The organism is Brevibacterium permense, assembly GCF_013280495.1.
Lineage (GTDB): Bacteria > Actinomycetota > Actinomycetes > Actinomycetales > Brevibacteriaceae > Brevibacterium > Brevibacterium permense.
In genome coordinates this window covers 1-57,671 of sequence record NZ_JABSSX010000015.1, presented here as the reverse complement: position 1 = coordinate 57,671, position 57,671 = coordinate 1, and the positions used below count along the sequence as shown (strand labels likewise).

At 63.9% G+C, this 57,671-nt stretch carries 49 protein-coding genes, 1 tRNA gene and 4 pseudogenes (1 of these 54 running past the window's edge); 34 read left to right on the top strand and 20 right to left on the bottom strand.

Annotation, left to right across the window (positions count from 1 at the left end):
- On the top strand, nt 1-335 hold the 3' portion of the coding sequence (locus tag HK353_RS15100; RefSeq protein ID WP_173157459.1) for an SRPBCC family protein. 166 nt of this gene lie to the left of the window's left edge; the window shows 335 of its 501 coding nt (coding positions 167-501); the start codon falls outside the window, past its left edge; the stop codon is at nt 333-335.
- A gap of 45 nt (nt 336-380) precedes the next feature.
- Nucleotides 381-842 (top strand): acyl-CoA thioesterase, encoded by a 462-nt coding sequence (locus tag HK353_RS15095; RefSeq protein WP_344217039.1) that lies wholly within the window; start codon nt 381-383, stop codon nt 840-842.
- On the opposite strand, the gene HK353_RS15090 is transcribed toward HK353_RS15095, so the two are convergent.
- Both HK353_RS15090 and HK353_RS15085 read right to left on the bottom strand, forming a co-directional pair.
- Complete coding sequence (locus HK353_RS15090) at nt 797-1,147, bottom strand: peptidase dimerization domain-containing protein (protein WP_173157457.1); 351 nt, start codon at nt 1,145-1,147, stop codon at nt 797-799. The genes HK353_RS15095 and HK353_RS15090 overlap by 46 nt on opposite strands.
- A gap of 60 nt (nt 1,148-1,207) precedes the next feature.
- Entirely contained in the window at nt 1,208-1,834 is a 627-nt protein-coding gene (locus HK353_RS15085) for an HAD family hydrolase (RefSeq protein WP_173157455.1), read from the bottom strand.
- 98 nt (nt 1,835-1,932) lie between these two features.
- Between HK353_RS15085 and HK353_RS15080 the strand changes: the two genes are divergently transcribed.
- A complete protein-coding gene (locus HK353_RS15080; RefSeq protein WP_173157453.1) occupies nt 1,933-2,577 on the top strand; it encodes a GNAT family N-acetyltransferase in 645 nt (214 codons plus the stop codon).
- Nucleotides 2,578-2,739: 162 nt separating this feature from the next.
- On the opposite strand, the gene HK353_RS15075 is transcribed toward HK353_RS15080, so the two are convergent.
- Complete coding sequence (locus HK353_RS15075; RefSeq protein ID WP_062240453.1) at nt 2,740-2,943, bottom strand: cold-shock protein; 204 nt, start codon at nt 2,941-2,943, stop codon at nt 2,740-2,742.
- Nucleotides 2,944-3,492: 549 nt separating this feature from the next.
- Here HK353_RS15075 and HK353_RS17340 point away from each other — a divergent pair.
- From HK353_RS17340 to HK353_RS15035, 7 genes and pseudogenes are all read left to right on the top strand, one after another.
- Nucleotides 3,493-4,584, top strand: a complete 1,092-nt coding sequence (locus tag HK353_RS17340; protein ID WP_173157451.1) for an LCP family glycopolymer transferase — start codon at nt 3,493-3,495, stop codon at nt 4,582-4,584.
- Nucleotides 4,585-4,673: 89 nt separating this feature from the next.
- A complete protein-coding gene (trxA, locus tag HK353_RS15065) occupies nt 4,674-5,111 on the top strand; it encodes a thioredoxin (protein ID WP_039211761.1) in 438 nt (145 codons plus the stop codon).
- Complete coding sequence (locus HK353_RS15060) at nt 5,108-5,830, top strand: methyltransferase domain-containing protein (RefSeq protein ID WP_173157449.1); 723 nt, start codon at nt 5,108-5,110, stop codon at nt 5,828-5,830. The genes trxA and HK353_RS15060 overlap by 4 nt, the downstream gene beginning before the upstream one ends.
- Nucleotides 5,831-6,004: 174 nt before the next feature.
- Nucleotides 6,005-9,166, top strand: a pseudogene (gene fdnG, locus HK353_RS15050) (formate dehydrogenase-N subunit alpha); the annotation flags it as partial.
- Nucleotides 9,167-9,621: 455 nt separating this feature from the next.
- Nucleotides 9,622-10,749 (top strand): 4Fe-4S dicluster domain-containing protein, encoded by a 1,128-nt coding sequence (locus HK353_RS15045; RefSeq protein ID WP_173157443.1) that lies wholly within the window; start codon nt 9,622-9,624, stop codon nt 10,747-10,749.
- Nucleotides 10,746-11,966 carry an NrfD/PsrC family molybdoenzyme membrane anchor subunit gene (gene nrfD, locus HK353_RS15040; RefSeq protein WP_173157440.1) on the top strand — a complete coding sequence of 407 codons (1,221 nt, stop codon included), beginning with the start codon at nt 10,746-10,748 and terminating at the stop codon, nt 11,964-11,966. Before HK353_RS15045 ends, nrfD begins: the two co-directional genes overlap by 4 nt.
- A gap of 303 nt (nt 11,967-12,269) precedes the next feature.
- The gene (locus HK353_RS15035) at nt 12,270-12,503 is read left to right on the top strand and encodes a hypothetical protein (protein WP_173157438.1); all 234 of its coding nucleotides are present in this window, start codon (nt 12,270-12,272) and stop codon (nt 12,501-12,503) included.
- A gap of 115 nt (nt 12,504-12,618) precedes the next feature.
- Here the strand turns inward: HK353_RS15035 and HK353_RS15030 are convergent, their stop codons facing one another.
- From HK353_RS15030 to lhgO, 3 genes and pseudogenes are all read right to left on the bottom strand, one after another.
- The gene (locus tag HK353_RS15030; protein ID WP_173157436.1) at nt 12,619-12,783 is read right to left on the bottom strand and encodes a hypothetical protein; all 165 of its coding nucleotides are present in this window, start codon (nt 12,781-12,783) and stop codon (nt 12,619-12,621) included.
- A 253-nt stretch (nt 12,784-13,036) separates the two neighbouring features.
- Nucleotides 13,037-13,683 (bottom strand): annotated as a pseudogene (locus tag HK353_RS17190) (IS701 family transposase); the annotation flags it as partial.
- A gap of 52 nt (nt 13,684-13,735) precedes the next feature.
- Nucleotides 13,736-14,989, bottom strand: coding sequence for an L-2-hydroxyglutarate oxidase (lhgO, locus tag HK353_RS15015; RefSeq protein ID WP_173157430.1), 1,254 nt, complete (start codon nt 14,987-14,989; stop codon nt 13,736-13,738).
- 55 nt (nt 14,990-15,044) lie between these two features.
- On the opposite strand from lhgO, the gene HK353_RS15010 reads away from it, so the two are divergent.
- Nucleotides 15,045-15,761, top strand: a complete 717-nt coding sequence (locus HK353_RS15010; protein ID WP_173157428.1) for a GntR family transcriptional regulator — start codon at nt 15,045-15,047, stop codon at nt 15,759-15,761.
- Between the two features lie 55 nt (nt 15,762-15,816).
- Here the strand turns inward: HK353_RS15010 and HK353_RS15005 are convergent, their stop codons facing one another.
- Complete coding sequence (locus tag HK353_RS15005) at nt 15,817-17,328, bottom strand: NAD-dependent succinate-semialdehyde dehydrogenase (RefSeq protein WP_245396064.1); 1,512 nt, start codon at nt 17,326-17,328, stop codon at nt 15,817-15,819.
- A 173-nt stretch (nt 17,329-17,501) separates the two neighbouring features.
- Between HK353_RS15005 and HK353_RS15000 the strand changes: the two genes are divergently transcribed.
- From HK353_RS15000 to HK353_RS14990, 3 genes are all read left to right on the top strand, one after another.
- Nucleotides 17,502-18,773 carry an MFS transporter gene (locus tag HK353_RS15000; RefSeq protein WP_217278512.1) on the top strand — a complete coding sequence of 424 codons (1,272 nt, stop codon included), beginning with the start codon at nt 17,502-17,504 and terminating at the stop codon, nt 18,771-18,773.
- A gap of 105 nt (nt 18,774-18,878) precedes the next feature.
- Complete coding sequence (locus tag HK353_RS14995) at nt 18,879-19,994, top strand: zinc-binding dehydrogenase (RefSeq protein ID WP_217278511.1); 1,116 nt, start codon at nt 18,879-18,881, stop codon at nt 19,992-19,994.
- Nucleotides 19,995-20,347: 353 nt separating this feature from the next.
- Complete coding sequence (locus HK353_RS14990; protein WP_173157422.1) at nt 20,348-20,617, top strand: hypothetical protein; 270 nt, start codon at nt 20,348-20,350, stop codon at nt 20,615-20,617.
- A 277-nt stretch (nt 20,618-20,894) separates the two neighbouring features.
- Here the strand turns inward: HK353_RS14990 and selD are convergent, their stop codons facing one another.
- Entirely contained in the window at nt 20,895-21,881 is a 987-nt protein-coding gene (gene selD / locus HK353_RS14985; protein WP_173157420.1) for a selenide, water dikinase SelD, read from the bottom strand.
- A gap of 125 nt (nt 21,882-22,006) precedes the next feature.
- On the opposite strand from selD, the gene HK353_RS14980 reads away from it, so the two are divergent.
- The 4 genes from HK353_RS14980 (at nt 22,007) to HK353_RS14965 (ending at nt 27,084) form a co-directional block, all read left to right on the top strand.
- A tRNA-Sec gene (locus HK353_RS14980) sits at nt 22,007-22,101 on the top strand.
- A gap of 63 nt (nt 22,102-22,164) precedes the next feature.
- Nucleotides 22,165-23,484, top strand: coding sequence for an L-seryl-tRNA(Sec) selenium transferase (selA, locus tag HK353_RS14975; protein WP_173157418.1), 1,320 nt, complete (start codon nt 22,165-22,167; stop codon nt 23,482-23,484).
- Nucleotides 23,477-25,381, top strand: a complete 1,905-nt coding sequence (selB, locus tag HK353_RS14970) for a selenocysteine-specific translation elongation factor (protein ID WP_173157416.1) — start codon at nt 23,477-23,479, stop codon at nt 25,379-25,381. Before selA ends, selB begins: the two co-directional genes overlap by 8 nt.
- Nucleotides 25,382-25,707: 326 nt before the next feature.
- A complete protein-coding gene (locus HK353_RS14965) occupies nt 25,708-27,084 on the top strand; it encodes an NAD-dependent succinate-semialdehyde dehydrogenase (RefSeq protein WP_173157414.1) in 1,377 nt (458 codons plus the stop codon).
- Nucleotides 27,085-27,162: 78 nt separating this feature from the next.
- Here the strand turns inward: HK353_RS14965 and HK353_RS14960 are convergent, their stop codons facing one another.
- A complete protein-coding gene (locus tag HK353_RS14960; protein ID WP_217278510.1) occupies nt 27,163-27,756 on the bottom strand; it encodes an aminoglycoside adenylyltransferase domain-containing protein in 594 nt (197 codons plus the stop codon).
- A 26-nt stretch (nt 27,757-27,782) separates the two neighbouring features.
- Nucleotides 27,783-28,022 (bottom strand): nucleotidyltransferase domain-containing protein, encoded by a 240-nt coding sequence (locus HK353_RS16855; RefSeq protein ID WP_217278509.1) that lies wholly within the window; start codon nt 28,020-28,022, stop codon nt 27,783-27,785.
- 234 nt (nt 28,023-28,256) lie between these two features.
- Here HK353_RS16855 and HK353_RS14955 point away from each other — a divergent pair, with 234 nt between their 5' ends.
- From HK353_RS14955 to HK353_RS14935, 5 genes are all read left to right on the top strand, one after another.
- On the top strand, nt 28,257-28,847 hold the full coding sequence (locus tag HK353_RS14955) for a hypothetical protein (protein WP_173157412.1): 591 nt from the start codon (nt 28,257-28,259) through the stop codon (nt 28,845-28,847).
- A gap of 92 nt (nt 28,848-28,939) precedes the next feature.
- The gene (locus HK353_RS14950; protein ID WP_173157410.1) at nt 28,940-29,530 is read left to right on the top strand and encodes an NlpC/P60 family protein; all 591 of its coding nucleotides are present in this window, start codon (nt 28,940-28,942) and stop codon (nt 29,528-29,530) included.
- A 607-nt stretch (nt 29,531-30,137) separates the two neighbouring features.
- Complete coding sequence (locus HK353_RS14945; protein WP_342589956.1) at nt 30,138-30,707, top strand: hypothetical protein; 570 nt, start codon at nt 30,138-30,140, stop codon at nt 30,705-30,707.
- A gap of 106 nt (nt 30,708-30,813) precedes the next feature.
- Nucleotides 30,814-31,059, top strand: coding sequence for a type II toxin-antitoxin system prevent-host-death family antitoxin (locus HK353_RS14940; protein ID WP_173157392.1), 246 nt, complete (start codon nt 30,814-30,816; stop codon nt 31,057-31,059).
- Nucleotides 31,056-31,466, top strand: a complete 411-nt coding sequence (locus HK353_RS14935) for a PIN domain-containing protein (protein ID WP_173157390.1) — start codon at nt 31,056-31,058, stop codon at nt 31,464-31,466. The genes HK353_RS14940 and HK353_RS14935 overlap by 4 nt, the downstream gene beginning before the upstream one ends.
- 12 nt (nt 31,467-31,478) lie before the next feature.
- Here the strand turns inward: HK353_RS14935 and HK353_RS14930 are convergent, their stop codons facing one another.
- From HK353_RS14930 to HK353_RS14920, 3 genes are all read right to left on the bottom strand, one after another.
- Nucleotides 31,479-32,747 (bottom strand): M20 family metallo-hydrolase, encoded by a 1,269-nt coding sequence (locus HK353_RS14930; RefSeq protein WP_173157388.1) that lies wholly within the window; start codon nt 32,745-32,747, stop codon nt 31,479-31,481.
- Nucleotides 32,748-32,869: 122 nt separating this feature from the next.
- Nucleotides 32,870-34,618 carry a thiamine pyrophosphate-dependent enzyme gene (locus HK353_RS14925; protein ID WP_173157386.1) on the bottom strand — a complete coding sequence of 583 codons (1,749 nt, stop codon included), beginning with the start codon at nt 34,616-34,618 and terminating at the stop codon, nt 32,870-32,872.
- A gap of 90 nt (nt 34,619-34,708) precedes the next feature.
- Nucleotides 34,709-36,040: an MFS transporter gene (locus HK353_RS14920; RefSeq protein WP_173157384.1), complete on the bottom strand. Its 1,332-nt coding sequence runs from the start codon at nt 36,038-36,040 to the stop codon at nt 34,709-34,711.
- Nucleotides 36,041-36,269: 229 nt separating this feature from the next.
- Here HK353_RS14920 and HK353_RS14915 point away from each other — a divergent pair, with 229 nt between their 5' ends.
- Together HK353_RS14915 and HK353_RS14910 are read left to right on the top strand one after the other, a co-directional pair.
- Entirely contained in the window at nt 36,270-37,484 is a 1,215-nt protein-coding gene (locus tag HK353_RS14915) for a PucR family transcriptional regulator (RefSeq protein WP_173157382.1), read from the top strand.
- Between the two features lie 524 nt (nt 37,485-38,008).
- On the top strand, nt 38,009-38,428 hold the full coding sequence (locus HK353_RS14910; RefSeq protein WP_173157380.1) for a hypothetical protein: 420 nt from the start codon (nt 38,009-38,011) through the stop codon (nt 38,426-38,428).
- 208 nt (nt 38,429-38,636) lie between these two features.
- Here the strand turns inward: HK353_RS14910 and HK353_RS17335 are convergent, their stop codons facing one another.
- The gene (locus HK353_RS17335; RefSeq protein WP_342589955.1) at nt 38,637-38,912 is read right to left on the bottom strand and encodes a DUF2332 family protein; all 276 of its coding nucleotides are present in this window, start codon (nt 38,910-38,912) and stop codon (nt 38,637-38,639) included.
- On the bottom strand, nt 38,809-39,663 hold the full coding sequence (locus tag HK353_RS14905) for a DUF2332 domain-containing protein (protein WP_281063499.1): 855 nt from the start codon (nt 39,661-39,663) through the stop codon (nt 38,809-38,811). The genes HK353_RS17335 and HK353_RS14905 overlap by 104 nt, the downstream gene beginning before the upstream one ends.
- A 316-nt stretch (nt 39,664-39,979) precedes the next feature.
- On the opposite strand from HK353_RS14905, the gene HK353_RS14900 reads away from it, so the two are divergent.
- Nucleotides 39,980-41,344 carry an MFS transporter gene (locus HK353_RS14900; protein ID WP_173157378.1) on the top strand — a complete coding sequence of 455 codons (1,365 nt, stop codon included), beginning with the start codon at nt 39,980-39,982 and terminating at the stop codon, nt 41,342-41,344.
- Between the two features lie 73 nt (nt 41,345-41,417).
- A complete protein-coding gene (locus HK353_RS14895) occupies nt 41,418-42,854 on the top strand; it encodes an FAD-binding oxidoreductase (protein ID WP_173157376.1) in 1,437 nt (478 codons plus the stop codon).
- Nucleotides 42,855-43,007: 153 nt separating this feature from the next.
- On the opposite strand, the gene HK353_RS14890 is transcribed toward HK353_RS14895, so the two are convergent.
- Nucleotides 43,008-44,021: a siderophore-interacting protein gene (locus HK353_RS14890; protein WP_342589954.1), complete on the bottom strand. Its 1,014-nt coding sequence runs from the start codon at nt 44,019-44,021 to the stop codon at nt 43,008-43,010.
- Between the two features lie 250 nt (nt 44,022-44,271).
- On the opposite strand from HK353_RS14890, the gene HK353_RS14885 reads away from it, so the two are divergent.
- Entirely contained in the window at nt 44,272-45,627 is a 1,356-nt protein-coding gene (locus HK353_RS14885; RefSeq protein WP_173157374.1) for a D-serine ammonia-lyase, read from the top strand.
- A gap of 39 nt (nt 45,628-45,666) precedes the next feature.
- On the opposite strand, the gene HK353_RS14880 is transcribed toward HK353_RS14885, so the two are convergent.
- Nucleotides 45,667-48,990: a hypothetical protein gene (locus HK353_RS14880; RefSeq protein WP_245396062.1), complete on the bottom strand. Its 3,324-nt coding sequence runs from the start codon at nt 48,988-48,990 to the stop codon at nt 45,667-45,669.
- A gap of 182 nt (nt 48,991-49,172) precedes the next feature.
- On the opposite strand from HK353_RS14880, the gene HK353_RS17185 reads away from it, so the two are divergent.
- Entirely contained in the window at nt 49,173-50,168 is a 996-nt protein-coding gene (locus HK353_RS17185; RefSeq protein WP_245396061.1) for a hypothetical protein, read from the top strand.
- 243 nt (nt 50,169-50,411) lie between these two features.
- On the opposite strand, the gene HK353_RS14870 is transcribed toward HK353_RS17185, so the two are convergent.
- Complete coding sequence (locus tag HK353_RS14870) at nt 50,412-50,798, bottom strand: TniB family NTP-binding protein (RefSeq protein ID WP_342589953.1); 387 nt, start codon at nt 50,796-50,798, stop codon at nt 50,412-50,414.
- Nucleotides 50,799-50,829: 31 nt separating this feature from the next.
- Here HK353_RS14870 and HK353_RS14865 point away from each other — a divergent pair.
- The 5 genes and pseudogenes from HK353_RS14865 to HK353_RS14850 all read left to right on the top strand — a co-directional run bounded on the left by HK353_RS14865 (nt 50,830) and on the right by HK353_RS14850 (nt 56,347).
- A pseudogene (locus tag HK353_RS14865) lies at nt 50,830-52,013 on the top strand (IS3 family transposase).
- A 41-nt stretch (nt 52,014-52,054) separates the two neighbouring features.
- Nucleotides 52,055-52,270: pseudogene (locus HK353_RS17180) on the top strand (arsenic resistance protein); the annotation flags it as partial.
- Between the two features lie 127 nt (nt 52,271-52,397).
- Complete coding sequence (locus HK353_RS14860; RefSeq protein ID WP_062862463.1) at nt 52,398-53,351, top strand: cytochrome c oxidase assembly protein; 954 nt, start codon at nt 52,398-52,400, stop codon at nt 53,349-53,351.
- A 425-nt stretch (nt 53,352-53,776) separates the two neighbouring features.
- A complete protein-coding gene (locus HK353_RS14855) occupies nt 53,777-54,337 on the top strand; it encodes a copper resistance CopC family protein (RefSeq protein WP_245396060.1) in 561 nt (186 codons plus the stop codon).
- Nucleotides 54,338-54,346: 9 nt separating this feature from the next.
- Nucleotides 54,347-56,347, top strand: coding sequence for a bifunctional copper resistance protein CopD/cytochrome c oxidase assembly protein (locus HK353_RS14850; RefSeq protein WP_245396059.1), 2,001 nt, complete (start codon nt 54,347-54,349; stop codon nt 56,345-56,347).
- Nucleotides 56,348-56,497: 150 nt separating this feature from the next.
- On the opposite strand, the gene HK353_RS14845 is transcribed toward HK353_RS14850, so the two are convergent.
- Nucleotides 56,498-57,277: a cytochrome c biogenesis protein CcdA gene (locus tag HK353_RS14845; RefSeq protein WP_173157370.1), complete on the bottom strand. Its 780-nt coding sequence runs from the start codon at nt 57,275-57,277 to the stop codon at nt 56,498-56,500.
- A partial coding sequence (locus HK353_RS14840) for a TlpA family protein disulfide reductase (RefSeq protein ID WP_173157368.1) occupies nt 57,274-57,671 on the bottom strand: 398 nt, incomplete at its 5' end. The genes HK353_RS14840 and HK353_RS14845, both read right to left, overlap by 4 nt.

Sequence of the window (57,671 nt, the reverse complement as noted above, 5' to 3'; positions counted from 1 at the left end):
AAGGCACGAACCGTCGCGGGCCGGCGACGTGGGTGACCGAATGCGTCGTCACCGAATCTGTGCCCGGCAAACGGTTCGCCTTCACCGTGCGCCGGATCGGGCCCCGAACTCCCAGCATCGAAGGACCGAACGCGAGCTGGGCATACGAGTTCGAAGACCTCGGCGAGGCGACTCGAGTGACGGAGTCGTGGACAGACGATCGCCGCTCTTGGCCCGACTGGCTGGCCTGGGTCTTCGACCACATCGTCACACGGGGCCGGAGCTTCGCGGACTTCCAGCGATTGAACATCCGGCAAACCCTCACCGCCATGAAGGATGACGTCGAAAAGCGGTGACACGGACGAAACGAGGGCGAAACAACTCCTCGCTACTCTGATCGCATGACAGCGACGGCACAACCCACAGAGAGCTCCGCCCGCCACGATGTGGAGGGGATGAACTTCTATACCCGCAAATGGGTGCGGCCTGAGGACCTCAACGCCAACGGCTCCCTCTTCGGCGGCAGCCTTCTGAGGTGGATCGACGAGGAGGCCGCGATCTACGCGATCATCCAGCTCGGCAACCATCGAGTTGTGACGAAGCTGATCTCCGAGATCGACTTTCAGGCTTCGGCTAGGGAAGGCGATCTTATCGAGATGGGGCTCCTCGCCACGCATTTCGGACGCACCTCACTGACGATGAGGGCCCGGGTGCGCAATATGATCACTCGCAGATCCATCCTCAGCATCGACAAGATCGTATTCGTCGGAGTCGACGAAGACGGCACTCCGATTCCCCACGGGTACACGACGATCACCTATGACCGAGACCGAATGCCCGAACCACACGGGAAGATCTCGTAGGAAAGACCGCGGTCCGACGCGGTCGCAGGTGTCGCCTCCTGGACCGCCTCGGTGATGGTGTCATTGACCGCCTCACTGTTGACCGTCAGCGGGAACTGGTCGAAGTACTCGAAGGTCGGTTCCTTCGGCGTCCCAGCGGCATCGCATTCGCTGCGGACGATCCGCTCGATCGACGCGATGACTCTCTTGCGTACCGCAGTGTCGTAGGTGCGGACGTTGAGCATCAGCTCGGCGCGATCAGGGATGATATTCGACTTCGGCCCAGCGTTCGACGCACCGACGGTGACGACGCGGACATTTCTCACAGGATCAGCGGGTGAGGAGCCCGTTCAGGGGTGTTGCCCGGGCGGCGCGAGTTGAGCACCCTATTGAGCGAGCAGACCCCGTTCGGACAGGTCCGTGCGCAGTGAGGCGGCTCCTGAGAACACGTGGCCGATGAAGCCGAGGCGTTCAGCTGCCTCCACATTGGCGGGCAGATCATCGACGAAGACAGTCCGGGCCGGGTCGAGGTCGAATCGGTCCCGGGTCAGTTCGAAGATCGCCGGATCGGGTTTGACGAGGCCGACCTTTCCCGAGACGACGATGTCTTCGAGTTCGCTGATCGCCGGCGCGACGACGGGGGCATGGTGGATGGTCTCGGCCGACCAGTTCGACAGCCCGACCAGGCGGATGCCGGCGGTCTTGAGATCTGCGACGATCTCGGCCATGCCGTCGATCGGACCGGTCAGGGACTTGTCGAAGTTCTCGTAGTAGCCGGCGACGATCTCACCATGGCGGGGGTCCGCCTCGGCGGCTCGGGCGACGATATCGGTGATCGGAACGCCGGAGTCAGCTGCGGTATTGAGCGTGGGGAAGTCGGCCGCCTCGGCGAAGGAATGCCATTCATCGGCACTCATGCGATCGGCCAGAGGCCCTGTCTGGTCCCAGCCGATGAGCACATTGCCGAGGTCGAAGACGACGGTCGTCGGGGTCGTGCGATCGGGTTCGGTCATGGGCCACCACCTGCTATCGGCATCCTGGAGTCGAACCCCACGCTACCTGGAGTTGCCGGACCATTGTGGATTCGGGCCGGCTGGCCTAGGTTGGTTGCATGATCGGCTACCCGCCATTGCAGATCCGGGTGAAGACTCACCGACTCGAACTCGTCGGTGCCGCCGATGAGATGCTCGCGGCGCTCGCCCCTCTCGTGCGGGACGGCAAGGTCTTCGCGGAACCCGCCCCCTACGACGATCCGATGTCGTTCTACGAATCCGACCCGGACGTGCGGGTGAGCAGGTGGCTCCAGAGCGTATGGCGTGGACGGGGGCGCTTCTCTCCTTCTGACTTCCGGTTGGCGTTCGCCGTGATCGTCGACGGTGAGCCCGTGGGGATGCAGGACCTCATTGCCGAGAAGTTCGATACCTGCGGCACCTTCGCCACCTTCTCCTGGCTGTCGACGGATGTACGCGGTCGCGGTCTCGGTACCGAGATGCGCAGTGCTCTGTTGCATCTCGCGTTCGCGGGGCTCGGAGCGAGAGAAGCTGGTTCCGATGCGTTCGTCGACAACATCGGATCGAACAAGGTGTCTGAAGCCTTGGGGTACGAGCGCAACGGCGTCGACTGGGACATCCGCCGAGGCGAGCCGGGACGCATCCAACGCTGGCGCCTGACCCGCTCGGCGTGGGAAACCAGACGGCGGAACGACATCGAGCTCAGCGGAGTCGATGACTTCTGCACTTTCCTAGCCCACCACTAGTTGCTACCTGACGGCGGCCCAGCAACCTGGCGCCAGGTTGCTGGGCCCCCGTCAGGTAGTAATTGGGGAGGAGATGACAGCGACCCTGCGTTCACACCAAGTGGGTGAACGCAGGGTCGCTGGTGAATCTCAGAAGTCTCTAGGTGAGACTCTCAAAGAGTCTCAGAGGCCGCGGACGCGAGTCGCCTGCAGGCCCTTGGAGCCCATTTCCGAGTCGAACTCGACGTTCTGACCCTCGGTGAGCTCGCGGTAGCCGGAGGCTTCGATCGCGGAGAAGTGAGTGAACACGTCAGCCGAACCGTCGTCAGGCTGGATGAATCCGAAACCCTTTTCCGCGTTGAACCATTTCACGGTACCTGTTGCCATAATCTTTGTATCCTTATTTTTTAACTGATGACCGCTGCTGCGATCGTGATGGTCGAACCCATTGCTGGATCCGGCTTTCCCGCTGGCTGGACTGGATCTTCAGACGCAGATCCAACGAAAAACTGTGGGTGAACCGAGGACTCGGAATCGCTGGCGAAGATGAGTTCTCTGATGTGAGGTCTCTGTTTCAGACGAAATCGCGGGGATACTCGGTTTCGATCATGCACTCGAAGGTGCTGGACGGAAGTCGTCAGACGACTGAACTGGGAAAAATCATGAGGGGCGCGGAAGGCAGACACGCGCCGACGGGCAAACACATGGTGACGAGCGAATCTACCTGCTCTTCAGACACCATCTGCTCCGCACATTTCTGTGCGAGAACGTTTCCAGCTTAACAGAGTGATCGCTCTGCGGGTGATTTCGGTCGAATGATTTCAGTCGAGAGATGGAACACAGCGATGTGCACTCGACCGCACAGGCATTTAGGATTGTATACATTCCATTTTGTATGCAATCCGCCGTGACCCCGGACGCAGGAGCACCCGAACCGTGGACAACGAAGAATCATCACCGCCGCCAGGACCCCGCCGGCAGCGACGCCTCGCCGCGAAGTACCGGCGCCGGCGCACCTTCGTCGCCGTGGCTGCGGTCCTCATCATCGGTGCCCCCGTGACGATCGCGGCGGCGGTGCACAACCTCAGCTCGAATATCTCCTCCTCCCCGCTGCGCGCCCACGGCGGCGACGTTCCCGAGAAGCTCACGGATGAGACGAACGTCCTCATCATCGGATCCGACACTCGCGATCTCGAGTCGGCGAAGGAGGCCTCCGATGACTCGGGCACAGGTGAAGGCGCGAACTCCGGAACCTCCTCGGCACAAGGTTTCGGCAGCGCCGAGGGGGCTCGCAGCGATGCAATGATCCTCGCTCACGTCGCCGCCCACGGCGACCGCATCGACGCCGTGCAGATCCCACGTGACACGATCATGGACATTCCCGCCTGCGACGACACCGGCCACGGCGCGTCGGCGGCCACGCACGGGATGATCAACTCGGCCCTCAATGCGGGGCCGGCCTGCTCCGTATCAGCGGCGGAAGAACTCACCGCGGTACGCGTCGACCACTTCATCAACGTCGACTTCGACGGATTCTCAGCGATCGTCGACGCACTCGACGGGATCACCGTCGACCTCGACGAACCGCTCAACGACCCGAAGGCGAACCTCGACCTGCCCGCCGGTCACCAGACGATCGGCGGAGACGACGCCCTCGCCCTGGCCCGGACACGGCACGCCGTGGGCGATGGCAGCGACATCTCGCGGATGGGCAACCAGCAGATGGTCATGGAGGCCATCATCGACCGTGCCAAGAGCGGCCAGGTTCTCTCCCGGCCCGACCGCCTCTACGGACTCCTCGACGCTGTGACCTCGACGATCGGCGTCGACGACGAACTCGACTCGATGCGAGCGCTCGCCTCCCTGGCCACGACAGTTGCCTCCGTGCCCGAGGACGACATCACCGTCGAGATCATGCCGTGGACACCCGCACCGGAAGATCCCAACCGGGTGGTCAAATCCGCCGAGGCGGACGCCGTGTTCACCGCCATCATCGACGACGAACCGATCGCGGACCTCGTCGGCTGAGCCTGCCCGGACCCCGACTGAAGCCGGCAGGGAGCCGTCGATGACCTCCGTCCAGGCGATATTCATCCGCGGCTCCTAGACTGGACGGCATGTCTACGATCGAAATCACGCAAGACAACTTCGAGTCGACCATCAACGACAACGAGATCATCCTCCTCGACTTCTGGGCCGATTGGTGCGGCCCCTGCAAGCAGTTCGCCCCGGTCTTCGAGCAGGCCGCCGAGGCCAACCCCGACATCGTCTTCGGCAAGATCGACACCGAAGCCCAGCAGCAGCTGGCCGGACTCTTCGCGATCTCCTCGATCCCGACCCTCGTCGCCTTCCGCCAGGGCATCGTCGTCTTCGCCCAGCCCGGCGCGCTCGCCGCCCCGCAGCTCGAACAGGTCATCACCGCCGTCAAGGGACTCGACATGGACGAGGTCCGTGCCGAACTGGCCAAACAGGAAGCCGCCGCTGCCGCAGAGACCGACGGCGCGGACGGTGCCGCCCCCGATTCGATCCCGGCCGACCCGGGCGTCGACAAGTGACAGCGACCAGCAGCCACAACGACCACACCCACTCAGACAGCACCGCCGCAGACGGCGCCGGCGTGCCCGATTCTGTGGCCGCCTGGGAAGAGCGCTACGCCGAGGCCGACGACGCCATCTGGTCCGGAAACCCGAACGAATCCCTCGTCGCCGTCGTCTCCGAAATGACCCCCGGCCGCGTCCTGGACGTCGGCTGCGGAGAAGGCGCCGACGTCGTCTGGATGGCCGAGAACGGCTGGGACGCCACCGGCATCGACCTGTCGACCACGGCCATCGACCGTGCCCGCCGGGCCGCCGAATCCCGCGGAATCTCCGCCGAATTCGCCGTCGCCGACGTCTCCACCTGGGAACCGGAGGGCCCCGACCGCCGAGGCGGCTTCGACCTCGTCACCGGATCCTTCCTCCACACCCGGTTGCCCGATACCCGGGAAGAGCTGCTCACCCGCGTCGCCGCACACGTGGCACCGGGCGGCGCCCTCCTGCTCGTCTCCCATGCGACGATGCCGCCGTGGGCCGCCGAACACAGCGAGAAGTTCGAACACGGCATGGACCACCACCATGAACTGGTCAGCCCGAACGGAGACTTCGCCCTCCTCATCGGCGCCAGCCCGCACCGGTGGGAGATCGAACTCGCCGACACCCGCGCCCGAGAGGTGACCTCCCCGTCGGGCGAACCCGCCGAACTCGAGGACGCGATCCTCCTGGCCCGCCGGATCTGAACTCAGCCAACGCAGAGACCCTGACCCGGAACCCGGCACCGAGGCGGCTGCGCGGTCGATCATGACCGCGCAGCCGCCTCGGCGAACCGGGCGATTCCCCAGCCCCCTGAGATGAGGTCGAAAACCCGGTCTCACCTGGTGCATTTCCACCCTGTGAGGGGCTAAGGTGGTGTCATGGCTCGGTTCAGCTTCCTCGAGTGGCCGGTACTCCGGCAGCTGCGCACGTCGGATAAGACGGGACGCGGCGAATCCGTCGTGTCCCAGCAGACTCGGGACACCACTCCACGCACGGTCACGGCCGACAAGGTCGTCCAATCCGTGTGCCCGTACTGCGCTGTCGGCTGTGGGCAGAAGATCTTCGTCAAGGATGACAAGGTCGTGCAGATCGAAGGCGACCCGGACTCACCGATCTCTCGCGGCCGCCTGTGCCCGAAGGGCGCAGCCAGCGAACAGCTCGTCAACGCTCCCGGTCGTGTCACCGACGTCCTCTACCGGGCCCCGAAGGCCAAGGACTGGACGAAGATCGACCTGCCGACCGCGATCGACATGATCGCCGACCGATTCATCGAAGCCCGCCGCAACCACTGGGAGGACTTCGACGACAAAGGCCACCCGCTGCGGCGGACGATGGGCATCGCCAGCCTCGGCGGGGCGACCATCGACAACGAGGAGAACTACTTCGCCAAGAAGCTCTACACCGCGGCCGGGGCGATACAGATCGAGAACCAGGCGCGTATTTGACACTCCGCCACCGTTCCCAGTTTGGGAACTTCGTTCGGGCGCGGCGGCGCCACACAACCCGTCCAGGATATGGCGAATGCTGACTGCATCATCATCCAGGGTTCCAATATGGCCGAGTGCCACCCCGTGGGCTTCCAATGGGTGAGCGAGGCCAAGGCCCGGGGTGCCCGCATCATCCACGTCGATCCTCGTTTCACGCGCACCACCGCGATCGCCGATAAGCATGTGCCCATCCGGGCCGGTTCCGACATCGTGTTGCTCGGTGCGCTCATCAACCGTGTGCTCACCGAGGGCCGCTACTTCGACGAGTACGTGCGCGCCTATACGAACGCCGCGAACCTCATCAGCGACGACTATGTCGACACCGAGGATCTCGACGGACTGTTCTCCGGGTTCGACCCGGACACGAACTCGTACGAGAACTCGACGTGGTCGTACCAGACGGATGAGCACGGTGCGCCGCTCAAGGACCCGACCCTGAAAGACCCGAAGTCGGTCTTCCAGATCCTGCGGCACCACTACTCGCGCTACACGCCTGAGATGGTCGAGGAGAACTGCGGAATCAAACCCGCAGACTTCGACTACCTCTACGAATCGGTGACCGAGAACTCGGGCCGGGAACGGACCACGTGCTTCGCCTACGCGGTCGGGTGGACCCAGCACAGCCTCGGCGCGCAATTCATCCGCACCGCCTCGATCCTCCAGCTCCTGCTGGGCAACATGGGTCGACCGGGCGGTGGAATCATGGCGCTGCGCGGGCACGCGACGATCCAGGGCTCGACCGATATCCCGACCCTGTTCAACCTGTTGCCCGGCTACCTGCCGATGCCGAGCGCCGGAGTCCACGACACCTTCGACGATTACGTCGCAGCCGTCGGCACGCCGGAGACCCACAAAGGCTACTGGGCCAACGGCCGCGCCTACGCCACCAGTCTGCTCAAGGCTTGGTGGGGCGATGCGGCCACGAAGGACAACGACTTCGCCTTCGACTATCTGCCGCGCATCAACGGCGCCCACGGCACCTATCAGACCGCGGTGCGGATGCTCAACGACGGAGTCGACGGATACTTCCTGCTCGGGCAGAACCCGGCCGTGGGCTCGGCCAACGGGCGCATGCAGCGCATGGCGATGAGCCACCTGAAGTGGATGGTCGTCCGCGACTTCAGCCTCATCGAATCCGCCACCTGGTGGAAGGACGGCCCCGAGATCGAGACCGGGGAGCTGAAGACCGAGGACATCGACACCGAGATGTTCTTCCTGCCCGCGGCCAACCATACGGAGAAGGCCGGCACATTCACGCAGACCCAACGTCTCGTGCAGTGGCGCCACAAGGCCGTCAACCCGCCCGGGGACGCACAGAGCGAACTCGACTTCTTCTATGAGCTCGGCCAAGCCGTGCGCGAGAAGCTGAAAGACTCCGACGACCCCCGCGATCGGCCGCTGCTCGACATGACCTGGGATTACCCGGTCGACGAGGAGGGCGAAGTCGACGCCGAAGCGGTCGTCAAGGAGATCAACGGCTACTTCATCGGCGGCGACCGTGACGGCGAGCCCTTGGACAACTTCAACCAGATGACCGACGACGGGGCCACCGCCGGAGGCTGCTGGATCTACGCCGGCGTCTACGCGGGAGGCCAGAACATGGCCGCCCGCCGCAAACCGCGGGATGAGCAGGATGAGACCGCCGGCGAATGGGCGTGGGCATGGCCGGCGAACCGCCGGATCCTGTACAACCGTGCCTCGGCCGCACCCGACGGAACTCCCTGGTCGGAGCGGAAGAAGTTCGTGTGGTGGGACGAGGAAACCGGGAAGTGGACGGGCAAGGACGTGCCCGACTTCCCGATCGAACGCGCACCGGCGGCCAAGTCGGATCAGGCCTACGGGGGCCCTGCACACCTCGACGGTGACGATCCATTCATCATGCAGGCCGACGGCAAGGGGTGGCTGTTCGCACCCAGCGGCATGATCGACGGACCGATTCCCACTCACTACGAACCACAGGAATCGACGGTCGCGAACCCGCTGTACTCCCAGCAGAACAGCCCGACTCGGATGGTCATGCGCCGTGAAGACAACCTGTCCGCGCCCGGTGCCGGGGTGCCGGGATCCGAGGTCTTCCCCTATGTGTTCACGACCTACCGACTCACCGAGCACCACACCGCCGGAGGCATGTCCCGGTGGCTGCCGTACCTGTCGGAGCTGCAGCCGGAGATGTTCTGCGAGATCTCACCTGAACTCGCCGCCGAGGTTGGGCTCGAACCCTACGGTTGGGCCACCCTGGTCTCCCCGCGGGCGGCGATCGAGGCCCGCGTGCTCGTAACGAAGCGGATGACTCCGCTGACCATCGGCGGGAAGACCGTCCACCAGATCGGTCTGCCCTACCACTGGGGTGTGGGCGGTCAGGGTGCCGTCGTCGAGGGCGATTCCGCCAACGACCTGCTCGGAGTGACGATGGACCCCAACGTCTACATCCAGAACAGCAAATACGTGGCCGGCACGATCGTGCCGGGTCGGCGTCCCCGCGGGCCCGAACTCGTCGACTTCGTCGAGAAGTACCAGCGAGAGGCCGGGCTCAGCCCCGAATCCGGAAACCAGCAGGTCACGGTCTCCGCCGAGGATGTCGCGGCCTCCCATCACGCCGGACAGGGTCGCAGCGCCGGTGGGCACGCTCACCGAGGCGGCGACTCGGCCGTCGGCGTCACCCCGGGCAGGACCCTGGACGGGGGACGCGATGGCGTCTCCGACGGTGACGGCACGACCGCCTCGGCGACGGTCGACAGTGCCGATGATCGCAGCGGTAGGATCACCATCGAACCCACCGAGGCGGCCGAACCCACCGAGGCGGCCGAACCCACCGAACCCGCCGAGACGGCGGTGTCGAACCGCGCCGACGACGGGGACCCCAGCGACGGCGATCCCGACCACGGCCGGCACGCCGACGGCAGTGCGATCGCCGAAACCGAGGTGGCCGAAGCGGAAGCCCGCGCCCGCGCGGCTCGGGATGGCCAGGCTGATGAGACAGGCCGGGAGAACGAGGAGGAGGACGACTGATGTCGACACCGACGATCGACGACGGCACGTTGGCGGACGGACACTGGCACGATTCCGCGCACAGCCGCAAGGGATTCTTCACCGACACCTCGATCTGCATCGGCTGCAAGGCCTGCGAAGTCGCGTGCAAAGAGTGGAACCGCAACCCGCAGGACGGCACCTTCGAACTGCTCGGTTCCTCGTATGACAACACGGGCAGTCTCGGGGCGAACACGTGGCGGCACGTCGCGTTCATCGAACAGGATTCCGAACGCATCGAGAAGGCGAGGGAATCCGGGCGCAAGCTCGTCAATCTCGGCATGCCCACGATCCGCCCGCGCACCGATGAGTCTGCCGCGGCGCAGCCGCTGGACGGGGCCCTGGGTGCGGCGGCGGAGGGCCGGACCTCCGCCGGTCTGCCGACGACGCCTGAGCTCAACGTCGATCTGCTGGCACCGGGTGCCCTGGAGCCGACCGACCTGTCGAACGTCGACACGACACCCCCGGACACCGCGGACTTCCGCTGGCTGATCTCCTCCGACGTATGCAAACACTGCACGCACGCCGGCTGCCTCGACGTGTGCCCGACCGGCGCGCTCTTCCGCACCGAATTCGACACCGTCGTCGTCCAAAACGATGTCTGCAACGGCTGCGGAACCTGCGTGGCCGGCTGCCCCTTCGGCGTCATCGAACGCCGCGACGACGGCACGATCAACACCCCCACCGACCGGGATGATCGCAAGGCCGCGGACATGGATGTGCCGAACGCGGGCACCGCGAACAAGTGCACCCTCTGCTACGACCGCCTCGTCGAGGGTCAGGAACCGGCCTGCGCGCAGACCTGCCCGACTCAGTCGATCAAGTTCGGCGACCGTCAGGACATGGTCGAGCAGGCGCACGACCGCGTGGCCGAACTCCACGCGAAGGGACTGACCGAAGCTCGCCTCTACGGGGCGAACCCGAACGACGGGGTCGGCGGCACCGGATCCGTGTTCCTCCTCCTCGACGAACCCGAGGTCTACGGCCTGCCGCCGGACCCACGGGTCGCGACGAAGGATCTGCCGAAGATGTACGCCAACGCCGGGATCGCGGCGCTGGGCATGGTCGCCGCGGCCGGACTCGCGTTCCTCGGGAGCCGCCGTTCATGAGCACTTCAGAATACGATTCCTACCGCCCACCCGAGCCGGAAGGCGGACGCAGAAAACGTCGCCGAGGCGGCCGTGGAGGTCCCAGCGGACCTGACGATTCCGGTGGCCGTCGGGGCGGTCGCGGCGGCAACGGTCGTGGCGGCGGGTGGAAGAACCGCGGTGCCGACGGCAACCGTGAGATGCCGATGGTCGAGGACGTCGAGTTCACGTCCTACTACGGTCGACCGATCGTCAAGGCCCCGCCGTGGGGCGATGAGATCGGGACGTACCTGTTCCTCGGCGGTCTGGCCGGCGGTTCGTCTCTGCTCGGCTTTGGCGCGCAGCTGACCGACCGGCCGGGTCTGCGCATCGCCTCCCGGATGACTGCAATAGCGGCCACTGGCATCGGCGGTGCCGCTCTCGTGGCCGACCTAGGCAGGCCCGAACGATTCCTCAATATGATGCGCGTCGTCAAAGTGTCGTCGCCGATGAGCCTGGGCACGTGGATCCTCTCGGGCTTCGGTGTCGGATCGGGAGTGACCTTCGCGATCGAACTCGACCGGATCACTGGTGAGAAGCTGTTGCCTCTGGGCCCGCTGCGCAAGGTGCTCCATGCCATGGAGACGCCGGCGGCCGTCGAATCCGCCTTCTTCGCCACTCCGCTGGCCGCATATACCGCTGTGCTTCTCGGGGCGACGGCCGTTCCGACCTGGAACGCCGCCGGCCGCAATGGTCTGCCGTACGTGTTCGTGTCCTCGGCGTCGATGGCCGCCGGAGGTGCCGCGATGGCATTGGCACCGGTAGCCGAGACCGGACCTGCCCGACTGCTCGCGCTCGCCGGGACCGCTGGTGAGGCCTACGCGATGTCGGCGATGAGGAAGCGCATGCACCCGGCTGAGATCGATCCGCTGGACGACGGCGAACCGGGGCACAAGCTGCATCGGGCCGAGAAGCTGCTCATCGCCGGGGCCGTCGGTGCCGCCGCCGTCGAGGTGGGGGCGCGCGTGTTCGCGAAGAAGCTGGGTGGCGGTTGGAAGACTCGGGCTGTGCTGCGGGGGCTGTCCGTCGTCTCCGGTGCGGCGCTCGCTGCCGCCTCGGCGTACACGCGTTTCGGCGTGTTGGAAGCCGGAATCGAATCGACGAAGGACCCGCGTCACGTGGTCGAACCGCAGCGCGCTCGCCTCGAAGAGCGTCGGGCTCGCGGCATCACCGACGACTCCATCACCACCGGGCGGTAGACGCGCGGAGGTTATCCTTCGGAGCTCGAGTTGCAGGGCGCCGCTCACCGTGAGCAGCTCTCACCGTTCGTGCTATCCCCTCCCGCTGGTGGCACGTCCTACAGTCCGCTAGGCATCAGTCACCGTTCGTGTCGAAACAACCCTCCGCAACGCGATGGTGTGCGAGGACCGGTAAGGGACGCTCGAACTCGTTGCGCGAACTTCCCCTGCGAACGACGATAGGTGCCGAAAAGTGCCTCACGAGACAGCATATTCAGCAAACATACTTGCGAAATGAGGATTGTTGGGTAGCGTGAGAGATCTATGAAGAAGCTACTCAGGGATCGCCAGAGCATCAAGCTCGGTGTGTTTGTGGCAGTAGCCTTCCCACTGGTCTACTTCGGGATGAGTTTCCTCGGATGGGGCAACGATTCATTCAATTGGTGGCAGACACTGCTCTTCGGACTCGTCCAAGGCGCCGTCTTCTGGTTCTTCACGTCCAGTTTCCGGCAGTTCCGCGACGAGGACGTCACTCCGAAGCAGTCCGGCCCTCTCTGACCTGTCGAACCATCGCTTCGTAGGCGTCATCGGGCATTCCGGTCATCTCGCGCATCTAGCGCAATGCCGCGGGCTGTTCTTCCTGTGGCAGCGATGAAGTCACCTTCGCGCTCGGCTACCCGGACCGCCGCTGCGCATCGGCCGCTCGTGCCGCTTCGAGATCCTTGGCGAAGGACTGGACCTCGACATAATCGGCGATGATGTAGGCGAGCCGATAAGGTCTCGACCCGTCGTTGCCGGAGACGATGAGCGCGGTCTCAGTGTCCCGCAGGGTGCGCACATCGACCGCCTGGATACCCCAGAACGGGACTTGAGCGCCCTTGACGGGAAACTCACGTTCTTCTGTTTCCGGGCCTCACGACCGAGGATGCTCAGTCCGTCGGGGAAGAGCACAGCCACTTGATCGCGAACCTCCCTGGTGAGGAGGCCCACCGACACCCTCACGGGTTCGGCGCCTTCAGGAACTGCGAGCCGATAGAGCTCGATCTGATCCTTATCGGGTACATCATTCGCTCTGGTCAGAGCCTCGAGCATTGCCGGGGCCCCGTATCCGGCGTTGGCACAGATTACCGGCGTCGGGGCCAGCCCAACAGGCGAGTTCGTCGAGCATCTCCAACGCCAGTTCCCAGTTGGGCCGGTGCCGCACCGTGTCCGGGATGGCGGCCTTCGCCCGTCGTGCCGCGGCGTGTTCGGCGTCCTCGTTGGTCTCGGCGCACACATCGTCCCAGGACTCGGGCAAAAACAGCCGCCAGCCCAGCGGGCAAGACGCGGCATCGGTCGCCGCGTGCACGCTCACCCCGATCTGGCAGTTGGCGACCTTGCCCAGCGACCCGGAGTACTGACGAGCCACCCCCGGGGAGGCCGGCCCGTCCTTGGGGAAACCGGTGTCATCGATCACCCACGCCTGAGGCTGGACCAACCCGATCGCTTTGGCCGCCAGGCGCCGGCGGACCGGCTCCACGGCCCAGGGCGAGGACGACACGAACTGCTGCAGCTACTGGTAGTCGATCCCGAGCCGCTCGCCCATCGGCTGCATCGACTTGCGCCGGCCCTCCAGCATCAAACCCCGCAGGTACAACCCGCCCTTGGCCCGCTGGTCCTTCCGGGACAGCGAGGCGAACACCTCGGCCACGAACGACTCCAACTCACCCCGCACCCACTCAATCTCGTCCTGACGCATGCGGCGCGATTAACAGGACCCGACACAGATTAAAAGACCTAACCAAGTACTACTAGCCACGACCCCCTTCTCCACGGGAACCATACTTGGTAAAGCGGGGATGGTCGCCGATTGTTTCGACGAGGTGTTCTGCGATTGCAAGTGACGAAGTTGCACCGGGCGAGGGCGCATTGCGCACTAGGGTCGCGCTACCGATGTCCTCGATGACGAAGTCATCGAGGAGGCGGCCATGTCGATCCATGGCCTGTGCGCGGATGCCGCGGGTAATGGGTGTGGATACGGCTCCTTCCAGGCTGGGCACATATGCTGCAGCACCGGCCAGGAACTTCTGACGGGAAAGAACCGCACCGAACTCCTGCACCGCGGCGTGCATATTTTGCCCGGCGAACTTCCAGAAGCCCGGGCTGGCCGCCACGTCGATGCTGTCCTTGAGCCCAATCCGCCAGCCGTTGTAGTTCTCCCGACCAAAAGACAAGAACGCGTTGGGGCCGACGAGCATCTCCCCGTCTACCCGCTTAGTGAGGTGAACCCCTAAGAATGGGTATGCCGGATCCGGCACCGGATACACCAGGCCATTCAGGATGTTTCGATGTTCGGGGGCTAACTGCGAGTACTGGCCAAAGAACGGCACGATCTTAGGATAGGCAGCCCCTCCTGCCAGACGCGCGACTCGGTCGGACTGCAGTCCGGCGCAGGCGATGAGGTGATCAAAGGTGTGGATGCTTTGCTCGCCGCCACGCGCCACGGTTACTGCACAACCCTGTTCCCTATTGGCAATGGAGACGACCTCGGCCCCCAGAATCACGCGCCCCCCAGCGCGCTGGACGTCATCAATGAGCGCGCGCGTGACCGCGGCGTAATCGATAATCGCGGTATGGGGTGAGTGCAGTGCCATTCGGCCGACTGCGTTAGGTTCAACGCTTCGGATGCCTTCGGGACCGAGTAGTTCGATGTCGGGCACACCGTTGGCTAGCGCCTTCTCCTTGATATCCCGCAGTCGGACCTCTTCCTCCGGTGTTAGTGCCACCACGATCTTGCCGCATTTGTCGAACGGCAAGTTCTTTTCGCCGGCGTAGTCGTGCAATAGGTCAACGCCTCGGCGGCACAGGCGCGCTTTGAGGCTACCGGGCTGATAGTACAGTCCGGCATGGACGACACCTGAGTTGTGTCCAGTCTGGTGGGCAGCCACGGCATCTGCCTTGTCAAGGACGGTGACCTCTGCGCCCGGAAATCGATGGGTGATCTCGCGGGCCACGGCGGCGCCGATGATTCCTGCGCCGATCACCCCGAACGAATATGTGGACATTGTTGGATTGCTCCTTTGAAATAGACTCTGGTGCTGGATTTGGGATACTGGAGGAATGGATACCGTCAGTCGTGGTGTGAGCTTGACCGATCAGGCTGTTGAATCGATCAGGGGCGCCATCATCAAGGGCGACTTGGTCCCTGACCGGCTGTACACCGGTTCAGAGCTGGCTCGCCAGCTGGGCGTGTCTCGTACGCCCATCCGTGAGGCGTTGCAGGTCCTCTCGCGGCGCGGCATGGTCATCATCGAGAAGAACCGCGGGGTGCGCGTGCTCAATACCTCAGTCAAATCATTGATCGAGGTGTTCCAAGTGCGGTTGATGCTCGAGGTTCCGATGTCTCGGCGTGCAACACAGTTGAAGACAGACAGTTCCGTGGCGGAGTTCGAGGCCGCCGTGGAGCTGTTTCGTGTCGCGGCGGAGTCGGGCGACCCCGGAGCCGTCCTGCGCGCGGATCGTGACTTCCATGGTGCTTTGATGGCCGGCGCCGGGAACGACAAGGCGCGGGAGCTGCTCCAGGAGGAGCGCGACTTCGTGCTCAGCACCGGAGTAGGTACGGTCCCCACCTCGCGCACCGCGATGGAGTGCTTTGATGACCACGCCGACATCATCGCCGCATACCGCCGAGGGGACGCCGTGGCCGTCGGCCGTGCCCTATCGCGACACATTGCCAATACCGTCCGAATCTTGATTCGCCAGGAAACGCGGAATCGTCCCGAATTCGGCGAGGTCGACGCCGACGAAGCCATCAATTGGCTGACGGAGCAATGCTGAGTACAACTCCGCCCGCCATGGGCGCCCGCCGTAGACACATTTGTTGCCTCGCAGGTCATACGGTCACCGCGATATATTTTTCGATCTGGTACTCCTCGATGCCGCTGTGACCGCCTTCTTTCCCAAGCCCCGAGGCTTTAATGCCACCGAACGGCGCGGCTGGGTCCGCGACTACGGGACGATTAATGCCAACCATTCCGCTTTCGAGGCGTTCCGCTGCCTGAATTGCCTTGGTGATATCGCGCGTGTAGACGTAGGAAACCAGCCCGAACGGCGTGTTGTTCGCGGCCTCAATCGCCTGATCATCGCTTTCCGCTTCGTAGATGGACGCGATCGGCCCGAAGATTTCTTTGGTGGCGAGGGCAGAATCCAAAGAGGCGTTAGCGACCACGGTCGGCGCGAAAAAGTATCCGGCACCGGGTGCGGCCTCGCCGCCTGCTATGACTACTGCACCCTGATCGATGGCATCCTCGAGCAACTTCTGGACATTGTTGCGCTGGTTCCCATCGACAAGGGGTCCCACGTCAACGCCGTCTTCGGTGCCCGGGCCGACTTTGAGTTGGGCGACCTTGGCCAAGAAAGCCTCTCGGAATGCGGGTGCCACCGACTTCTCCACGATGATCCGGTTCGCGGCGACGCACACCTGACCTGCGTTTCGGAACTTCGCTACCGCTGCGCCGGCTGCAGCCTCGACTGGATCAGCATCGGAGAGTACGATGAACGGCCCGTTTCCTCCAAGCTCCATGGAGGAGGTCATCACGTGATCTGCGGCCTGCTTGAGCAGTGTCGTTCCGACTGCGGTCGATCCAGTAAAGCTGACTTTACGCAACGTTGGCCTCGACATGAGGGCCTTCGACTGGCCCGAGGCAGAACTGGTCGTAATGAGGTTGAGTGCTCCCTGGGGAACTCCTGCGTCATGGAGAAGCTGCACAAACATGTGGGTCGAAAGCGGCGTGAGTGCTGCGGGCTTGATGAGCACAGTGCAACCGGCGGCGAGGGCAGCACCGGCTTTGCGCGCGCCCATCGACAGCGGGAAGTTCCACGGCGTGACGAGATAAGACGGGCCCACCGGCTGGTGAGTGGTGATGATCTTGTAGCCACCGTTGGGGGCGTCACTGTATCCACCCCGCTGCTGGGGGACCTGTTCGGAATACCACTGGATGTAGTCGGCAGAAACCTGTACTTCACCGCGGGCCTCAGCCAGGGGCTTACCCATCTCCAAGGACATGACCCAGGCAATATCCTCCTTGCGCTCGAGCAGCAGATCATAGGCGCGACGCAAGATGTTCGAGCGGTGACGGGTTGTCGTCGTTCCCCACTCGTTCTGGACCCTGGTAGCGACCTCAAGGGCCTCCAACGCATCCTCCAGTGACGCGTCTGCCACTGCGGCGATGACCGTCTCATCGGCCGGGTTCTGAACATCGAAGGTGTTGCTGTTCGACGCAGAACGCCATTCTCCGCCGATGAAAAGCCCGGTCGGCACATCGATCTGACCGTGGGGCGCGGACAAGGTTGTCCAGTTTGATGGCTTCATGAGGAACGGATCCTTCCAGGATGTCGGTGACATGAACCGGCACTAGGAACTTAGTGCTCGAAAGTTGACTTACACGTTACATGCAAGTCATCATAGCTGTAATCCAACCTACAAAGAAGTGACCTCGCGCTAGCGATGGGGAGAGAACAATGACAACGACTAAGCAATCCGATCGGGCTCGGGTGAGGCGCGTAGCCGGCTCCTCCATGATCGGCACCACTATTGAGTGGTACGACTACTACATCTTCGGCACGGCGGCGGTACTGGTCATCAACGACCAATTCTTCCCGGACCTGTCCCCTGCAGCGGGGACTCTCGCCTCGCTGGCCACATTCTCCGTGGCCTTCATCGCCCGTCCCTTCGGTGGCATCATTTTCGGCCACTTCGGCGACAAGGTCAGTCGCAAGACGATTCTCGTCTGGTCACTAATGTTGATGGGGGTGTCGACGGTCCTGGTGGGCTTCCTGCCCAACTATGCCGCCATCGGTATTTGGGCACCTATTCTTCTCGTGGCCCTGCGCTTCCTTCAGGGCCTCGCAGTGGGCGGCGAATGGGGCGGGGCTGTCCTCATGGCCCTCGAACATGCCCCCCAGAACAAGAAAGCCTTCTACGCTTCCTGGACACAGTCAGGTGTGCCTGCGGCCCTCGTCCTGTCCTCGACGATTTTCCTGTTCATGCAAATGATGGATGAGCCTGCGTTCCACTCTTGGGGCTGGCGCGTTCCGTTCTGGATCTCGGCTGCGCTGATTGTGGTGGGCCTGTTCATCCGTTTGCGCATTACAGAATCGCCTGAGTTCTTGAAGATGAAGGCCGACAAGCGAGAAGTTCGTATCCCCCTGTTCGAACTTCTGCGGACAGCTTGGTGGCCTCTGCTCCTCGGTATCTTCACGCTGGCCTCGCCGAACATCATCTTCTATATTTCCTCGGTCTACCTGCTGAGCTACGGGCCTGATCATGCTGGACTCTCGCGGGATGCCGTGTTTGTGGCCTTGATCGTCGCGTCGTCCCTCGCGGTCTTCACGATTCCGTTGGTGGCCGTCATTGCGGATCGGGTAGGTAAGAAGAAGATCATGCTGACCGGCGCCGTCATGGTGGCGCTCTTCATTTTCCCCGTCTTCTGGTTGGTGGACACCGGCCAGCCTCTGGGCGCCCTCGTGGCGATGATTCTGGCATTACCGATTGCTCACGCCACCGCCTATGCCGTTGTCGCCAGCTTCATCCCTGAACTCTTCCAACCGGAGGTGCGTTTCACCGGTTCCTCGCTGGCCTATCAGATCGGAGGCATCGTGACCTCGGCGCCGGCTCCTGTGATCGCCGCGACCTTGATTCAGAACACAGGCTCGTCGATGTCCATCGCTCTTTATGTCTCCATCGCGGCACTCGTGGGGTTCGTGGCGATCGCATTGAGCCGAAAGCACCAGGAGCCAACCCCTCAGGTGTCTACCGAGCCGGCGGTTGGCGGTAGCGGCGGACGCTAGCAGCGTCTGCACCTCCGGCCCGCGGCATCATCCCAAGCCCCTCACGTAAGTCCTACCTGTCCACGAGGACAGACCAGACCCGTACCCGATCAAATGGAGAAACCTGTGCCTAAAGTTGCTGTTCTCGAAGAAATCAATGGACCCATCACCTTGCAGGACTTTCCGGATTCCCAACCTTCTCCTGGAGGCGCCCTCGTCGAGGTGGCATTAGGAGGAATCTGCGGAACGGACGTCCATCTTCGAACTGGACACCTGAATGTCCCGCTGCCCCTGGCGATGGGGCACGAGGCCGTCGGCTGGATTCGGAAGCTAGGCGATGGCCTCACCACAGACGTCGAAGGACAACCCCTTGCGGTGGGCGACCGGGTGGTATGGGCGAACAATATCCCTTGTGGTTCCTGCCACGAGTGCCTAGTGCTCAAGGAACCGACTCTGTGCTTGAATCGGAAAATCTATGGCATTAATCGTCGTGCATCAGATTTCCCCCACCTGCAGGGGGGTTGGGCCGAGATGATAGTCCTGGAGGCCGGAACAACGATCATCAAGATCCCTGACTCGGTGAGTTTCGAGGAGGTCATCACCTTGGGGTGTGCCGGTCCAACGGCAATCCATGGGGTGGTCGAGAACCTCAAGATTGAACCGGGGTCCGTCGTCGCCGTTCAGGGCGCTGGACCCGTGGGCCTGGCCTCCGCCATGTATGCCAAAGCCATGGGTGCTGCACTTGTCGTGATACTTGGCGGGCCCACCTCTCGCATTGAAATGGCGCTACAAATAGGGGCTGCAGACGCGGGTGTTGATATGGACTCTTACCCGACCGCTCCGGAACGTCTGGACGCGTTCCGACAGCTCACCCCGCATGGCGGAGGGGCAGACGTGGTCATCGAGTGTGCCGGTGTTCCCTCAGCTGTAGCCGAGTCCATCGACTTGGCACGTCCAAATGGGCAGCTATTGGTGCTGGGCCAATACACGGACCATGGGCCCACGCCCATCAACCCGCATCTGATCACCAAAAAGCAACTGAAGGTGTTCGGATCGTGGGGGTTTGCTCCGGCCCACTACGTTAAGTACGTCAAGTCGCTGCCCCAGCTCGTCAAGAACCACGACTTGGCCTCCATCCTCTCCGTCTACTCCCTGGAGGAGATCAACGACGCTCTCGCTGACGTGGCTTCCGGATCAGTCACGAAGGCTGCGCTTAGGCCCGGCACCAAGAACGAGGCATGAACCGGTAAAGAAGCACGCACCTCTGCTACTTCGGCGGCCTGAGTTCGGGGAATCTGCCGCCCTTCTGGCAGGTCGTGGGGGCCGGCGATTAAGGTGGACCATGCTCGTAGTAGTCCCGGGAACCGGTCATGTCGTCACCGTAGGGCTGGGTGATGTAGTGCTGGATTTCGACCAGGGCGGGGGCAGCCCCGAGATGGACGGCACGGCCCGGCCGACGCCACCTTCGAGTTCCCGGCTTACTCCGGGCGCGGCCGACCCCCGGCCCTGGCCAGCTACCGAGACGGCCCGCTCCAGGCCAAGGACCTGACGCTTCCCTCGAAACTGGTGATTTCAGTGGGGGTAGTGTCAGCGCCTTGGTCGACAGGACAGCCGGTGGCAGCATGGTGCAGCAATTGCGTGAGGATCTGCGGGGTCTCAATCAGCAATTGGAGAATCTCGAAGCTGGGCTCGACCAACAACGCGACCGACTTCGCCTTCGAGGTCTAAGACTTCAGCAGTTGATCGGCGGATCGCGCGTGGAGAAGAAAGGGTTGGAGCGATTGGCTACGTCGATGAAAAGTCTCGAGGCCTCCCGCCGGGCCGTCGAAGATGGGCGCAAAGCGATGGCAAATCTTCAGCTCTGAACTTGCCCACGTTTCGCAATGGTGAGATTAGAAGTTGAAACCGTCATCCAGTACGGCTTTTGCGGGCTCAGAGAGTGTAGAACTGGCCTGAAAACACCGGACCCGAGTAAATACTGGACGATGCAGAGGATCCTAGTGCTTTTATAAGCGTGCACTACGGCGAGGCTATGGAAGTCAATGCCGTTGCTTGACAGCGTTTCCAAGTCCAGCTTGTTCGGCTGAACGGTGTTTAGGAATGCAATCACGTGGTGTTTAGGCCCGGCTCCGGCCTTAGCCCTCACCGCACGTGCACGCCCGAGCCGGAGACGATCTCGCCGATGATCGGGTGTCCGGGCAGTTCGCCGACGACGAGCAGCCCGCCGGAGGTCTGTGCATCGGCCAGAAGAAGCAGGTCGTCCTCGGTCACGGAATCATCGGCGGTGAGATGCGGCCGCACCCAGTCGAGGTTTCGCCTGGTTCCACCCGAAACGTACCCGTCAGCGATAGACTCATCGACACCGTCGAGGCGGGGCACCGCGGTCGCATCGATGACCGCTCCGACTCCTGAGGCACGGGCCATCTTGAACAGGTGCCCGAGCAGGCCGAAACCGGTGACATCCGTGGCCGCTCGTACGCCTGCAGCCACGGCCGCCCGTGACGCTTCGGCATTGAGCGCGGTCATCGTGGCGATTGCCTCATCGAAGGTCTCACCAGTGACCTTGTGGCGATTGTTGAGGATCCCAACGCCGATCGGCTTGGTCAATGTCAGGGGCAGCCCCGCCTCGGCGGCGTCATTGCGCATGAGCTCATCCGGGTGGGCCACACCGGTCACGGCCATGCCGTACTTCGGTTCGGGGTCGTCGATCGAATGTCCGCCGGCGACGGGGCAGTTCGCCTGCGCTGCCACGTCGAGTCCGCCGCGCAGAACCTCGGTGAGCAGCTCCATCGGCAGCTTCTCCCGCGGCCACCCGACGAGGTTGATCGCCGTGACCGGGGTCCCGCCCATCGCGTAGATGTCGGAGAGCGCGTTGGCCGCAGCGATCCGACCCCAGTCGTAAGCATCGTCGACGACGGGGGTGAAGAAGTCCGCCGTCGAGAGCACGGCAAGGTCGTCACGGACTCGCACCGCCGAGGCATCATCGCCGTCATCGAGGCCGACGAGGACATCCGGGCCGGGCTGGCCGATCAGGCCGCGCACCGCGTCCTCGAGTTCACCCGGCGGGATCTTGCAGGCGCATCCTCCGCCGTGGGCGAACGAGGTCAGACGGTCCTGAATAGCAGTCATACCCGGAGACTAACACTCACGTGACGAGACCGTCACGAAGTCCGATGGGCGTGCACATCGAGAAGAGCGACCTGCTCCGCTGTCTGCTGTGAGCACTCGCCCACGCCCGCGATAGGATGACCGATGGAGGCGTCCGTGTCCTGGTGGGCGCCCTGGTCTTCAAAACCAGTGAGACCGAGTATCTCGGTCTGGCGGGTTCGATTCCCGTCCGCCTCCGCCAACCGTTTCGCGGTCCCGCCGACCAAGCGGCGCCGCCGTGGCCCCGCACAGAGGAGGAGGTCAGATGGTCGAGTCCGACCTGCGTCGATCCATTCCGCGCACGGATCATCTCCTCGCCCTTCCCGAGGTCGTCGCCGCAGGTGAGCGCCTCAACCAGGCGACCATCAAGGCCATCATCTCCGAGGTGCAGAACGCCGCCCGGGCCGGTGAGATCCCCGTCGCCGAGGTGGCCCCCGCCATCACCTCCAAGCTTGGTTCCCGTTCGGCTTCCTCCCTGGCCCCAGTGCTCAATGCCACCGGCATCCTCGTCCACACGAACCTCGGCCGGGCGCCGCTCTCACCTGCGGCATCCCAGGCCATCACCGAAGCCGCCGGATATGTCGACGTCGAAATGGACCTCGGCACCGGCAAACGCAGCAAGCGGGGCACCGGAGTCAAGGCCGCCCTGCTGCAGGCCAGCCCGGCCGCCGAGGATGTTCTCGTGGTCAACAACGGTGCGGCCGCCCTGCTGCTGGCCGTCACTGCGATGCGCGGTCGCAGCACAGGTTCCGGCGAGATCATCATCAGCCGCGGCGAACTCATCGAAATCGGCGCCGGCTTCCGCCTCACCGACCTCATGACCACCACCGGCGCCAGGTTGCGTGAAGTCGGCACGACGAACCGCACGCACCTGGCCGACTACGCCGACGCCATCAGCGACGTCACGTCCTGCCTGCTCAAGGTCCATACGAGCAACTTCCGCGTCGAAGGATTCACCTCATCCGTCGAGGTGACCGACCTGCGCGGACTCGCCGACGAGCACAACCTGCCGCTCATCGTCGACCTCGGCTCCGGACTCTTCACCCCCGACCCTGCCTTGCCCGACGAACCCGACATCGACACTGCCCTGCGCGCCGGCGCCGACCTCGTCATCGTCTCCGGCGACAAACTCCTCGGCGGCCCGCAGGCCGGCCTCATCCTCGGCCGCACCGAAGCAGTGCAGACACTGGCCAAACACCCTTTGGCCAGAGCGCTACGCACGGACAAACTCACCCTCGCCGCACTCGAAGCCACGATCACGCACACGGCGAACCCGATCCACGACGCCCTCCACATGGATCCGAACCATCTGCGCCAGCGCACCGAAGAACTCGCCGAGGCGGTCGGTGCCACGGTCGTCGAACACGATGGCCGCGTCGGCGGCGGGGGAGCCCCCGGGGTGCCCCTGCCCGGCTGGGCCATCGAGCTGCCCGAAGACTGTGCCGAACCGCTGCGCCTCGGCGCTCCCGCGATCGTCGCTCGCGTCCACCAGGGACGATGCCTCGTCGACCTGCGCTGCGTGTCCGAAAGCGAAGACAACCGCATCGCTGCCGCCATCAAACGAGTCCGTGCTGACAATGCCTGACACCTTCGTCATCGCTACCGCCGGGCACGTCGACCACGGGAAGTCGACGCTGGTCAATGCCCTGACCGGGATGGAACCCGACCGGTGGGCCGAAGAGAAGAAGCGCGGACTGACCATCGACCTCGGTTTCGCCTGGACGACCCTGCCCTCGGGACGCGAACTCGCCTTCGTCGACGTTCCGGGGCACGAGAAGTTCCTCGCGAACATGCTCGCCGGGCTCGGACCCGCCCCCATCGCCTGTTTCGTCATCGCCGCCGACAAGGGCTGGCAAGCCCAATCGACTGACCATCGCGACGCGATCAATGCGCTCGGCATCACCCACGGCCTTGTCGTCATCACCCGGGCAGACCTCGCCCCCGACTCCGTCGAGACCACAAAGGCTCAGGTCAGAGCACAGCTGCGTGGAACACCACTCGAAGCAGCGCCGATCGCCACGGTCTCGGCCACAACCGGGGAAGGCCTGCCCGAACTCATCAGCGCCCTCGACGAGGTCACGGCCACGGCCGAGCCTCCGACCACCTCGGGGAGGGTGCGACTGTGGATCGACCGAGCCTTCACCATCAAGGGCGCCGGCACCGTCGTCACCGGAACGCTTACGGCAGGCGCCCTGACCACGGGCGATACAGTCGAGCTGCGCGGAGAGACCATCGACCGGACCGTGGGCGTGCGCGGTCTGCAGTCCCGGAATTCCACCACCACCGAGGTGGTCCCGCAGGCCCGCGTGGCCGTCAACCTCCGCGACGTCCCCGCCGACGACCTTCACCGCGGCGACGCCCTGCTCACCAGCGGAGCCTGGCCGATCGTCGATGCGATCGACGTGCGCCGCACCATGGGCGAGGCCCTCGACTCCGGCATCCACGAACTCATGGCCCATATCGGCACCGCCGCCGTGCCCGCCCGGCTGCGATCCTTCGACGCCGACCACGCCCGGCTCACCCTCGATCGGCCCCTTCCGCTGCAGGTCAGCGACCGGATCGTGCTTCGCGCCCCGGGCAGCCGCAACGTCTTCGCAGGACTCCTCGTGCTCGATGTCGATCCGCCCGAACTGTCCCGACGAGGAGACGGCGCCAGGCGGGCTCGGGAGCTCTCCGAACGTCCCGTGAATGGCGATGTCCTCGCCGAGGTGGCCCGCCGCGGAGCCGTCGAACGCACCGTCCTCACCCGGTTCGGTCTGCAGGTGCCCGATGACGAATCCTTGCCTGCCGGCGTTGAGGATGTGGGCGGCTGGCTCGTCCACTCGCCGACGCTGACCTCCTGGGTCGAAGCGACGAAATCCCTGGTCAGCCGCGAGCTCGCCGCCTCGCCGATGGCCGCGGGAGTGCCCGTCAAGGCCGTCGCCGAGACACTGCGCCGAGCTTCGGACTCCAATCGAAGGCCTGGTGGCAAGACCACGAGCGATGCCACGTCGGCAGCGCACGCTGGGCCGACTCTGCCCCTGCCCAAAGGCACTGACGCCGCGACTCGCCGACTGCTCAACCAAGTCATCTCCCGCGCCGGGCTCGAGGCCGGCGACGGAATGGTCCACCCGCCCGGGCATACCGCGGGACTCGGTGCCGCTGAAGCCGGTATCGCCGAGATCGAACGGCGACTGGCAGCCGACCCGTTCGCCGCACCAGAAGCCGATGATCTGCGAGAACTCGGCGTCGGAGCGCGGGAGCTCGCGGTCGCCGAGAAGGCGGGACGGATCCTGCGCCTCGGCGACGGAATCATCGTGTCTCCGCGCACTCCCGCGCAGGCGATGCGGATCCTCGCCGGTCTCGACCAGCCCTTCACCACGAGCCAGGCGAGGCAGGCGCTGGGGACGACCCGACGCGTCGTCATCCCTCTCCTCGAACATCTCGACGGCCGAGGCTGGACGCGCCGACTCGACACCACACACCGCGAAGTGGTGCGCTGAGGACGCTTACGGCACTATCGGATGGGCGGCCACGACGACGAACCGATCTCCGGGTCGGTGGGCGGCCGCCTCGGCGAAACTCAGTGACCTGTATTACGATCAAGTCGGAATGATCGTTCGCGCCGATCCGGGCGCTTCCGTCGATGGTATGGGTGATAACTGACTGCGGTGATGGGGCCGCAGCGACGCCATTCATCGCCTCATGATCCCCATATCCGGGCGCGCTGCCCTGATCGCAGCACTGACCGCCCACCAGAAATCCACACCATTGACCGTCTCCGGTCGCGCAGATGCGATTCCGACTCGAGACTTCCGAAGGAGCAACCATGTCGAACTATCGTGTTCAGAATCCCGCCACTGGCGAAATCGTCGAGACCTTCCCCGAGGCAACGAATGCCGAGATCGAGTCCACCGTGACTGCCGCCCACTCCACGTACCTGACGTGGAAGGACACCGATATTCAGGAGCGGGCGTCGGTTGTGCGCAGGGCCGCGGAAATCTTCCATGAACGCAAGGACGAACTCTCCAGGACGATCTCGGTGGAGATGGGCAAGTCGTATGCCGAGTCTGTTGACGAGGTCGAGTTCGCTGCCGACATCATCGACTACTACGGCGTCCATGGACCGAGTCTGGCCACGGATTATCAGATCCCGTCGACCATCCCTGGTACCGCTCGGATCGAGTCTCTGCCGGTCGGTGCTTTGTTGGGTGTGATGCCGTGGAACTTCCCTTACTACCAGGTGGCCCGGTTCGCTGCCCCGAATCTGGTGTTGGGCAATACGATCATGCTCAAACATGCTGACATCTGTGGCCGGTCGGCGCTGTTGATCGAGGAGATCTTCCTCGCCGCTGGTGTCCCTGCCGGCGGGTACTCGCACCTGTTTGCGGGCCATGATCAGATCGCCTCGGTCATTGCTGACCCTCGGGTGCAGGGTGTGTCGTTGACCGGGTCGGAGCGGGCGGGTGCGATTATCGGTGCCCAGGCGGGTCAGAACCTGAAGAAAGCTGTGCTCGAGCTCGGTGGGATCGATCCGATGGTTGTTCTCGATGCCGACGATGTTGCGGCGGTGGCGCGTGAGGCGTGGGAGTTTCGGACGTATAACGCCGGTCAGGTGTGCAACTCGAATAAGCGCCTCATCGTCATGGACGACATCTATGACGACTTCGTTGCCGAGCTCGTGAAGTTGGGGACCGGGTTGACGCCGGGGGATCAGCTGAATCTGGGTGAGGGTGAGTATGTGCCTCTGTCGTCGCGTGCTGCTGCGGAGACCGTTGACGCGCAAGTGAGAAAGGCTGTGTCAGAAGGCGCTCGTGTGCTCGTCGGTGGTGAGTTGGGTGAGGGCCCGGCTGCGTATTATGCGCCGACGGTGTTGGTTGATGTGCCGAGGGATTCTGAGTCGTATGGTGAGGAGATCTTCGGACCGGTGGCCACTGTGTTCAAGGTGTCCAGCGATGAGGAGGCTCTCGAATTGGCGAATGATTGTGCCCTTGGTTTGGGTGGATCGGTGTTCTCGTCTGATGAGGGCCGTGCTGATCGTGTGGCGTCTCGTCTTGAGGTGGGGATGACGCATGTGAACACGATTGCGGCGGAGGCTGCTGAGTTGCCGTTCGGTGGTGTGAAGCGGTCTGGTTTCGGTCGTGAGATGGGGCCGATCGGGATGGGCGAGTTCGTCAACAAGCGCCTCCACTTCATCGCGAAATAAGGGCAGATCGGCTCACCCCCAGACCACCGCAACCGTCGTCGAGCTCCCGGCGGCGGCTCAACCCACTACGGTCGTCGGTCAGCCGAGTGATCCGGTGATCATGTCCTCCATCGCCGAGGCGGTCAATCCCCGCCACTGCGCACGTGACGGTGCGGAGGAGATCCGCGCGCCGCGCACCTTGGCCAGGGCCACCTCGGTGATGGGGGCGTGCTGAGGAAATGCGTCCAATGCGTGACGTGCCGCTTCCTCCTTGCCGATGATCTCACCGGTCGCGAGCGTGCGATGCATGCGCGCGGGACCGAGCACGCACCACGCAACGGTGCCGGCACTCAGCCCCAGCGGGGACGTGAGGAGACGATGGACGAGCGCGCGTGGAGTTCTCTGCGGTCGGTCGTGCAGCTGTGAGGCCAACGGAGTCCAGTACTCGCGCAGATTCGTACGGATCCACGGTTGAAGAGCCTCCGGCTGCGCATCGAGATCCCATGCAGCGATCGATCGTCCTCGCACCGTGATGCCGCCGTCGACGAGCTCCTTCCAGATCACTGGATTGACGTCGAACGCGCCGTGCGAATCGAAGATCTCACCCGTATGGGAGGCGATCGGACTGATCTGCGTGACGGGGCGACTGACCTCGGATTCGGCGATGAAGACGGTATTGGAGCACGCACTCACACCTCGCCCGCGCGTCGCCCCTACCGTCAGGCGGGGCCCTGAGAGAGGTGGAGCAGGCGCAGTCGCCGAATGAGATCCGGACGGTCCAGCCACTCATCGGCGATGACCGCGACGAGGTCGATGTCGCTGCGGCCCGGACGATAGGCGCCGAGGGCGATCGATCCGGTGACGGCGCAGGCGATGATGCCGCCTGGCAGGACCCGATCGGCGGCACGCAGGTAGGACCTGATGGCGGTTGCGGCGTCTGGCGGCAGCGGCGCGGACATGGGATCAGCGTAGCGAACCCAACCGAGCTCACGCCCAGCGAACAGTCAGCTCAGGGAAACTTGTAGTTCAAGTCGCGTCGAATTCCCATTGATCGGCTGTTGACTGTCTGTTTGTTGAGCAAGATCCGCTGAAGCGACAGCCTGGATTGCGGGCATGAGAGCAGGGTCACGTGGAACTCGGTGGAAGGAAGCCGAGAGGACCCGACGCCCGATACAACTGGAAAGTGGGAACTGATGAAACTCGTACGCAAGTTCGCTGTGACAGCCCTTTCCGCGGCGGTCATCGCCGGCGGAGTCTCCATGGCGACCGCCGCGTCCGCAGAGCCGGCGCCCGTCTCAAAGGAGGCCGCTCCGTTCACCAGCAAAGCACTCGACGGCGGCAAGGTTCCGAGCGCCCAGGACGCCTCTCAGCTCACTCAGGAGCAGATCGACAATGCGCGCACGATCATCGCCGTCGGCAAGGGCGCGAACCTGTCGACGCAGGCACAGAAGATCGCCGTGATGACGGCCCTGCAGGAATCGAGCCTGTACAACCTCGACGGCGGCGACCGCGACTCCGCCGGACTGTTCCAGCAGCGTCCGTCCATGGGCTGGGGCACTCTGGCTCAGGTGACCGACCCGGTCTACGCCTCGAAGTCGTTCTACGGCGTCAACCCCGAGGGCTCGAACCTCGGCCTCATCCAGATCGAAGGATGGGAGACGATGGTTCCGGGAGCCGCAGCTCAAGCAGTGCAGGGCTCCGCCTTCCCCGCCGAGTACGACAAGTGGGATCCATTGGCGACCGAGCTCGTCAACGACAATCAGGATGTCGCCCCGATCAGCTGATCCGGGTCACTTCTGCAATCGAAATCGTGCATTCCGAAGTCACGAGTGCACACACGACATAGGTGCACACACGAGAAGCATCAGGAGAGAAGATGACAATTTCGCGCACACTCACGACCACCGTTCTCACCGCAGGAATCCTCGCCGGCGGAACCATGATGGCCACCGCGCCGGCACAGGCCGACCAAACACCCGCCGCTAAGTCCTCGGCTGCACAGTCCACCACAGCGCAGGCCGAATCCGGCAGAACCGCCTCGGCGCAGGCCGATGATCGTCGCGATGAGATCATCAGCCGCGCGCAGACCTGGGTCGACCAGGGAGTGCCCTACAACTGGGACACCACCCATCCGGATCCACAGGGCAAGCAGTACCGTATGGACTGCTCGGGATTCGTCTCGATGGCCTGGGGACTCGACGACAGCCTCAACACCGTGACCCTGCCGGATGTCTCCCACAAGATCGACAAGGACGAACTGAAGCCCGGCGACGTCTTGATGAAGGGCGGCCCCGGCACCGAAGGCGCCAACGGCCACGTCGTGATCTTCAACGGCTGGGCCAACGACGACAAGACCGCCTACCACGCCCTCGAGGAGAACGGTTCGCTCGGCTCGGTCGCCCACGAGGTCTCCTACCCGTACGACCAGGACGACAGCTTCGTCCCCTACCGCCTGAACGGTCTGTGATCTGATCGGCCCGTGATCCGGCACTGATCCGATGCCGATCCGGCGGCACCGATCCGCCGACCGTACTCCGCGCACCTGAGCGCATCGTCGCCGCGCCCCTCCCATGGGGCGCGGCGACGATGCATGTGACGAGGAGGGCGCCTCGGGAACATGGCCTACCTCGGAGTGCACAGGGCCTACCTCGGTGTGCAGGATCGCCGAGGATCGACCCCCACCCGCCGATCGCCGCCGGCGCCTGAAATTTCCCTGGCTCGCGCCTGCGAACCGCCGGATGAGCGGATCGAGACCCCGGTCACGGGCGGGTGGGAGCACTGCTGGTGACCGCGCGGCGTTCAGCGAACTCTGATCGCATGCACATGGATCCGTGACGATTCGTTGCGGTGAGAGTAAGTCATCTCGAAGTCTCTCTGCATTGAACGGGGCCCATCGGTCCGTCAGTGTTGTGTGGGGCGATTCCACGGCACCTTCTGCATTGGTGTTCCTGTGCCGACCACAGGGCAGATGCCGCAGAACCCACCACGTGTGCCGCGCACCAGGAATCGCCGACCGGGTCGAGGACCCGATCAAGAGAAAGTGAGAACAGATGAAACGTGCGCGCACACTTGCGGTGACTGCACTGTCCGCAGCCGTCCTCGCCGGGGGAGTCTCCCTGGCAACGGCGACCTCGGCCTCGGCCGACCCGATCTCCGGAGGCGTCAGCCAGGAGGGTGAAGCAGCCCAGTCCGACGCCGGCTCGACCGGAGGGATCGACGACCCCGATGAGCTGAGCGAGGAGCAGATCGACAACGCGCGCACCATCATCGGCGTCGGCAAGGGCGCGGACCTGTCGGAGCAGGCACAGAGGATCGCTGTGATGACCGCGCTGCAGGAATCGAGCCTCCATGACCTCGACGGAGGCGACCGCGATTCCGCCGGTGCCTTCCAGCAGCGTCCCTCGATGAACTGGGGATCGGCCGAGGAAGTCACCGACACCGTGTACGCATCGAAAGCCTTCTACGGCGTCGACTCCGGAACCGACAATCCGGGGCTGACCCAGATCGACAACTGGGAGAGCATCGAACCCGGTGACGCGGCACAGGAAGTGCAGCACTCCGGATATCCCGACGCCTACGACAAGTGGGAGCCGCTGGCGGAGAAGCTCGTCGACGAAAACCAGGACGTCGACTCCATCGACTGATGACCGCGGGTCCGAGAGTCCTGTCCACTCGGCATCTGGCTATGGATTCGACCACAACCCCCGAGATAGAATGTACCTACAGTAGTGACATTTCGGGAGGTGAATGATGACCACGATGTCGAGTCGGGAATTCAACCGGGACGTATCGGCGGCCAAACGTGCGGCCAGACACGGGCCGGTCACCATCACCGAACATGGTCGTCGCACGCACGTTCTGTTGACTGCCGATGAGTACGATCAACTCAGCGGCAGATCGGACCTCGTCGGAGATGCCCTCGTCATCCACGACGATGATTCGGACCTCGATCTGCCGCACCGTTCTCAGCGATCGCTGCGGGTGCCCGAACTGTGAGATATCTGCTCGACACCAACATCATCAGTGACGCTCGCCGCGGCAACCGGACTCCCGTCGGATCCTGGATCGCCGCACAGAGGATCGACGATCTGGCCATCAGCGCTATTACGGTCCTCGAGCTCGACGTCGGAGTCCGACGGAAAGAGCGGCGGGACGCACGCGCTGGATCCGTCCTTCGGCAGTGGTTCGACGAACAGGTCTCTGAGGTCTTCGACAGCAGAATTCTTGCCGTCGATGCCGAAGTGGCTGTGCAGGCATCGCAATTGCACGTCCCTGACCCGATGCCCGACATGGACAGCCTGATTGCAGGCACCGCACTCGCACACTCTCTGACCCTGGTGACGAGGAACGTCGCTGACTTCGCGAATACGGGAGTCAGGCTGCTCAATCCCTGGGAGGGCTGACCTCCTTCGCGGTCACTCTGCCAGCGCGCCGGCGGCGAGCCGGCGAACCACCTCGGTAAGGTGCTGGAGGCCCGAGACGAGGTCCTCGTCCTTCGTGAACTCGGCCAGGCTGTGCGAGACCCCGTCGACGCTGGGAATGAAGAGCATGACGGTGGGCACCTCGTCCTTCATGTTCGTCGAATCGTGCCCGGCCACGGTCATCACCTTCGCCGAGGTGAGTCCCAAGTCATCGGCCGCGGTGCGGGCCAGTTCGACCCCGTCCTCGGAATACGGGTTCTGATCCCAGCTGTGCTCAGCGACGATCTCGATCTCCACACGATCATCGGCGCTGACCTGGCCGATCGTGTCCATGAGCTTCTCATGGGCCGCGGCGATCACCTCGGCGCTGGGGGAGCGCAGATCGAGCAGCAGGCTGACCTCGCTGGCGACGACGACCGGAGAATTCGGGTAGACGGTGAGCTGACCGCACGCAGTATGCAGGGCACCGGGCTCGAAATCGTCGACGAGCTCCCGTGCGGCCACGACCAGGCGTGCGGCACCGAGCAGGGCATCCTGACGATCGGCCATGAGCGTCGACCCGCTGTGCGCCTGTGCGCCGGTGACCTTGAACTCGTACTTGTGGGCCGCCCACGTGGCATTGACCAGCCCGATCGTGACCCCGTCCTCTTCCATGCTGCGGCCCTGCTGGACGTGGATCTCCGCGTAGGACGCGATCTCCGGGGCCGTGAAGTCTCCACGTTCTTCCAGCTCATCGAGCGCCTCGGCGACGGTGGTTCCAGCAGCATCACGCGTGGTCAGAGCCGCTTCCAGCTCGGCCTTGCCGGTGAAGACATTGGACCCCATCATCGACGGTTTGAACCGGGAGCCCTCTTCATTGAACCAGTTGACCACGGCGAGGTTGAACTTCGCCTTCGATGGATCCGCACGCAGCTCATCGGCGATCGCGAAACACGCATGCGCCGAGGCCATCACCCCATAGGCGCCGTCGAAACGGCCGGCCGTCGGCTGCGAATCCATATGCGAACCAGTGAGGACATACGGGGCACCGGGCACGAGCTCGAGGAGCCCGAACTGATTGCCGATCGCATCCCGGTGGACGCTGAAGCCATGCTTGACGAGCAGCTCTTCGAACCATTTCCGCTGCTGGCCATCGGCGGCGCTCGCCGCCTGCCGGTCGACCCCGTTCGTGCCCTCGACGGCACCGAAACGCGAATGCACGGCCCAATCGGCGAGGAACTCGGCCTCGCGATCGGCGCTGATCAGAGAAGGTGAAACGGTCATAGCGGGTCCTTTCGAGACGGTGTCGTGGGCGGGTGGTCCACGACTGAGAGGGGGAGGGGTGCGGCGCCGGCAGTGCCGGTGTCAGGTGGGAGGAGCCCACAGCGGTGGGCACGCGGGATGGATCAGGAGGTTTCGTCGGCGGCCGGTGGCATCGTCGCCGGATCGATGAGCACATGGATGAGCGCGGGTCCGTCGTGGTCAAGGGCTCTGTCGAGCGCCGACCCGAATTCCTCGGTCGTCTCCACGCGCTCCCCGTGCCCGGTCGGCCCGGGTACGGAGGCCCCGTCGCCGTTCATGGACGCTTTGCTCGCCGAGGCGGCCCCGGAACTGCTGAGATCGAATGCCGACATCCATGCCGCGAAGTTCGGATTGACCATGCGCGTGCCCGAGGGCCGTCCCGGATAATGATTCTCCTGGTGAGACACGATCGTGCCGTACACGCCGTTGTCGACGACGATGATGAGCGGTGATCCGCCGTGGGCGAAGGCCGTGGCGATCTCCTGGCCGTTCATGAGGAAGTCCCCATCGCCGCAGATCGCAACCGCACGCCGCTCCGGGTACGCCAGAGAAGCGGCCACCGCAGCTGGAACGGCGAGACCCATCGCCCCGTTGCGGGCTCCGACGAGGCTGGACGGGCGCTCATGCCGGATGAACCGGTGCCCCCAGATCGTCGCATTGCCCGCCCCGTAGGTGAGGATCGCCTCCCCGCCGAGGCGGTCATCGAGAATCCCGAATGCCACCCCGAGATCGACCCCGGCACGGCTCGGATTCTCCGGTGCCGCCTCGGCGTCGGGGCGGTGAGCGGCGAATCGGGACTGCGCGTCCGCGCGTCCCTGCATCCACTCATCCGTCCGGTCACCGCGCAGCTGGCTCGTATTCCGTGCATCACCGGCATCGGTCCTGGTCAGGGCGCAAGTGAAGGAGTCCGGGGAGGCGATGATGTGCTCATCGATGCGCCCTGCATGCTGGGTGGCCTCCATATCGAGGGAGACGAGGACGGTCTCTGCTTCGAAGCCGATCGTGTACCCGTCGCTCAAGACATCGGAGCGGGTGCAGCCGATGAAGACGACGAGGTCGGCCTCGGCGAAACCGGCCGCCACAGCATCGGCGCGACCGTAGCCGAGCCAACCCGCCCACGCCGGCGAGGAATGCGGAATCGCATCGTAGGCGCGCCAATCGCAGAAGATCGGCACCCCCGCCGAGGCGGCCAGACCGGCCAGCTCGGCTCCGCAGCCGTTGTGCCACCCATCCCCGCCGAGCACGAATGCGGGACGCTTCGCCGCCGCGATCCGCGAAGCCAAGCCATCGATGACGGCGGGGGCAGGGGTCGGTGGGGCCACCTCGGCGAGTGTCGGGGTGGGGGCCTCGGTGAGGCGGACGAGGACATCCTCGGGCAGGCCGACGACGACGGGCCCGGGGCGACCGGATGCGGCGATGCGCAGGGCGTCGGCGGTGATCTCACCGGCACGGTCCTCGTCATCGATGGTGAGCACGCGCTTCGCCGTCGAGGAGAACCACTCGGACAGGCTGAACTCCTGGAAGGATTCGCGGGAGCGATCGTTGAGGGGGACGAGGCCGACGAACAGAACGAGCGCGGTTGCGTCCTGCCAGGCGGTATGGACGGAGATCATCGCATTCGCCGCCCCTGGGCCGCGGGTGACCATGGCGATTCCGGGACGGCCGGTCAGCCGGGATTCGGCCAGCGCCATGAACCCCGCACCGCCCTCCTGCCGGCACACGACGGTCTCGATGTTCGCGTCGTACAGTCCGTCGAGGACGTCGAGGTAGGACTCACCGGGGACCGCGTAGACGCGTTCGATGCCCGCGCTCTCCAGGGTGTCGACGATGAGGTGGCCGGCGGAACGCGACATGGTGGGGGTGTCCTTTCGAGGATCGAACGGTGTGAGGGGTCCGGGGCTGCCAGCCGGGTGTTGGGCTGGGTTCTCAGCGCTGTCCGGTTCTCAGTGTTTGAAGCCGGGCAGGTCGACGCTCATCCGAGGAGCGACAAAGCCGGCGAACGCCGTGAACAGGGAGAGGAAGACGAGCATTGCGGCGGCCGGCCACCAGTGGTCTCCGGCGGAGGCGACGAAGCTCGTGGCCAGCAGCGGGATGAACCCGGAGAGCATGCCTGCGGCGTTCTGCGCCATGCCCACACCCGTGTAGCGGGTGGTGGCGGGGAACAGTCCGGTGAGCACGGTGCCCGATGCCGCATAGGGCAGGGACAGAGTGGACACGGCCAAGGTCATGGCGATGACGACGAGGACCGGGTTGCCGGACTCGAACATGAAGAACGCGGGAACCGCGACGACCGCCGAGGCGATTCCACCCCAGAGAATGACCTTCGAGGCTCCGAACTTCGTGCCCAGGGCACCGCCCCAGATCAGGGCGAGGATCTCGACGGCGGCGGCGACCATGCTGCCGAGCAGGAGGAGGGAGTTCGTGTACCCGAGGATGTTGACGCCGTACCAGACGCAGAACGCGGTGACGAGGTAGAAGCCGCCGACGCCGAGCAGGGCCGCGGCCATGCCGATGATGATCTGCTTCCACGAGTCACGGAAGGTGGTGCGGATGGGGCTCTTCTCGACCTCGCCGGACTCTTCGAGCTGACGGAAGACCGGGGACTCCTCGAGGCGGGAGCGGAGGTAGACGGCGACGACGAGCAGCGGCAGGGCGATAAGGAACGGGATCCTCCAGCCGAACGAGTCGAAGTTCTCCTGTGAGAACACCAGGGTCATAATGAAGAAGCCGCCGGAGGAGAGGATCGTGCCGATCGGGGAGCCGATCTGCGGGATCGCCGCATAACGGGCACGCAGGTGGAGCGGGGCGTTTTCGACGACGAGCGTCATCGCGCCCGACCATTCGCCGCCGACGAAGAGACCCTGGAGGATGCGGAGGAGCACGAGCAGGGCGGGGGCGGCGAAGCCGATCGCGGTATAGGTCGGCAGGAGGCCGATGAGGCCGGTGACGACGCCGATGCCGATGATCGTGATGAGCAGGACCTTGCGGCGCCCGATCTTGTCGCCCATGCGGCCGAAGATCAGACCGCCGATGGGACGAGCGGCCAGCCCGACGCCGAAGGTGGCGAAGGAGGCCATGGCGGCGGCCGTGGCGTTCTCGCTGGTGAAGTACTGGACGTTGAAGACCAGGGCTGCCGCTGCCGAGAAGAGGAAGAAGTCGTACCACTCGAGGGCGGTGCCGATCAGGGCGCCGGCGGCGACCTTGTTTGCGTCCTTGATGCTCAGTTCCGTTGTGGCATTGAGCTCGGCGGACGCCGTGGTTTTCTGCTCGCTCATAGTGTGCTCCGTTGAGGATCGGGACGCGGTCCGCGGCTCCGCCGGTCGGCGGCTGGGCCGGTGGGCCCATGCGGGTCCGGTGTCGGTCGAGTCGTTCGCACCGGTCGCATTCGGTGGTGTGTGACCGGTAGATATCGACCTTACCGAGTGTCGTACGTCTCTTTCCAGGCACATTTGTCGCCGAAAAGCGTGCAGTGCTTGTGCAGATGCACATATTCTGGACGCTGTGATGGATGAACAGGATGGAATTGCGGGCACACGACAGCTTCGGGACCGTCCTGAGCCTGGAGACGAACGCCGCTGGCTCGAGCTCCTCGACGCTCTCGATCTCGGTGAGCTGACCGATCGGTTCATGACCCGCGTCGTCACGGTCTCCGGCTACGATCCCGCACCGATTCCGGTCTCGGAGCTGCGGCGGACCGGTCGGCGTTCCTTCTCCACCCTCATCGAGGGACTGCGATCCGGTGGGTTCGACGGGCCAGTGTCGGTTTCGACCGATGTCGGGGTCTCCCGGGCGCGGGCAGGAATCCCGCTTGAGGCGCTCATGACCGCGATCCGCCACGATTTCAACGTGCTCTGGGAAGTGCTCACCCGAGTGGCGAATCAGGAGGATGCGGAACTCGTCATCAGGCACACCGGAATCGTCTTATCCACCGTCGACGAATACGTCTCGCAGGTCCAACAGGCCTATACCGCCGAGCGCACTCGGATGCGCGCGGAAGAGGATTCGGTGCATGCGGGCCTCATCGCAAGCCTCTTCGATGATCCCGATCCCACCTCGGAGCGCCTGTCGAGGATCGCGACCGGGCTCGGTCTCGATGTCGACTCTCCGCTGCTCGTCATCGCTGCCACCGGGGATGATGTTCGGGCGCTGCGGGTGATCATCTCCGATCATGCCCGCGCGGGCGGGACCATGTTCACGCACCACCTCGGCGAGGTGCTCATTGCGTTCACGCAGGTTCCAGGAGGTGCGGGCCCTGCTTCCACTCCGGTCGGTGGCGGAACCGGTCATTCGTTGGGGGCGCTCGCCGGCAAGATCGCCGAGGCCAGGGTGGGGTATGTCCGCGCCGAAGGGATCGGCACCCTGCGGCGGTCGGCGCTGACCGCTCGTGACCTCGCCGATGTCATCGCCGCTGATGAGACGTCTGCGATGACGTGGCGCAGCGGGTGGGCGCGGTTGGCCGCACGGTCGCTCAATGCCGCCGGCAATCCGATCCTCGCCGATGTCGAGTCCGCGCTGGCCGCCTGCGGTCCGGTCGAGCGAGAGCGCCTCATCGAGGCGGTGCAGGTCTACCTCGCTTCGGGGAGCATCGGTGCGTCTGCCGCGCAGCTGTTCTGCCATCGCAATACGGTGGCGAATCGTCTGCGCCGCTTTGCCGACCTCACGGGCGTCGATCCGATGATCCCCGCCGAGGCGGCCCGCCTCGTCGTCGGTTGGGCGTGATTTCGTGGTGTGGGAGTCATCGGGCGACCACGGCCGAATCGTTCATAGCGGCCCTCGCTTGTCGAAACCAAGCTCCGTCGTTCAAGGCGGCGAGCACTTGTCGAAAGGTGCACAGTTCGACATCCGCGGTGCGGCTGGAACGACGCCCCGCGATCATCTCGAGGGCCGAGTGTGACGAGCCTGGCTAGAGTTCTCAGGCGGAGCTGATAGAAATCAAGCATTCAACCATCGTCGGAGATGCCTTCAAGGCATCAGAAGAGAGGCACCGTGAGCACGTCGACAAATGACCGAGTCGGCCATCTCGGGTTCATCCACCTCGTTCCTTTCGATCGCGATGATCCTGGTCGCGGCCTGGCCGAGGGCATCGAACTGTACGGGAGAAGCCCGAGTACAAGGGCTTCGGCGGGGACATCGATTCCGAACGGGTGGAACCGCATGCGCCCGGACTGAGCGATCGCCTCTGGTATGGAGGGGGATCGCTGCGCTCGGCCACCTGGTCGGGCGGGGCTGGATTGAACTGGCTGATGAGCAACATCACCTCAGCCGAAGACGGCATCGAGGACTTCTCCGCCAACCAGGTCAACCAGATAGAGACGTACCGCAGGGCGCTCGCCGGTGGGAACGGACGCGTCAGTCTGGCTCGCGTGATCGTCCCCACCGATGGCGCGAGTCCGGTGCAGGCGGCCAAGTATCGGAAGTACGCTGAGGCACGGACTCCGCGGACCAAACATGTCCACGGGAAGAACACGATCATCGCACCGGACCTGCTCGGCTCGACCGAGGAGATCGTCGACTACCTGCTGTCCAACCAGGCTTTCCAGGCTTCGGATGACTATCTCTTCGAACTTCCGTTCGAGTTCGAACTCGATGACTGGAAGCACATCCTCCACCAACTTGCCACTGAGATCGGCCCGAAGCTCGGGTGGACGCCAACAAGCTCTTAGACGTCTCCCTCGGTGGGAACTGTCCGCCGCTGTTCGCTGCCTCGCTGTCGACGCTTCGTTCAAGGCGTCGCTCTTCGACCCAGCCGCGATCAAGGCGCAACTCAGTCCTCGAAAGGCGCACGGCTCGACGTCTGCGCTCTGCCTTGAACGAGCCTCCTGGGGGCGTCGACTGCTTGAGCACGGCCCCGATTCCGAGCGGGTCGGCGCATCAGGGGATCACCGCGATGCCGACATAGCTCTGCCCGTGCGGTCCGGTCAGAGCGACAGCTTGGCCGTCGACGCTGAGCACGAATCGCCCGTCGGGCTCGATCCCGAGTGTCTCGAGCTGAGCGCGAGTGTCAGGCAGAACGCCGGCTCCCTCATTGCTGATCCACACGATGTCATCGCGCGATTGCATGAGCGAAGCGAAGCGGGCACGCGCCTCGGCGTCGACATAGGCCAGCACCGCACTGTGGAAGACGACCGGTTGGTTCCCGGCTGGCACCTCGGCAAGCAGGGTTTCGATGGTGGCGAGCAGGTCGCCGCGGGACGAGGTGCGGGGGATCGGCGGCCGCGACCGAGGCAGCGGCGAGGAGGCGCTCCCGTCTCGACTCATGCTCCGGCCAGATCAACGAAGTCAGCCATTCCCGCTGGTCAGCATCGGTGATATCGAGAGGATTGAGATCGATTCCGGCCCGCCACGCGACCTCGTGGAGACGGTTCGGCACGGCAGTGTTCGTCAGTTCGCATTCGAGCACGACCGGGCTCGGACCGTCCGCAGGGTCGAGCGTCGTCGACTTCGCGGATGAACCGGACGACCAGGCCGCCTCGGTGACTGTGAACCGGTAACTGTACCGGTCGGGATAGAGGCAGAGCCCCGCTGAGGCGCCTACCTCGATGAGCGCAAGCGGTCCTGGAACCCGTGCGAGTGCTGGAAGGAGCGTCGCGCAACGACCCGCCTCATTCGTCTGGGTCGACCGGGCGAGCATGAGCTCGCGTACCTTCGCCCAGTCGTCGAGCAGCCATGTACGCAGGTCAGCATAGGAGCCTTCGCCAGCGCCGAGGTGGCGGGCTGCGCCGAAAAGCAGATTGGCTTGGCGCTTCGGTCGGGGAAGTTCGAGCAGGCGCGAGAGGATCTCGTCATCCGCGGCCACTCCCTCGGCCCATGCGGCGTAGATCGGGGAGGTGTCGGCCGCCTCGAGGCGGGCGAACTTGCCGTAGTAGTCGCGCAGAGTCTCGGTTTCGAGTTCCGTCATCGGCTGCACGTCGCCCCCTCGCAGTGGTATCCGCGCCTCAGTGACTTCATCGTACCGACCAGCTGCCCGACGGCGATCGGGCAACCGAAACGTCGTTCAAGGCTGAACGCGGATGTCGAGTCGAGCACGGTTCGGCATCTGAGCACCGGCTTGAACGAGCCGATTGGAGTCTCCGTCCCGGTATTCGGTACTTTTGCTGCGAACGCTAGGTCAGCCGCCCGCGCTGTCGTAATGTGTTGCCATCACGCGCCGACGACCATGTTCACGGCGCATCCCCGCGCCACCACCGTGGCCCGACCTGATCGAAGGAGATCCCATGTCATCCGAGGTGAGCCCGCCTGTGAGCGGACAGACCCCTGCCGATTCGGCACTGGAGAAGAGGACCCTGCGCAAGGTCCTCATCCGTCTCATCCCGTTCGTCATCGCGATGTACTTCATCAACTACCTCGACCGGACGAACATCGGCATCGCCGGACCGGGCGGCATGAACGAAGACCTCGCGATGAATGCGACCCAGTTCGGGTTCGCTGCAGGCATCTTCTTCTTCGGCTACCTCATCCTCGAAGTGCCCTCGAACCTTGCTCTGCACAAGTTCGGCGCCCGCATCTGGCTCGCCCGGATCCTCATCAGCTGGGGCATCGTCGCCGCGGCCATGGCATTTGTGCCCAACCACGGCTGGCTCTACGTGCTGCGGTTCCTCCTCGGCGTCGCCGAGGCGGGATTCTTCCCCGGAATCATCCTCTACCTCACGTACTGGTTCCCGACCTCGATGCGCGCGCGGGCCACGGCTCTGTTCATGCTCGCCATCCCGCTGTCCAGCGTCGTCGGTTCGCCCCTGTCGTCGTGGCTGATCTCCAGCGGCAACACGATCTTCGAGAACTTCGCCGGCTGGCGCTTCATGTTCGTCATCGAAGGTGTGCCCGCCGTCCTCCTGGGCATCATGTGCATCTTCTACCTCACCGACCGCCCGCGGGACGCGAAGTGGCTGAGCGCCGAAGAGCGCAACTGGCTGCAGTCGACGATGGACGCCGAGGAGAAGAGCAAGGAAGAGACCTTCCACTACCCGGTCCGCCGGTCCCTGCTGCAGCCCCGAGTGTGGGCCCTGTCCTTCGTCTACTTCGGCATGGTCTACGGCCTCTACGCCATGAGCTTCTTCTTGCCCACGATCATCGCCGGCTTCCAGGAGTCCTTCGGCGTCGAGTACTCGATCGTCGAGATCGGCCTCATCACGGCCATTCCCTATGTCTTCGGCGCCCTAGCCATGTACTTCTGGTCCCGGCACGGCGACCGCACGGGTGAGCGTGTGTGGCACGTGGCCATCCCGCTGTTCGTCGGCGGTGTGGCGATCCCCATCGCCCTCTACCTGTCCTCGCCGTTCACCACGATGATTGCCGTGACGATCACCTGCATGGCGATCTGCGCGGCCCTGCCGACGTTCTGGCCGCTGCCGCAGACCTTCCTCGCCGGCGCCGGTGCCGCCGCGGGACTCGCGCTCATCAACTCGCTCGGCAACTCCGCGGGCTTCTTCGCCCCCTACATCACCGGCTGGCTGGCTGACCTCACCGGAACCCAGAATGCCGGCATGTGGGTCGTCGGTGCGGCCATGGTCGCCGCCGGCATCGTCACCCTCATCCTCCGGGCCGCACCCGCCCCCGATAACCTGGACGTGAAGCTGAAGTGACGGCCCTCGCGGTCACTTCACCTCGCCGAGGCGGTCCAACGCCGCCTTCGCCCCACAGATCCGAGGAGCAGAATTGACGACCCCGACGTCCACCGCACCCGACTTCCCCAGCCTCGACCCGGCGGCACTCGATGATCTTGCCGCACGACTGAGCCCGGGTGCGCTGACAACCGACCCGGATGTCATCGACGCCCACTCCAGCGACGAAGCCCTGTTCTGCCCTCGCGAGGGGGCGATCGCCCTGGTCAGGGCCGCCTCGGCGGAAGACGTCCAAGAGGTCATGGCCTTCGCCAGCGCACATCGGGTGCCGGTCGTCCCGCAGGGGGCGAGGTCCGGGATCTCGGGAGGCGCGAACGCCTCACCGGGAGCGATCCTGCTCAACGTGTCGAAGATGAAGGACGTCGTGGCCGTCAACGAGGCAGAACGTCTCGTCACCGTCCAACCGGGCATCATCAACCAGGACCTCAAGGACCACCTCGCCCCGTTCGGACTGTCCTACCCGCCGGACCCCGGATCGGTGGCACTGTCATCGATCGGTGGAAACATCGCAACGAACGCCGGCGGACTCTGCTGCGTGAAATACGGTGTGACCAGGGACTACGTGCGCTCACTCAAAGTCGTCCTCGCCGACGGGACCATCACCACGCTCGGCCCGCAGACGGCCAAAGGCGTGGCCGGACTCGATATGCGCCATCTCTTCATCGGCTCCGAAGGAACCCTGGGCATCGTCGTCGAAGCGACGCTGCGCCTCGTGCCCGCCCTGCCCGAACCATTCACTGCGATCGCGACCTTCCCGGATGAGCGCAGCGGACTGCAGACCGTCGCCGACTTCATGGCCGGCGGCGGAGTGCCGAGCCTGTTCGAATTCCTCGACGGAGCCAGCCTGCGCATGCTCAACGACTACGGCGACTTCGGCCTCGACGGCGATGCCGGGGCGATGCTCATCATGCAGGTCGACGACAACCCGACCGATGCGGAGGCCGCGATGTCGACCTTCACCGAGGTGGCCCAACGCTGCGGTGCCCTCGACGTCGCGTACTCCGACGACCCGAGCGATTCCGCGGCTCTCATCACCGCCCGGCGGATGATCCAGCCGGCCTACGAGAAATTCGCCAACGCCCACGGCGGCGGGCAGCTGCTCGACGATGTCTGCCTGCCGCGCACCGCCGTGCCCGAATTCTGTGACCGTCTGGCCGAGCTGCGGTCATCGTCCGGACTCGAGATCGCCCTCGTCGCGCACGCCGGCGACGGAAATATGCACCCATCGGTGTTCTTCGACTCCGGCGATGCCGCCGAGACGGCGAAGGCCGAAGGGGTGTTCGCTGAGATCATGCGCATCGGCCTCGAACTCGGCGGCACGATCACCGGCGAACACGGGGTCGGGTTCCTCAAACGCGCTTGGCTGCCGAACGAACTCGACGAAGGATCACGACGGATCCAGCTGGCCGTGAAGAACGCGCTCGACCCGCTGGGCATCCTCAACCCGGGCAAGATGCTCGCCGAGATCTGAGCGCAGTCGGGCGGTCGGCAAGTGGCAGAACCCGACCCGCACGCGTTGTTTTCGTGCTCGAAGCTCGATTTGGGGTGGAGTCAATGCTGCCGACGACGAAGGCACAGATGAGGGTGCTGACGGCGAAGGCTCAGCTGAACCGGGTCTGAGGACTCAGCCCTCGGCCTTGCCCTGACGCCAGTAGCCCATGAACGCGATCTGCTTGCGGTCGACCCCGACTTCCTGGACGAGGTAGCGGCGCAGACGCTTGACCGGTCCGGCCTCTCCGGCAATCCAGGCATAGAAGGGGCGGTCGTCCTTGTCCGTCGCACTCGAACTGCCCTGAGCCGCCTCGGTGAGGGCCGCGGGAACATCCCAGAGGATCTCTTCGTCGATGTTGACAGCGTCGAGTTCCCGGACCTGAACATCCGGCCCGCCGGCCGACTCTGCCGCTCCAGCTGCGACGGGGATCCGGGTCTCCGAACGCACCGCCTCGCGGACGGCAGGTTCGAGCAGCTGACCGAAGTCGGCCTTCCCGCGCGGCAGCCATTCGATCTCGAAGCCGGTGGGTGCGGTCATGTCGATGATGTCCTCGGCGCTCGGGACCTCGAGAACGGCCTTGCCTCGGGCTTGGCTGTCCTTGAGCGAATCGAGGATCGAGGCGATGGCGGGTACGGCGGTCTCGTCGCCGGCGAGCAGGATCTGGTGGGCATCTCCCGGGGCGAACTCGATCCCGGCGCACGGAGTCTCCGAGGCACGGGAAGGGCCGATGATATGGAGGCGGTGCCCCACCTCGGCGGCTTCGGCCCACTCGGCCGCCGGGCCCGAGTGACCATGCTCATCGGTGTGGAGGACCATGTCGATGACGAGTCTGCGCTCGGCATCGTCCCATTCGCGCACGGTGTAGGTGCGCATCGCGCCGCGCACCTCGGGGCTGACCTGCAGCCAGGCCTGGTACCAGGACACTCCAGCGGCTTCCTGCTCGGTGAGGAATGCCGGCAGATCGAACTGCGGCGAGGCGGCACGCTGAGGAGGGATGACGAGTTTGATCCGCAGATCACGAGGGTGGGTGTTCGGGCCGAATTCCTCGAGTCCCGCACCCCCGAAAGTCACCCGACGGAAGGACGGGCTGAGGTCTTCGACGGCGAGGACCTCTGCTTCGAAGGCACCGATGGGGGCTCGTGACACTGATTCTCCTTCGCATCCCCAGGACCATGTGGCCGTGAGGGCGTCCCCGCGGGGGACGCGTTCTGTTCGCATGTGCAGCTGCCGTGGATAGCGGAACATCCGCAACGCTACCCTATCCTAATTGAGTAAGGCTAGCCTTCCCAAATAATGTCACGACGATCTCGCCGTCATCACAGGCACACCAATTCCGTCCCCACGAGGACGATCGTCAAGAGCTGGGGCCCGCACTCCGCCGGGCTACGATCGGTGCATGACCGACCTGCCTGACGAACTCAGCACCGACGAGATCATCCGATCCCTGGCATCGGGTGCCCCGACCACGTGGCTCCGCTCCACCGGCACCGAGGCGGCCCTGCCCGACCTCGGGGACGTGATGGATTCCGCGGCGGCCCGGTTCGACCGCTTCGCCCCATGGTTCGCCGAGACCTTCCCGGAGACGGCGACCGTTCCGGCCGAGCTCGCATCGGCGTTTCCAGACGTCAGCGGCGGACTGATCGAATCGGCGCTGGTTCCGGCGCCTGCGGCGCAGCATCGCCTCGACGGTCTGTTCGGATCCGAGCTGGGCGGACGGCTGTGGCTCAAACGCGACGACTCCCTGCCGGTGAGCGGGTCGATCAAGGCACGCGGCGGCTTCCATGAGGTGCTCGAATTCGCCGAGGCTGTCGCCGCTGAGCACGGACTCGACGCTCTTGACCCCGCCGCCTATTCGACTCGTGAGTTTCGTGAGATCGCCGCGAACCACCGCATCGTCGTCGGTTCGACGGGCAACCTCGGGCTGTCGATCGGGATCCTGAGCGCTCGCCTCGGCTTCGCCGCCTCGGTGCATATGTCCGCCGACGCCCGGGAATGGAAGAAGACGATGCTGCGCGACCACGGGGTCGACGTCATCGAACATGCCGGCGACTTCGTCGAAGCCGTCGAAGCCGGCCGCGCCTCGGCCGAGGCTGCCGCGAACACGCACTTCGTCGATGACGAGGACTCGGTGAGTCTCTTCGCCGGATACTCGGTGGCTGCTCTGCGGCTGGAGCGCCAGTTCGCGGCCGCCGGAGTGACCATCGACGAACATCGTCCGCTCACCGTCTATCTGCCGTGCGGAATCGGAGGCGGGCCCGGGGGAGTGACCTTCGGGCTCAAGCGGGTCTTCGGCGCTGCGGTGCGCTGTATCTTTGTCGAACCGAGCCAGGCGCCGGCGATGTTCCTTGGCGTGCGCACCGGTCGGTACGGCGGCATCTCCGTTCAGGACATCGGGCTGTCCGGAGCCACCGCTGCCGACGGACTCGCGGTCGCCCGCCCCTCACGCTTCATCGGACCGACGATCGGGCCGCTCATCTCCGGCTTCGCCGCGGTCCCCGACGAGGTCATCCGGGCAGGCGTCGGCGTCCTCCACGAGACCGAAGGCATCGATGTCGAACCTTCCGCAACCGCCGGGCTGACCATTCCGTGGCGGATGGGCGACCCGGCGGCTCAGTCCCAGACCGGTGTCCACCTCGTATGGCTCACCGGTGGGGCGATGGTCCCCGGCGATGAACGCGCCGCCTACGTCGAGGAAGGACTGGGGCTCGTCGAACGGATCAGCAGCCCCGCCTCGGCGATCTTCGTCGACTGAACGACGTGCCCCGACTGCGGCCGGGGCACGCGGCCTCGGTCACCAGTCCCAGGGGTCGTCGTTGACAGTGATGACGATCTTGCCGTCGACGATCTCGGCCGTGCCGTTGAAATCGAAGGTCACGGTGTCATCGAAGGGTTCGGACTCGTCGAACATGTCGCAGGTGCCTGTCACGAGAGCCTCACCGGAGGTATCCGAGGAGATCAGCCACGCCGGACCGCCGTTCGGACCGGTCGCGTGCTCGGGGTTCGAATACTGGTCGGCACCCATGGAGTCATCGGCGACGGTCACCGTCGGATACGACGAGATCGACCATTTCAGGCCCGAGGCGTCATAGCTTTCGGCCAGTGACGACCCGAACGGGCACCCGTCGGGCTGCGCGACGGACTTCTTCGCGCAGCTGTCGATGAGCGTCTTGACCTGCTTGTCGACCTCGGTGCGGAACGCGTCCGAGGGTTGGGCGGCGAGCAGCGGAGTGTCCTCACCTTCCATGTTCGTGTCATCGCCGAGGAACGCCCGCACCTCGACCGCATCTGCGGTGATGAGATCGGACTTCTCGGCCAGGTCGATCGTGTAGAGACCGGGGAAGGCCGGCAGGGACAGGGTCGACCCGTCGCTGTCGACGTCGATTCCGTTGACCTTGACCTTCTTGAGGCCGGGAGTGTCGACGGTGAGAGTGAGCAGGTCGGGGCTCTTGAGCGTCCAGTCGTCGAAGAACAGCGCCTTCTTCCCCGCCTTGTGCAGGGTCAGCGTGCTGTTGCCTTTGGAACCGCCGATATCGTAGGTGACCGCGACAGTCGCTGTGTCTCCGGAGATCTCGGCATCCTCGACGGTGACATCGTCGGGCAGTGCCTTGGAGCCGCCGAGGACGTCGTTGGTCAGCAGGGTTCGTGACTCCTGTGGGGCGTCGACGTCGGCGACCTTGAGTGCGCCTTCGGCGTCACCGTCGGAGAGTTCCCCGAAGTACTTCTCCACCGTCGCCTCGGGGCCGAACATGTGCCCGTTGAGCTGGGTGACGACGATGAGCGCGGCCACGAGGAGGAGGACGGCGCCTCCGGCGACGACCGAGACGAGCTTCGCCTTCTTCTTGTCGAAGGGTTGGGCCGGGCCTGCGTACGGCTGCGCGGCGTACATTCCCTGCGGAGCCGAGTACGACTGCTGTCCGGCGGCACCCTGCGAATAGGCATAAAGCTGCTGGTCGGACGGGGTCGGATGCTGCGGACCGACCGGCGCGGAGAACTGCTGTGGACCATGCGGCGCACCGGCTGGTTGGCCGCCGGGCTGGCCCTCCGTCTGTCCCTGCGAGCCGAACGCCGTCGACGATGCGGGCGGACCCTGATGGCCGGCAGGCCCCTGCGGTCCGAACCCACCGGCCCCGTGTGGTCCGACTTCGCCGGGTCCTGGAGCGACCGGCGGCGGCGTCGGAGTGGCCGCGTGAGCCAGATCGGGATGGACGAACGCGAACTGCGGTTCGCTCATGCCCAGGTACGGACCCCAGTGCGGGTGCACGGTCCGTCCGGCGGCGATCCGTGCCACGGCCGGGAAGGTGAGGGCCAGACGTGGGCCGAGGGTGCGTGAAAGCACCTCGATGATCCCGCCCCAGAGGGCGAAGATGAGGAACGTCCAGGCCAAGGGGCCGATCCCCGCACGGGCCGCACCGGAACCGCCGAAGAACATGGCCGCCTCGGCGGACCCGGACATCGACAGGTTCGCGGGGATGGCCAGCAGCGACAGCAGACCCCAGACGAAGCAGAACGCCACCGGCAGCTTCCACGCGCTCGACCACTGCTGCTTGTCCTGCTCGATCACGGTCCAGGCCGGACGCCGGGTGACGGTGGCGACGATCGTTGCGATCAGTACGGCGGCCACGACGACGAGCAGACCCAGCCACAGCGGCCCGGGAGCCTCGCGGCTGAACAGGGTGAGGCTCTCGGAGAAGGTGTCCGAGTACAAGCCAAAGTCGCCCTGGGCGGTCGCGCTGATTCCGCCGAGGTGGGTCAGCGACGTGAGGATGAGGCCCATATTCACGAACGTCAGCGGCACCAGCTGTCCCGGCATCTCGACGGACAGTGGCAGGACGAAGAGCGCGACGATCGAGAACACGGCCACGTTGAGGGCGAGGTGGATCCAGGTCACCAGCAGAGGCGGAACAGCCCAGCGCAGGAATGGTGCACCGATCGCCTCGGTGCCCTTGAAATGCCCGGCGACACGACCGGCGATGCTCGTGATGAGGATGACGAGCAGCGGCAGGAAGAATGATCGGGCGGTGACCGCCGAGAAGCTGAAGGTGAACGATCCTTCCTCCTCGAAGGCGGAGGCGCGGGCGGCGAAGATGACCTGGAGGAGGAAGAGCACGAGCGTCATCGCCAGGGTCGCGACCCCGATGCGGATCCACGTGGACACCCGGTTGGGCGCGGGGGAGCGGCGTTCGCTCAATTTCGTCATCCACCACAGCAGGCCCACGGTGACGATGGTGACCACCAGAGGTGCGCCGGTGGTGAAGATGCCCAGTTGGGCGTTGAAGCTGTCAGGGGCGTTGATGTCCAGGCGCAGCGCCGCCGAACCGAACAGCGACAGAGCCATGAGGATGAACGGCAGGGCGTAGTTGAGGCTGTCGAGGTTGAGGCCGGTCTCCTCGGTCAGCGAGTCGAACTCCGACATCGACGTGAGGATGACGGTGAGGATGATGGAGACGATGATGCCGCCGAGGAGGGCGATCCCCGGCGGGATCAGGGCCGTTTTCCACGTCGCTCCCTTAGCCAGCGCCGAGGCGAATTTCGACTTCGGGGCATTCGCGGGGTAGCCCCGTGGCGCGGGGTAGGGCACAGGACCGGATTGGCCGGGAGGGTAGGGTCCCTGTTGGTGAGGGACCTGATGATAGGGCGCCTGCTGGGAGGGGCCAGAGTCCTGCGTATAGGCCCCTTGCGGGTAGGCACTCTGCTGGTATGGATCGGGTTGATGGGGACCGGGCTGATTCGACCCGGGCCATTGGGCATATGGACCGGCGGTCTGAGAATACGGGCCCGAGCCTTGCGGGGCTGCGCTCGCCTCATGGGGCTGAGGGTCCCTGTTCGCAGAGTCGCTCTCGGCTGCGTTCTCATACGGGTCGACTGTCTGCTCGGTGGTGGGCGTGCCGTCTTCCGGTGGTGCCCAGCGAGCGGTCTCCTCGGTGGAATCCCCTTCGCTGGAATCGGGTTCATCGACGCCTGCAGAATCTGCTGAGTCAGTCGTTTCGGAACTCTTTGCATCCGAGGTCGCGGCGGCGTCCGGAGCCTCGTCTTCGGGACTCTCCTGGTCCTCGGCGGTCTGATCCTTCGGATCCTCGGCGGCGGTCGGTGTCGTCTCGTCGGATTCGTCGTTCATACCCAGTCCTCAAGGTCCTCCAGTGCAGTTGCCCGACAGCTCCGCAATGTCATTCAAATCGAAACAATCAACTGAGCAGATCAAGCATGTGTAGTTCACAACTTATATTAGGCTGTTAATGCAAGAGAAGTTCTATATTGGGACTTTTTCTGAAATACGGCGTGATCGATCTGGAGTTACGAATGAGTACGAACCCTCCCGGGCGCGGGGATGAGAACGAATGGGACGTCAACGACCGGTCGGGAAGCCAATGGTCCTCGCAGCCCGGATCGCAGCCGGGACCCCCTCCGAGTCCGCAGTCAGGGCCTCAGTCGGGCAATGGTTGGGGCACACCTCCGCCGCCTTCTCAGTCACCTCAGCCGCAGCGTCCCTATATCCAGACCCCGCACTCGCAGAGCGGCCCGCCTCATCGCAACGGTCAGCCTCCTCATCAGCAGAGCGGGCCCTCCCAGGCTCAGGGCACCCACGCCTTCCCGGCCGGCGGCCAAGCACCGGCCGCAGGAATGCCTCCGCAGCCCGCGCACCAGCAGCCCTACGGCTACGGTCCGGGACCGTATCAGCAGTCCGGACCGCCGGCGCAGAAGAAGCGCGGCGGGCTGATCGCGCTCCTCGTCATCGTCGGCATCGTCCTTGCAGGGGGCATCGGATGGGGCGCGGCGACGTTCTTCTCGAAGAACTCCGAGGACCCCGCCAATGTCGCCTCCACCGATGAGCCGACGAACGCCGTCAGCGATGACGGTTCGGCTGCGGCCAGCAATTCACCCGAACCCACCGAGACCGAGTCGGCGCTTCCCGACGACCCGAAGAAGGCACTCGAACAGCTCGCCGACTCCGACGGGCAGACAGCGAAGAGCGAACTCAACGGCAAATGGGTGCCGCAGCTGAGTTCGAAGAAGGTCGGCCTCGAGGCCGAGGGAAAGACCTGGGACGAAGAAGCGATCCTCGAAGAATTCGAAGGACTGCGCGAAGAGTTCCCCCGCGTGAAGCTCATCTGGTCCGGCGATTTCAGCAGCTTCAAAGAGGACAACTTCTGGGTCACCGTCGTCGGCATCGGCTACGACGACCCCGATGATGCTCTGTCCTGGTGCTCATCGCATGGCCTCGGCCCCGAAAGCTGCTACGCCAAACAGCTCAACACCTCTGGCGGCCACGAAGGAACGACCCGCCTGCAGGACTGAGATCCCGCCAGTATGACCGATGACTCCATCGCCGAGGCGGCCCGCCCTTCTCATGCCTGGAGGGATAGACGAAGGGCCACCTGAGCGGCTCATCCGTGGATTCGCCGCCGGTTGTTCACCGCGAACACCGCAATGCCGATGACGAGCCAGATCGCGCCGATGACCAGGGCCAGAGGATTCGCGCTGACGAGCACGGCGATGAGCTGTGAATTGCATCGGTAAATGGCATGGTTTTCACAGCGTTTAGTGACCGATGAGGAGAGCCTGCCGAGCTGCCTCGACAACCTCGGGCGTCAACTCGTTGAGGTCGTTCACGGTCTGCACGCGCTCGATCTGGGTGAGTAAACGGTCGACGAGGCGGAAGTTGCCTGCGGTGATCCGGACGATAGTCGCGATCGCGGTTGCGTGGGCGACGCCACCATCGGTTGCCTCGCCCTCAGCTGGAAGTCGTCTGGCCAAGACTGCGGTGAGTTCATCCGCGGACAACTGGCGGTACTCGTGAGCGAAACCGATACGGCTGTAGAGCTGCGGGTAGCGGGCGAGGCGTTTCTCGATGCCCGGCATACCAATGAGGATGACGCCCATGTGGTGATGGTCGAAGGGGACTGCTGAAGGTTTGGTTGACTTCACGACTGGATAAATTCCAGGAAGGATAGAAGTCATGCCAAAGATCTACACCCATGAGTTCAAGCAATCAGCACTTGAGCTCCTGAACGACGGGATGACCCAGAAGCAGGTCTGTGCCGACCTCGGCATCTCGAAGTCAGCGCTACAAGCCTGGGTACGTGACTCGCGGCTACGCGAGCACGGACTCGAGCCCTCCCGTGATGTCGAGGAGTCACGCGCCCAGGCGGCAGCGCTCAAACGCATTCCCGAGCTCGAGAGGGAGAACAAGATCCTCCGCGAGGCCTCCGCCTACCTCTCGCAAGCGAACTTGAAGCTCGGTGACCATCACCCAAAATGATGTACCCGCTGGTCCTCGACCTTGCTGCCACCGGGTGCCGGTGGCAGTGACCTGTCGGGTGCTCGGCTTCACCAAGCAGGAGTTCTACAAGTGGTGGGCTCATCCGGTCTCAGCACGGGACTGGGACGAGGCGCACCTGATCAATGCCGCCCATGATGTCCATACGGACGATCCTTAAGTTCGGATACGGTTTCATCGCCGATGAACTCCACGCCGCAGGTCTGCAAGCGTCAGAGCGTCGTGTGTGGCGATTGTGCTCGCAGCAAGAGCTGTTCTCGAACACGATCAAACGAGCTCGGAAACATGGGAAGAAGCCCGTCCCGCCAGTGTGTGATGACCTCGTCAAACGAGACTTCACGGCCAAGGCAATCAACGAATTGTGGCTGACCGACGTCACGGAGCATCACACCGGTGAGGGCAAGCTGTACATGGGCGCGGTCAAGGACGTGTTCAGCAACAGAATCGTCGGCTATGCCATCGACTCGAGAATGAAGTCGCGCCTGGCCGTAGCAGCGATTGACGATGCTGTAGGCCGCCGCGGCGGGGCTAGCGTTGTGGCCGGTTGCGTGGTGTATTCGGACCGCGGGTCGCAATTTCGTTCCCGCAAATTCCAGCACGCTTTACGGCACTATGGGCTCGTCGGATCGATGGGAAGGGTTGGTGCTGCTGGCGACAACGCGGCGATGGAATCGTTCTTCGCTGTTCTGCAGAAGAACGTCCTCGTTAGAGGCCGTTGGGACACACGAGCGAGGTTGCGCACAGCGATCGTGCACTGCGTCGAGCGAACCTATCACCGGAAGCGCAGACAGAGGAGACTGGATCAACTGACCCCGGTTGAATACGAGCTTGTTCACCACAAGGCCGTCGCTCTGGCGGCATAAACCCCGGAGTCAACTCAACCTTCAGCAGTCCCAAGATCTTCAGGCTTGATACCGGAAGTACGCGGGCGGCCGTTTTCAGTGGTGCCACCCGCAACTCACTGGTCGTGCTGCCGCTAACATTGGAGCTACCGGCTCCGTTCACTTTGGTGGCCCTCGTAGTGGTCACTCAGACACTAGTGGAGCTTGTCGGAATGGTTGTCTACGTCAAGGTGATTCCGCGTATCGTTACACAGCACACACCAATGACCCCCATTTAGCCTCGACAAAAGTCCTGACGAGTGACCGACTGTCAGCCAGCAGGTCTTGTTTTCGACTGCCTAGGGTCGGCGCGTAGTCTTTGGTGAGAAGCGCGTCCGTGCCTAAGACGCCGAGGAAGGACGTTCAATGGCAGATTTCACCTGGGTTCCCACCAAAGCCCCCTCAATTCAGACCTTCCTTGGCTTCGAGTTGCAACCAATCCCGGTCATCCCGCTCCTCGCCGGGATTCTTGCCCTGTTCTACATCATCGGATGGATTCGACTCGCAATCCAGGGACGCCGCTGGCCGGCCTGGCGGGGAGTGTTATTCCTCCTCGGTTGCCTGCTGCTAGCTGCAGTCATGGGGCTGGCCATCGAAGGATACGGGCAAGTAATGTTCTCAGTCTTCATGTTCCAACAGATGACGCTCATGATGGCTGTACCACCTCTTCTACTCCTTGGTGCTCCAGGGTCCCTTCTTCTCCGTTCGTCACCGCGGAATCTACCCGGGCGAATCGTCCTCAAGCTCGCAATTTTCGGTCTACGCTCGTGGGTGGGCAAGGTCGTTGTCCATCCACTGTTCTCGATTCCTCTATTCCTCGTCCTCTTCTATGGCCTCTACCTCTCGAATGCTGCGAATTTCGTGCTGGGCTCAGGCATTGGTGGCCATATCGGCCTTGAACTCGTCTTCCTCTTCACTGGAATCATCTTCAATGCGACGCTCATTCCGGCAGACCCGCTTCCTGTGCCCGAGTCTCACGTTGTACGGATTTTTCATTCTTTTCTCGAAGCCGGACTTCACGCGTTCTTCGGTGTAATTGTCATGATGGCATCCCTGCCTTTAGTCGACCGATTCACCCAGATGCCAGCAAGCTGGGGCATAGACGTGATGGAGGACCAGAAGCTTGCGGGCGGTATTGCTTGGGCCTACGGCGAGGGGCCAGCGGTAGCGATTCTCCTCGTCGTACTCATTACTTGGTCTCGTCAGGAGTCGAAGAACAATGCAGTCCGTGATCGCGAAGTCGCACGTCACGGAGACAAAGACCTTGATGCCTACAACGAATACCTCAAAGCACTAAACCGCGGCGAGGTCACGATCTGAACGCCCAAACGCACTCCCATAAAGAGTAAAACTTGGTACAGCTCAGTTCTATTTTCCAGTCAACGCGTTCCTGCATCCTTCGCACAGTCAGCATGCACTGTATAGTCAGCGAATGCTGACTATAGCCCTTTGTGTCGCTGTAAAGAACCGACCGGTCTCCTGCCGCGCCGTAGTGGCTGACCTCGGCCTCATGCGGTTGAACGTGACGAAGCTTCTAGCGAAGCTGTGACCCTGATCGGTGGCGGCTCCTACCTTTCCTACCGCTCTTGGGCAGCATGGACACAACGGGACGATCCTAAGCAACCACAGAGGCGGCCAAGACGAGCAGTCATGGATAACCCCAGACCCAGCACTGATACTCTAATCCCGTTGTCTACAGGAGGTAGAAATTGGTTCTCACAGCGATCCCCCGACCCACGAACCGGATGTTAACCGTTCTCGCACTGGTGTTGGTAGCTTTCCTGCTGCCTGTCGCACCAGTCTCTGCACACGAAACCGTGACCGCGACAAACCCCGAAGATGGGCAGAATCTCAGTACCGCCCCCGAGGCCATCGAAATTTCGTTTAGTGATACTCCACTGTCGATGGGATCGAAGATCCAAATCACCGACTCTTCAGGCACGAACTGGGCCAAAGGAGATGTCGAAATCGATGGCGACGCCGCTGTTCAACCCATCAAGGCAGGGGCACCTGCCGGAGAATACACAGTGACCTGGCGAGTGGTTTCGTCCGATTCTCATCCGATCGACGGCACGTTCTCCTTCACCGCGACGAACGGTACCCACGATTCCTCGGCCCCTAGCCCCAAACAAACAGAGAACGAGTCCGCGGCCCCAGAACCCTCGCAAACGGAAACCGCGCAGGCTACTGACGAAGAGGACGTGAAGTTCCCAGCGAGCTTCATCGTCGTTTGGGTCCTTCTCTTTGTCGCAGCGGTGCTCGTTATCGTCACGCTCGTCCTGCAACAAAAGCATAAAAGGCAATGAAACAGCACTTTGATCGGCGAGGTCACACTGATGAATAGTGCGACTCCCGGTCGTCCGGTCATGAGCGGGCGCTGGCAATCTCTTGTGTGGCTTCTGGCTACTCTGGCTGTTTCCGTCGCTGCTGTCATAGCAAGCGCGGCCTTCTCCGGTGCGGCAGCAGAACGTGAGGCGTTGGACCCCGGGGCATTTGTGCGTTGGGCGCTACCGATCGCCTTGACCGTGCATCATCTGGTGTTGGGGGTGGTCGTTGGCTGCCTGATCTTCGCGGCAACACTCGTTCCGTCCAAAGGCACTGACACGGCAGAAGAGGATTCGGCTGCCCATCCTGCATTCACTCGCGTGCGAACCGTTGCCGTCGCCGCATCGTTCGTGTGGCTGGGTTCAGTGGTGGTGGTGACGGTGCTGACCTATGCCAATCTCGTGGGCCAGCCAGTGTCGGGTAGTGCGGCCTTCCTTAGTCAGCTGACCTACTTCCTCACTGACCTCATAGTCGGTCAAGCCTGGGGTGCAATCACCGTCATTGCCTTCTTCGTTTGCAACTTAGCCTTTTTCTTTCGCTCCACCACCGGCCTGGCATGCACAGCCCTGCTCGCGTTGACTGCCATCGTCCCCATTTCACTGATCGGTCATGCTGCAGGCAGCGACGACCATTATGCCGGTGTCGGTGCGCTGGCTGTGCACTGGCTCGGAGTCCTTGTCTGGGTTGGTGGCGTTGCAGCACTTGCCGTCACCATCCCCGTGCTGGCCACAATGGGTACCACGCTTGTGACAAAATCGGTGATCGCCCGCTTCTCTGCACTGGCCGGCGTGGCGTTCTTCCTCGTTCTTGGCTCGGGTGTGATCAACGCTGCCCTCCGACTCGGCGAATGGGACGGGTTGCTGAGCCGCTACGGTCAGCTGATCGTCATCAAGTTCTCCGCAACCCTGCTGCTCGGAGCCATCGGATTCACTCATCGCCGATGGTCCATTACTCAAGTCGGAAGCAGATCCGGCACACTACTCGCTTGGCGCCTGGTCATTGTCGAAGTCCTCATCATGGGCGCAGTCATCGGCGTCACCGCGGCACTGGGACGAACGGCCCCACCCGTCCCCCTTGAACTCGAGCCAGCGATCACCCCCGCCGAAGTCCTCACCGGCTATCCCGTGCCACCGTCCCTGACCTGGTACCGGTGGCTCAGCGAGTGGCGGTGGGACTGGCTCTGTTTAGCTTTCATACTCACTGCTGCCGCCGTCTATCTCCTTGGGGTTCGCAGGACTCGCATAACCGGAGAAAGATGGCCACGGAAACGCACCGTCAGCTGGTTCACCGGCATTGTCCTGCTGGTTTATGTCACGTGTGGTGCCCCAACGATCTACGGCATGGTCCTCATCAGCGCCCACACCGTCATGCTGCTGGCCATCGCTGTGCTCATTCCACTTCTCCTGGCGTTCGGCTCACCCCTGGACTTGCTGCGCCTGGGCGTGCCCCGGCGTACCGATGGTAGCCGAGGACCGAGGGAATGGATCGAGGCACGCACCCCGATAGTCAGTTCCGTGGTCAGGAATCCGCTGTTCAGCGGTGCAGTTTTAGTACTGTCGCTCACTCTGCTTTACTACACTTCGTTGTTGCGACTGTCATTAGAGTTCTGGATCGCCCACCAAGTCACCAATCTGTACTTCCTGATCATCGGATTCTGGTTCATGGCCACGGTCATGCGGACTCGAGTCAAGCCGCGAACACGTCTCCGGCAGATCCTTACCATTGCTGGGGTCGCAGGTATCTTCCTGCTCTGGGCCAACATGCTCGCCTTCGGTGTGAGTCCCGTTCTCGAAGTGGACTGGTTCAGCAGCCTCGACCGGACATGGGGGCCGGCAATCGCCGTCGACCAGCAGCATGCAGGCACAGCAGTTCTCCTGATCGGGGTTGCGCCTCTGGCAGTAGTGCTCGCCAGGTTCATTTCGTACAAATCCAGCTCAACTTCCACCGGTGCTACAGACACCAGCCGGTCCTTACCCGATGCCTTCCTCTGATCAAATAAAGCGGTTTACCATGATGAAGCGCATCTACTCCTGCGAAGAACAAACGTCGTAGTCGTTGCCGCACACTGCACCGCACCTGACGCGGCCGATTGTCGACTGCGACCCTTCAGCCCGGTTCAGATGTGTCTGTGACTGGTCGTCTCAGACCACGGTGGAAAAGCCGCCAATGAGACCCTGCAGTCCATTGACCCATTGAGTCCATACTCCAGTGATTAGCAGTATTCCGATTCCGATGAGAACGGCCCCTCCGGCACGGGTAATTCCTGCATGGTGATTTTTGACCCACCTCAAGCGACCGCCGCCTCTGATGAGCAGCAAAGAGACAAGCAGGAAGGGCATGCCAAGACCTAGGCAATAGCTGAGGGTCAATATAGTTCCGCGAAGCAAGGCACCGGATCCTGTCGGCCCGAAACTGGTCGTCAACGCAAGCACTGCTGCTAATGTCGGCCCCATGCACGGGGCCCAGCTGAACGCGAATGTTCCGCCGAGAAGCGGTGCTCCCCACAGTCCCGCCTGGGGGCGACTCTTGATATGCCACTCCCGCTGGAGAAGACTCAACCCTCCCATGAAAATGATCCCCGCCACGATGACGATTGCACCCATGATGCGATTGATCACGTCCGCCCAGGCGCTGAGAAGTATTCCCGTGAGAGAAAAGACGAGTCCAATTGAGACGAAGACAGCCGAAAAGCCGAACATGAACAAGAACACACCAATGACCACGCGGAATGTCTTCTGATCTTCGAGTGACTTCCCAGCAAGTCCAGTGACATAGCCAAGATAGCCAGGCACCAGCGGTAACACGCAGGGCGACAGGAACGAGATGATCCCGGCGGCCACAGCAATCGGGATTGCCAGCAGCATCGGGCCCGAGGTTGCTATCTGTGAGAACTGTTCACCGATCGTTGCCATGGCAATCACGCGTCTGTGGCAAGTACGTCAGTGATGAGGCCAGCAAGAGTCGAGCGATCGACGATCCCGACGACACGAGCAGCAGGACGACCCTTGGAATCGAGAATCACCGTCGAAGGCACAGCCTGCGGTGGAAGAAGACTGCTCAACGCCGCCACCGCCTGACCTTCCTTATCGAGCATGGATGGGTAAGTGATGCCGAATTGTCGAGCAAATGCGTTGGCCGCGGTAGCTTCATCTCGGACATTGATGCCCAGGAAGTGCACTCCCTCCTTGCAGAAGGATTCGTAGCTTTCCTGAAGGTCTGGTGCCTCTTCTCGACACGGTGGGCACGCTGCGTACCACAAGTTCAATACCACTGGGCTACCCTGCCATTCTTGTAGGTCGAAGGCATCCCCGTTCG

Excerpts from the sequence above, each read along its gene's own strand:
- HK353_RS15095 (WP_344217039.1), top strand. The coding sequence starts at position 381 with ATGACAGCGACGGCACAACCCACAGAGAGCTCCGCCCGCCACGATGTG.
- HK353_RS15085 (WP_173157455.1), bottom strand. The coding sequence starts at position 1,834 with ATGACCGAACCCGATCGCACGACCCCGACGACCGTCGTCTTCGACCTC.
- HK353_RS15080 (WP_173157453.1), top strand. The coding sequence starts at position 1,933 with ATGATCGGCTACCCGCCATTGCAGATCCGGGTGAAGACTCACCGACTC.
- HK353_RS15075 (WP_062240453.1), bottom strand. The coding sequence starts at position 2,943 with ATGGCAACAGGTACCGTGAAATGGTTCAACGCGGAAAAGGGTTTCGGA.
- trxA (WP_039211761.1), top strand. The coding sequence starts at position 4,674 with ATGTCTACGATCGAAATCACGCAAGACAACTTCGAGTCGACCATCAAC.
- HK353_RS15045 (WP_173157443.1), top strand. The coding sequence starts at position 9,622 with ATGTCGACACCGACGATCGACGACGGCACGTTGGCGGACGGACACTGG.
- nrfD (WP_173157440.1), top strand. The coding sequence starts at position 10,746 with ATGAGCACTTCAGAATACGATTCCTACCGCCCACCCGAGCCGGAAGGC.
- HK353_RS15035 (WP_173157438.1), top strand. The coding sequence starts at position 12,270 with ATGAAGAAGCTACTCAGGGATCGCCAGAGCATCAAGCTCGGTGTGTTT.
- lhgO (WP_173157430.1), bottom strand. The coding sequence starts at position 14,989 with ATGTCCACATATTCGTTCGGGGTGATCGGCGCAGGAATCATCGGCGCC.
- HK353_RS15010 (WP_173157428.1), top strand. The coding sequence starts at position 15,045 with ATGGATACCGTCAGTCGTGGTGTGAGCTTGACCGATCAGGCTGTTGAA.
- HK353_RS15005 (WP_245396064.1), bottom strand. The coding sequence starts at position 17,328 with ATGTCACCGACATCCTGGAAGGATCCGTTCCTCATGAAGCCATCAAAC.
- HK353_RS15000 (WP_217278512.1), top strand. The coding sequence starts at position 17,502 with ATGATCGGCACCACTATTGAGTGGTACGACTACTACATCTTCGGCACG.
- selD (WP_173157420.1), bottom strand. The coding sequence starts at position 21,881 with ATGACTGCTATTCAGGACCGTCTGACCTCGTTCGCCCACGGCGGAGGA.
- selA (WP_173157418.1), top strand. The coding sequence starts at position 22,165 with ATGGTCGAGTCCGACCTGCGTCGATCCATTCCGCGCACGGATCATCTC.
- selB (WP_173157416.1), top strand. The coding sequence starts at position 23,477 with ATGCCTGACACCTTCGTCATCGCTACCGCCGGGCACGTCGACCACGGG.
- HK353_RS14965 (WP_173157414.1), top strand. The coding sequence starts at position 25,708 with ATGTCGAACTATCGTGTTCAGAATCCCGCCACTGGCGAAATCGTCGAG.
- HK353_RS16855 (WP_217278509.1), bottom strand. The coding sequence starts at position 28,022 with ATGTCCGCGCCGCTGCCGCCAGACGCCGCAACCGCCATCAGGTCCTAC.
- HK353_RS14955 (WP_173157412.1), top strand. The coding sequence starts at position 28,257 with ATGAAACTCGTACGCAAGTTCGCTGTGACAGCCCTTTCCGCGGCGGTC.
- HK353_RS14950 (WP_173157410.1), top strand. The coding sequence starts at position 28,940 with ATGACAATTTCGCGCACACTCACGACCACCGTTCTCACCGCAGGAATC.
- HK353_RS14940 (WP_173157392.1), top strand. The coding sequence starts at position 30,814 with ATGACCACGATGTCGAGTCGGGAATTCAACCGGGACGTATCGGCGGCC.
- HK353_RS14930 (WP_173157388.1), bottom strand. The coding sequence starts at position 32,747 with ATGACCGTTTCACCTTCTCTGATCAGCGCCGATCGCGAGGCCGAGTTC.
- HK353_RS14925 (WP_173157386.1), bottom strand. The coding sequence starts at position 34,618 with ATGTCGCGTTCCGCCGGCCACCTCATCGTCGACACCCTGGAGAGCGCG.
- HK353_RS14920 (WP_173157384.1), bottom strand. The coding sequence starts at position 36,040 with ATGAGCGAGCAGAAAACCACGGCGTCCGCCGAGCTCAATGCCACAACG.
- HK353_RS14915 (WP_173157382.1), top strand. The coding sequence starts at position 36,270 with ATGGATGAACAGGATGGAATTGCGGGCACACGACAGCTTCGGGACCGT.
- HK353_RS14910 (WP_173157380.1), top strand. The coding sequence starts at position 38,009 with ATGAGCAACATCACCTCAGCCGAAGACGGCATCGAGGACTTCTCCGCC.
- HK353_RS14905 (WP_281063499.1), bottom strand. The coding sequence starts at position 39,663 with ATGACGGAACTCGAAACCGAGACTCTGCGCGACTACTACGGCAAGTTC.
- HK353_RS14900 (WP_173157378.1), top strand. The coding sequence starts at position 39,980 with ATGTCATCCGAGGTGAGCCCGCCTGTGAGCGGACAGACCCCTGCCGAT.
- HK353_RS14885 (WP_173157374.1), top strand. The coding sequence starts at position 44,272 with ATGACCGACCTGCCTGACGAACTCAGCACCGACGAGATCATCCGATCC.
- HK353_RS14880 (WP_245396062.1), bottom strand. The coding sequence starts at position 48,990 with ATGAACGACGAATCCGACGAGACGACACCGACCGCCGCCGAGGATCCG.
- HK353_RS17185 (WP_245396061.1), top strand. The coding sequence starts at position 49,173 with ATGAGTACGAACCCTCCCGGGCGCGGGGATGAGAACGAATGGGACGTC.
- HK353_RS14860 (WP_062862463.1), top strand. The coding sequence starts at position 52,398 with ATGGCAGATTTCACCTGGGTTCCCACCAAAGCCCCCTCAATTCAGACC.
- HK353_RS14855 (WP_245396060.1), top strand. The coding sequence starts at position 53,777 with ATGTTAACCGTTCTCGCACTGGTGTTGGTAGCTTTCCTGCTGCCTGTC.